The following is a 54721-nucleotide window of genomic DNA, read 5'->3' on the forward strand; positions in this document are numbered from 1 at the left end:
GACGTTCCCCGGCGGACGCGAGACGAAGCTGACGGTCGGCGCGCTCACCGACCAGGACTCCGCCGAGGGCTTCGGCATCGAGGGCGGGCTCTTCCTCGGGTTCGGCACGGTCGAGAAGTACGTACCGGGCGGCCAGGACTCCGCGCTGTTCGTCAACGCGGCGTCGGGCACGGACGCGGACACCCTCCGCGAGCGCCTGGAGAAGACCCTCGACCCGTATCCGCAGGTGCAGGTGCGCGACCAGGCCGACTACAAGGAGCTGATCCGGCAGCAGATCGCCGTGATGCTCTACCTCGTCTACGCCCTCCTCGGCCTGGCGATCGTCATCGCGGTCCTCGGCGTGGTCAACACCCTCGCCCTGTCGGTCGTGGAGCGCACCAGGGAGATCGGTCTGCTGCGCGCCATCGGCCTCGGGCGGCGCCAGCTGCGCCGCATGATCCGCCTGGAGTCGGTGGTGATCGCGGTCTTCGGGGCGCTGCTCGGCCTCGCGCTCGGCCTGGTCTGGGGCGTCGCCGTGCAGCAGGTGCTCGCGCTCCAAGGCATGAAGGAGCTGGCGTTCCCCTGGACGACGATCGTCGCGGTGGTGATCGGCTCGGTGGTCGTCGGGCTCGCGGCGGCGCTCCTGCCGGCGCTGCGCGCGTCGCGGATGAACGTGCTGGCGGCCATCGCGCACGAGTGATGCGCCGGCGTCCGCATGCTGAAAAATCCCTGCGCCGGGGCGTCGGCCGGTGGTGGGATGCCCGCATGAACGCTCTCCATGTATCGGACAACGACCTGCACGTGCGGACCGCGACGGCCGGGGACCTCGACGCGGTGCTCGCCTTCTGGAAGACGGCCGCCGAGGGCACGAGCATCAGCGACGACCGCTCCGGGGTGGAGCGGCTCATCGCCAGGGACCCCGAGGCGCTCATCCTCGCGGAGCGCGGCGGTGAGCTCGCGGGCACGGTCATCGCGGGCTTCGACGGCTGGCGCTGCCACCTGTACCGCCTCGCCGTGCACCCGGAGCACCGCCGCCGCGGGGTGGGCTCGGCGCTGCTCGCCGCCGCGGAGGAGCGGTTCGTGCGGCTCGGCGGGCGGCGCGGCGACGCGATGGTCCTGGACCGCAACGAGCTCGCCCACCACGCCTGGCGCGCGGCGGGCTACGCTCCCGAGCCGCAGTGGAGCCGCTGGGTGAAGCACCTCCCTGCCGGGTACCAGGAGTAGACCCCGCCTGAGGTCCGGGCGGCTTTGCCGGTCCTTTACCCTGTACGTACCACTCGTATCCGACTGAAAGGTGTGAGCGTCCGCCCATGGGCGAGCCTCCCAGTACCCGACATCGCGCACTCCTCCCGCTCCTGTCCGATCATGGGACGGAGGTGACCCGATGACCGAAGTGCTCCTGCTCCTCGTGGCGGTGCTGCTCAGCCTGGCGTGCGGTGTCTTCGTCGCGGCGGAGTTCTCCCTCACGACGGTCGAGCGCAGCGAGCTCGAGCGGGCCGTCGAACGCGGCGAACGCGGCGCGGCCGGTGCCCTCAAAGCCGTCAAGAACCTCACCTTCCAGCTCTCGGGCGCCCAGCTCGGCATCACCGTCACCAACCTGGTGGTCGGCATGCTCTCGGAGCCGTCCATCGCCAAGCTGATCTCGGGACCGCTGCGCGACCTCGGCGTCCCTTCTTCGGCGGCCTCCTCCATCGCCCTGGTCATCGGCACGGCCCTTTCGACGGTCTTCCTGATGGTCGTCGGCGAGCTGGTCCCGAAGAACTGGGCGATCTCCTCGCCGCTCGCGGTCGCCAAGCGGGTGGCCACGCCCCAGCGGCTGTTCAGCGCCACGTTCCGGCCGTTCATCGCGCATCTGAACAACACCGCCAACCGTTCCGTACGCCGCTTCGGCATGGAGCCCACCGAGGAGCTCGCCTCCGCGCGCGGCCCGAAGGAGCTGGTGGCCCTGGCCCGCCACTCCGCCAGGGAGGGCGCCCTGGAGGCGGACACCGCCGAGCTGTTCGTGCGCACGCTGAACCTCGCCGACCTCACCGCGGAGAACGTGATGACGCCCCGCGTCCAGGTCATGGCCCTCGACGTGCACGCCACCTGCGAGGACGTCGCCAACGCCACGCGCGCCACAGGGCTCTCCCGCTTCCCCGTGTACCGCGGGAACCTCGACACGGTCGTCGGCGTCGCCCACATCAAGGACGTGCTCGCCATACCGGCCGAGCGCAGGCAGCGCGTCCCCGTCTCCGAACTGCTGCGCGAGCCGCTGCTCGTACCGGAGACGCTGACCGTCGACCGGCTCCTCGACCGGCTCTCGGGCAAGCGCACCATGGCCGTGGTCATCGACGAGTACGGCGGGACCGCCGGGGTGGCCACCCTGGAGGACATCGTCGAGGAAGTCGTCGGCGAGGTGCGGGACGAGCACGACCCGCACGAGACGTCCGACATCGCCCTCGAAGGCACCGACGACGACGGCAGGACGCTGTACTCCGCCGACGGCGCCGCCCGCACCGACCAGCTCGCGCGGGTCGGCCTGCGGGTGCCCGACGGTCCGTACGAGACGCTCGCCGGCCTCGTCGCCACGCGGCTCGGCCGCATCCCCGCCGTCGGTGACGGTGTCGAGGTGGGCGGCTGGCGGCTGGACGTCGTCGACGCCACGGGGCGGCGCGCCGCCCGCGTGCTGCTGCACGCGCCGCCGCTGCCCGGTGACCACGATGCCCACGACGCCCGCACGGCCCGCGCCGACCACGAGGAGGACGCCCGATGACCGCCATCCAGCTGCTGATCGGTCTGGCGACGCTCGTCGTCAACGCCTTCTTCGTGGGCGCCGAGTTCGCGCTCATCTCCGTACGCCGCAGCCAGATCGAGCCGCACGCGGAGGACGGGAACAAGCGCGCCAAGAGCGTCATGTGGGGTCTGCAGCACGTGTCGGCGCTGCTCGCCGCGGCGCAGCTCGGCATCACGCTGTGCACCCTCGTCCTCGGCATCGTCGCGGAGCCGGCCATCGCGCATCTGCTTGAGCCCGCGTTCGACGCGGTGGGCGTGCCGCACGGCCTGGTCCACCCGATCTCGTTCGTCATCGCGCTGGCCCTCGCGACCTATCTGCACATGCTGCTCGGCGAGATGATCCCGAAGAACATCGCGCTCGCCGAGCCCGTGCGCTCGGCGCTGCTCCTCGGGCCGCCGCTGGTGGCGCTGGCGCGGGCGCTGCGCCCGGTGATCTTCGCGATCAACGCGTTCGCCAACGGCCTGCTGAAGCTGCTGCACGTCGAGGCCAAGGACGAGGTGTCGGCGAGCTTCTCCGACGACGACCTCGCTCGCATGGTCAAGGACTCCGGAGACGCGGGTCTCATCGACAACCGCGCGCAGGAGCGGCTGCACGACGCGCTCGAACTGGGCCGCCGCCCGGTCAGGGACGTGGTCCTGCCGCTGGAGGACGTGGTCTACGCGCGCGTGGGCGTCACCCCGGAGCAGTTGGAGCAGCTCTCGGCCGAGTCCGGGTTCTCCCGCTTCCCCGTGGTCGACGACGGCCGCCGCATCGTCGGCTATCTGCACGTCAAGGACGCCCTGGACCGGGCGCCGCGCGATCTGCCGTTCCGGGTGCCGGACATGCGCAAGATCGCCCAGGTGCGCGAGACGACGCCGCTGGACGACGTGCTGACCGCCATGCGCGGCAGCCGCACCCACGTGGCGGCGGTGCTCGGCTCGGACGGCAGGCTCGCCGGGATGGTCACGATGGAGGACGTGCTGCAGGAGCTCTTCGGCCAGCCCGTGTGACCCGCACGGGCGCGGTGACCTGCGGCGGAGGGCCTGTCTGCCCTCCGCCGCGCCGCTCAGAGGACCGGTTCGCCCGCGCCCGCCGACGACGTCGGCTGCTCGGTGATGCCGGGCCCCGCCGCGCCGGCCTCCGCGGCCCCGACCGCCGTCAGGACCGCGAGGAACGCGGCGAGGCCCGCCGTCGCGAAGGCGGCGCCCCACTCGACGTCCAGCAGGCTGGTCGCCCCGGCGACCAGGACGGCGGCCAGCGCCTGCGCGAACGTGCGGATCGCGCGTTCCGCGGTGGCCTTCCAGAAGGCTCCGGTCCACATGGCTGGCTCGCTCTCTCGTGACGACGGCTCGCCTATGGCATACCGCCGTGACGCCACACTGCCCAGGGGCCGGGTGGCCCGGGAAGCGGAGGGTGTGGTGCCTGTGGAGCCCACACCGGAACCGGCCCCGGGTGACACCTGCGACGGCGCGGCCCGGCGGGATACCATCGCTTCCGCCATGCAGATGAATGCCAACTACACCAGTCTTGTCGCGGTGGGCGACTCCTTCACCGAGGGCATGTCGGACCTGCTGCCCGACGGCAGCTACCGCGGCTGGGCCGACCTCCTGGCCGGCCGGATGGCGGCGCACAGCCCCGGTTTCCGGTACGCGAACCTCGCGGTGCGGGGCAAGCTCATCGGCCAGATCGTCGACGAGCAGGTCGACGTCGCGGCCGCGATGCAGGCCGACGTGGTCACCCTGGTGGGCGGGCTCAACGACACCCTGCGCCCCAAGTGCGACATGCGCCGCGTCCGCGATCTGCTCGAAGAGGCCGTGGAACGCCTCGCGCCCGCCTGCAAGCAGCTCGTCCTGATGCGCAGCCCGGGCCGCAACGGCCCGGTGATGGAGCGGTTCCGCCCGCGCATGGAGGAGCTCTTCGCGCACGTCGACGACCTGGCCGCCCGGCACGGCGCGGTGGTCGTGGACCTGTACGGCACCGCCGCCCTCGGCGACCAGCGCATGTGGGACGTGGACCGGCTGCACCTCACGGCCGAGGGGCACCGCAGGGTCGCCGAGGCCGTGTGGCAGGCGCTGGGCTACGCCCCCGAGGACGACTGGCAGGCCCCGCTGCCGGCCGCCGTGCCGCCGGGCTGGGCGGTGCGCCGCATCGCCGACGCCCGGTTCGCCAGGCAGCACCTCGGGCCGTGGATAGGGCGCCGCCTCACCGGCCGCTCGTCCGGCGACGGCCGCGCGCCCAAGCGCCCCGACCTGCTCCCCTACGACGGCCCGCTCCCCTAGGCCCTGTCGCCGACCCACGCTCTCGTAGCTTCCGACGAACGGGGGCGTGGCGCTGGCCTGCATGAATGCCCAGTAGAATCCGTACACGTGACTGCTGCGCCTGCAAAGCCCCGTATCCCGAACGTCCTCGCCGGACGTTATGCCTCCGCCGAGCTCGCCACCCTCTGGTCGCCCGAGCAGAAGGTGAAGCTGGAGCGTCAGCTCTGGCTCGCCGTGCTGCGCGCGCAGAAGGACCTCGGGATCGAGGTTCCGGACGCCGCCATCGCCGACTACGAGCGCGTGCTCGACCAGGTCGACCTGGCCTCGATCGCCGAGCGCGAGAAAGTCACGCGCCACGACGTGAAGGCCCGCATCGAGGAGTTCAACGCCCTCGCCGGGCACGAGCACGTCCACAAGGGCATGACCTCGCGCGACCTCACCGAGAACGTGGAGCAGCTGCAGATCCGGCTCTCCCTGGAGCTGGTCCGCTCCCGTACCGTCGCGGTCCTCGCCCGGCTCGGCAAGCTCGCCGGGGAGTACGCCGAGCTCGTGATGGCCGGCCGCTCCCACAACGTCGCCGCGCAGGCGACGACGCTGGGCAAGCGCTTCGCGACCGGCGCCGACGAGCTCCTCGTCGCCTACCGCCGCCTGGACGAGCTCGTCGACCGCTACCCGCTGCGCGGCATCAAGGGCCCCGTCGGCACCGCCCAGGACATGCTCGACCTGCTCGGCGGCGACGCCGGGAAGCTGGCCGACCTGGAGCAGCGCATCGCCTCGCACCTCGGGTTCGAGACGGCCTTCACCTCGGTGGGCCAGGTCTACCCGCGCTCCCTCGACTACGACGTGGTGACGGCGCTGGTGCAGGTCGCCGCCGCGCCGTCCTCGCTGGCCAAGACGATCCGTCTGATGGCGGGCCACGAGCTGGTGACCGAGGGCTTCAAGCCTGGCCAGGTCGGCTCGTCCGCGATGCCGCACAAGATGAACACCCGCTCCTGCGAGCGCGTCAACGGCCTCACCGTCATCCTGCGCGGCTATGCCTCGATGACCGGCGAGCTGGCGGGCGACCAGTGGAACGAGGGCGACGTCTCCTGCTCCGTCGTACGGCGGGTCGCCCTGCCCGACGCGTTCTTCGCGCTCGACGGTCTCCTGGAGACCTTCCTCACCGTGCTCGACGAGTTCGGCGCCTTCCCGGCGGTCGTGGCCCGCGAGCTGGACCGCTACCTCCCCTTCCTCGCCACCACCAAGGTCCTGATGGCCGCGGTGCGCGCGGGCGTCGGCCGCGAGGAGGCCCACGAGGCCATCAAGGAGCACGCGGTCGCCTCCGCTCTCGCCATGCGTGAGCAGGGCGCCGAGCGCAACGAACTGCTCGACAAGCTCGCCGCGGACGCCCGGATCCCGCTGGACCGCGCCCAGTTGGACGAGCTGATGGCCGACAAGCTGTCCTTCACCGGCGCCGCGAGCGACCAGGTCGCCGCGGTCGTCGCGCGGATCGAGGACCTGCTGAAGAAGCACCCCGAGGCCGCGGCGTACACGCCGGGCGCCATTCTGTAGCTCGAACCCGGCACAGCGGCCCGTCCACCCGGATCGGTGGACGGGCCGAGCCGTGTCCCGGCACGGGTGGAGTCAGGCGGCGCGGGCGGCGGTTCCCGCGTCGGCGTACCCGGCCTCGGCGCGCACACGGTCGCAGCTGCGGCTGATCAGACGCGAGACGTGCATCTGGGAGATGCCGAGCTTCTCCGCTATCCGGCTCTGCGTCATGTCCTCGAAGAAGCGCAGGTACAGGATGGTCCGCTCCCGCTCCGGGAGCTTCCGCAGCCCGTTCTTGGCCGCCTCCCGGTCGGTGATGATGTCGTACGCGGCGTCCGGCGCCCCGAGCGTGTCGGCGAGGCTGAAGCCGTCGGGGTCGGCGGAGGAGATCTCGGCGTCCAGCGACAGGGCGCTGTAGCCCTCCATCGCCTGCATGCCGTCCCGTACCTCGTCCTCGGTCAGCCCCGCGTGCGCGGCGATGTCGGCGATGGAGGGCTCGGGGCCGCTGCCCGGCTGGTCGATGAGTTCGCGGCGGGCGGCGCGGACCTTGTTGCGCAGATCCTGGACGCGGCGCGGCACCCGCACGTCCCACATGCGGTCGCGGAAGTGCCTGCGCAGTTCGCCGGTGATGGTGGGCACGGCGTAGCTCTCGAAGGCGCCGCGGCCGGGCTCGTACCGGTTGACGGCCTTGACCAGTCCCATCGCGGCGACCTGCCGCAGGTCTTCCAGGTTCTCGCCCTTGTTGCGGTAGCGGGCGGCCAGCCGGTGGGCCATGGGCAGCCATGCCTCGACGATCTGCTCGCACAGGATCTCCCGCTCGGGGCCGTCCTCGAGCGCCGCGAGCCGGGCGAATTCCGCGGTGGTGTCCGGTGCGTCGTTGTGGGGGTGTCGGCCCGTCGCACGGCGACGGGCGGAGTATGCAGTGAGGTCCGTAGGCATCAGAATCGCTCCTCAACGGTGCCGCCAATAAGTGACCGCGAGAAACGGGGCGCCCCAGTGACAGGCATCCACCGGGAGTGAACACACCGCTCCCGCGAACGCGCCTCCGGTCCGAAGCACGACGTTCGCCTGCCCTGCGTATGGGGGGTCAAACAGCGGTGTGAGCAAGGAGATCGGGGGTGAATACCTCCGAATGGGTGGGGCATACGGGACGCGGGGTGCGCAGCGCCGGAACGGCCATCGGGCGCCCGTGTCGCCGACCGGCCGCATTGGGGTGCGGCCGGTCGGTCTCCTGACGGGCCCTAGGCGCCGGCGAGGACCTCACTGTCCAGGCGGCTCAGCATGTCGGCGGGATCCGCGTACACGGCCGCGGCACCGGCCTCCTCCAAGTCGCTCCGGGGAATGCCTCCCGAGAGCAGCGCGATGCTGCGGACTCCCGCCCGCGTCGCCGCTCGCATGTCCCAGACCGTGTCGCCCACGAACAGCGCGTCCTCCGGGGCGCATTCGGCGATCTCCAGGGCATGGTGGACGGGGTCGGGAGCCGGCTTGCCCGAGGACACGTCGTCCGCGCTCGCGATGCCGACGATGACGTCGTCGGCGTCGATGGCCCGGCGGAGCGCTTCGAGCTCCGAGCCGCCCGCCGAGGTCGCGAGGACGATGCGCCGGCCACGGTCGTGCAGCGCGTGCAGCAGCTCGCTCGCACCCTCCAGCGCGGGCAACCGGTTGAAGTACGTGCCGTACAGCGTGCTGTGCGCGGCGCTGATCTCCTCGTCCTTGCCGGTGTCGCGGTCCTCGCCGAGCAGGTGGGCGATGAGGTCGGTCGAGCCGAGGCCGACGGCCCGGTGGATGTCGTGCATCGCGACCTGGTGCCCCGCTTGGCGGAACGCCTCCCACCAGGTGGTCACGTGCAGGTGGTTGGTGTCGGTCAGCGTTCCGTCGACGTCGAACAGCGCCGCACGTCTCATCACTGCGTACCTTTCTCTCGCTTGGTCACTCCGCTGATGACGAAGCCGCTGCGGGGCTTGGTCGGCACGCGGTTCAGGGGGATGCGCAGGTCCTGCTCGGGGACGTCGTGGTCGAGCCGCGCGAGGCGCGGGAGCAGGGTGCTGAGGACCGCGAGGGTGACGTCCTCGCCCGGGCAGCGGTGGCCCTGGGAGGCCTCCCCGCCGCCTTGCGGGACGAGTTCGTCGCGTCCGGGTTCGCGGCCGGTGAAGCGCTCGGGGTCGAACGTGTAGGGCGCGTCCCACAGTTCGGGGTCGTGGTTCTGGCCGTAGAGGTCGAGGAGGACCATGGTGCCCTCGGCGATGGGCTCGCCGTGCCATTCGATGTCGTCGGGGGCGAGTCCTGCGACGAACGGCGCGAACGGGTAGAAGCGCCGCACCTCGTGGGCGAACGCCCGGGCGTAATCCTCGTCCTGCACGGCCAGTCGCTTCCGGAGCGCCGGGTGCCGGTGCAGGGCGTGCGCCCCGAACACCGTGAACCAGGTGACGGCGACCGTCGGCCGGAGGATGTTGAGGAGCTCGACGGCGGCCGTACGCGGCGCGAGCAGCTCACCGTCGGCGTCACGGTGGAACGCCACGGCCGCCACCACGGAGGGCGGCTCCCCCGCCGCCGGCTCCCCCGTCCCCTGCGTCGCCTCTGCGCCCGCCGACCGGACTTCCTCGATCAGCCGGGCAAGGCGTGCCTCCTGACGCCGTCGGGCGAGGCGGGCCTTCCAGTGCCGCGGGCCCGCCGTGGCGAAGCCGTCGACCATCGCCACCAGGTCCTGCGCGGTCCGCCGCGATTCGTCGTCGGGGTGCTCGGGAAGAGGGACGCCCGCCCATGCGCACACGGCACGGGTGATCAGGACGCTCACTTCGTCGAACAGCGTCACCTGGGGGTGGTCGGCCCACTCCTTGCAGGACCGCTCCCATTCGTCGGCGACATGCCGCGCCAGTCCGGCGACACCGGCGGTGTCCTTGAGGACCGTCATGAAGAGGGCCTTGCGCTGCCGGTGCTCCGCCCCGTCGAGGGTGTGCACCGCGCCCTTGCCGAAGAGCGTGGCCAGGATGGGTTCGGGCAGGGCCGTCCGACGGCGTACATGGTCCTCGTCGTAGAAGAATCCGACGGCCGCCGGGCCGCGCAGCGCGATGGCCGGCTTGCCCAGCAAGCGGGTACGGACGGCGCCCGGGCCCCGGCGGCGGGTCAGGTCGGGGAGCCACGCGTAGCCCTGACCGAGCAGCGGCAGCGTGTTGTCCAGCATGGAGTCCTCCTGAATGGAAAGGCGCAGGCCCCGGCGGTCGGCGGACGACTCGGTCGGCTCGGTCTCCGTGGCCTGTCGATCACTGCTCACGGGTTCCCCGGTGTCGCCTTCGCGAATCAGGGCGAAAGGGGGTCAGATGCGCGAAGGCGACATGGATAGGACCGGCGAAGCGGGCACTTCACCCCGTTTCGGCCGTGATGCGGAGGGGCACCCGGCGTACGGCCAAGATCGTGAAAGGAGGCCTCCCCCATGCGGGATCAGCAGACCACCCCGGGCGCCGACGCGCCCCGGGAATCGCAGGGAGCGAGTGAACCGACCCCCGAGTTCCCCGCGCACAAGCAGGACCCGCCGGGCCTGGAAGCCGAGATGACACCGGCGCCCCGCTACCGGGCACCGCGGTACAAGGCGGCGGGAAAGCTGGCCGGGAAGGCCGCGCTCATCACCGGCGGCGACTCCGGCATCGGCCGGGCCGTCGCTCTCCTGTACGCCCGCGAGGGCGCCGACGTCGCCATCGTGTACCTGCCCGAGGAGCAGCGCGACGCGGAGGAGACCCGGCGGGTCGTGGAGGCCGAGGGGCGCGCCTGCCTGCTCCTGCCGGGAGACCTGCGCGAGGCGGAGTTCTGCCGCGACGTGGTCGCCCGCACGGTGGCCGAGTTCGGCAGGCTCAACATCCTCGTGAACAACGCGGCGTATCTGAACAGCAAGCTGGAGCTGGAGCAGCTGACGGCCGACGACTGGGACCGGACGTTCAAGACCAACGTCTACGCGTGCTTCCACCTGGTCATGGCCGCCCTTCCGCACCTCGGCCAGGGCGACGCCATCATCGCGACGGCGACCGAGGAGGCCCTCAAGGGCAGCAACACCATGATCGATTACGCGGCTTCGAAGGCCGCGCTGATCACCTTCATCAAGTCGATCGCCTCGCACCTGGCCCGCCGGGGCGTCCGCGCCAACGTCGTGGCGCCCGGCCCCACCTGGACCGTCCTGAACAACTCCGACCCGCACATGCCGAAGGAGGGGCTCGTCCACCTGGGCGACGAGACCCCGCTCGGCCGTCCCGCCCAGCCGGAGGAGCTCGCGCCCGCCTACGTGTACTTCGCGTCCGAGGCCGACTCCAGCTTCACTGTGGGCGAGGTGCTCGCCGTCACCGGCGGGGAGACCGACACCCGCTGAGGCCCCCTCCCCCGGCGCCGTCGACGCTGAGCGGAGGGGGCGGTGGCAGGCGCTACAGGCCCACGTCGCGGCTGCGGAAGTCCTCCAGGGATTCGCGGCGGACCAGCAGTCGCGCGTGGCCGTCGGTCACCGCGACCACCGGCGGGCGGCCCACCATGTTGTAGCCGGAGGCCATCGACAGGTGGTACGCCCCGGCGACGGGCACGGCGAGCAGGTCGCCCGGGCGCACGTCGCCGGGCAGCGGGACGTCCGAGGCGAGGATGTCACCCGCCTCGCAGTGCCGTCCGACGACCGTCGCCGGGGCGGGCTCCGCCGAAGAGCGCCGCCCGACCAGACGGGGCACATAGCGCACTCCGTAGAGGGCGGGCCTCGGGTTGTCGCTCATCCCGCCGTCCACGGCGACGAAGGTCTTCCCGCCGGTGCGCTTCACGGCGAGGACCCGGTAGAGCGCGACGCCGGCGGGGCCCGCGATGGCGCGCCCCGGTTCCACGATCAGGCGCGGCACCGGCAGGCCCGCCGCCGCGCAGCTCGCGGTCAGCTCGGCCCGCACCCTGCGGGCCAGCGCGGTGATGTCGAGCGCCTCCTCGCCGGGGCGGTAGGCGATGCCGTGCCCGCCCCCGAGGTCCAGCTCGGGGAGGGTGACGCCGTGCTGGTCCTCGATCCGCGCCAGCAGCCCGACCATGCGGCGCACGGCGGCGAGGAAGGGCTTCTCCGTGGTGATCTGCGAGCCCAGGTGGCAGTGCAGGCCCACCAGCTCCAGCGTCGGCTGGCCGAGGATGCGGGCCACCGCGTGCTGGGCGGAGCCGTCCGCGAGGGACAGGCCGAACTTCTGGTCGTCGGTGCCCGTACGGATCTTGGCGTGGCCGCCGGCCGCGATGCCAGGCACCACCCGGACCAGCACCTTCTGCCGACTGCCCGGCGGGACGGCCGCGGCGAGGCGCGCGATCTCCGACGCGCTGTCGATGACGATCCTGCCCACGCCGAGCCGGAGGGCGGCCCGCAGGTCGTGCGGGCTTTTCGCGTTGCCGTGCAGGACGATGCGGTCCGCGGGGAAGCCCGTGGTGACGGCGAGCTCCAGCTCACCGGCCGAGCAGACGTCGAGGCCCAAGCCCTCCTCGTCCATCCAGTGCGCCATGGCGCGGCACAGGAACGCCTTCGCGGCGTAGAGGACTTCGGCGTCAGGGAAGGCCTGCCGGTACGTACGGCAGCGGCTGCGTACGTCGTCCTCGTCGATGAGGTACGTGGGGGTGCCGAAGCGCTCGGCGACGTCGGCGAGCGGCACACCGCCGACGGCGAGGTCGCCGTGGGCGAGCCGTGTGGTGGAGGTGGGCCAGACGGACAGTTCTGCCGCATTCGCATCCGGTGTCGAGGCCGGTACTGGTGCCGAGGCCGGTGCTGCCGGGAGCGGGGATTCGCGGAGTGTGGTCATGACAGCTTCTCTCGTCGTCTTCAGTCGTTCCGGGATGTCAGAGCGCCCACAAGGGCGGCGGCCGCGCCGGTGTCCCGCGGTGCGTCACCGCCCCTCCGCGGGGCCGGGCCCCGGCGGACGGCGATCGGCTGCGGCGAACCGACGGGGTGCGCGGCGAGGCGGGGATCGACGGTGACTTCGCTGACGCCGAGCGGCTCGGCGAGGGACCGCAGCGCCGGTTCGGAGAGCCTGATCCAGGCCTGCCGGTGACCGAGTGCGGCGCTCAGGCGGTGCGGAGTCGTGAAGGCGACGGCGGTGCGCCCGCCGACGGGTGTGCGGAACAGGCGGGCCACGCAGCCCGCGGGTCCCGGCCGGACGGGGACGAACAGCGGCCCGGCCGGGCCCGGTTCACAGGGCTCGGGGTCCTCGCCGCACGGAAGCTCGGCCATGGGTACCTCCAGTGGAGACAGAGACAGCAGGGAAGCTGAGGGAGCGCCGCGGGCCCGTTCGGAGCTCCGCGGCACACGACGACGTTATGCCCGGTCCGGGGTGCCAACCGACCGCTCATGACGCGACGTTGACGTAACCGCGTCCACCCCTGACGCGATGCTGGCGCCCGGCCCGTGCCGTTGATCAGGGCGGCATCAAAGTCGATCAGGCCGGCATCAAAGCGGCGGGATGCTCTTGCGGTCCGTGCGCGCGGACCAGTTGGATGACCCACGGAGCGGGAACCGGGCACCGGGACAGCCGGCCGGCCCCCGGTCACGGCCCGGCCCGGCCCGGCCGCCCGGCTCCCCGTTTCACTCGAAGGTTTCACTCCGGAGGAGCCCCGATGATCCAGCTTCCGCCGCACCACCTGCCCGCCGAGCCCCGCTGGTTCGCTCCCGGGGCTCCCGGGCCCGCCGCCCTGCCCGAGCACGTCACGGCCACCGGTGTCGGCAGCTGGTGGGCCGACCGCGCCCTGGACCCGCGGGCCGTGGCGGTCTCGTGCGCCGGCCATGTGCTGCTGAGCGGTGATCCCGGCAGTGTCGCGCCCGGCCTGCTGGCTCCCTTCGCGCACAGCCATGTCGAGGCTCCGGCCCGATTCCTGCCGGTCCTCGGCAGCGCCTTCGACCGCGTCGTACCGGACGAACGCATGGTGTACATCCACCGCGAGCCGGTGGAGCCGCCCCGTCCGCCGCGGGGTGTGACCGTCCGCCGTCTGACGCCCACGGACGCGCCCGCGCTCGCCGCCCTCTCGGCCGACTCGTCCTGGATATACGACAGTTGGGGCGGGCCCGAGGGCCTCGCGGCCTCCGGGCACGGCTGGGCCGCGGTCGACCGCGACGGCCGCGTCGCCGCCGTGGCCTGTGGCTACTTCACCGGACAGGCGTACGAGGACGTCGCCGTGCTCACCACGCCCGAGCGCCGCCGCGAGCGCCTCGCCCTCGCCTGTGTCACGGCCCTGTGCGCGGACATCACCGCGCGCGGGCGCACGGCGAGCTGGTCCTGCGGGCGCGAGAACCGCCCGAGCCGCCTGCTGGCCTGGACGGCGGGCTTCCGGCTCGAGCGCGAGTACGTGCAGTACGTCACCGGAAAGCACGTGGCACCGCCCCGGCACGCAACGGACGTGCCCGCTTGACGTACCCGGCTGACGTGCGCGCCTGACGCGCCAAGCATTAGCCGCCCGCTCGTTCGAGATCAAGAGCGATCAGAAGAGGGCAAGGTCACAGCCTTCGGTGGCACCGCGTGCCATGGGTTGCGCCCTAGCATCGGGGCATGACGGTCCTGCCTGACGACGGGCTTTCCCTGGCCGCCGAGTTCCCTGATGCGACCCATGAGCAGTGGCACCGCCTTGTGGAAGGCGTGCTGCGCAAGTCGGGTAAGGACGTATCGGGGACGGCCGCAGAGGAAGCGCTGTCCACCACCCTCGAGGACGGGCTCACCACCCGCCCCCTGTACACCGCGCGCGACGCCGCGCCCGACGCCGGTTTCCCCGGCTTCGCCCCTTTCGTCAGGGGTTCCGTTCCCGAGGGCAACACCCCGGGCGGCTGGGACGTCCGGCAGCGGTACGCGAGCGCCGATCCCGCGCGCACCAATGAAGCGGTCCTCACCGATCTGGAGAACGGCGTCACCTCGCTCTGGTTGACGCTGGGCTCCGCCGGTCTTCCGGTCACCGGTCTGGAGCGTGCGCTCGACGGCGTCTACCTCGACCTGGTGCCCGTCGCGCTCGACGCGGGCAGCGAGTCCGCGACCGCCGCGCGGGAGTTGCTGCGCCTGTACGAGGCCGCGGGCGTCGCCGACGACGCGGTGCGCGGCACGCTCGGCGCCGACCCGCTCGGGCACGAGGCCCGCACCGGGGAGAAGAGCACCTCGTTCGCGGCGGTCGCCGAACTGGCCCGGCTGTGCGGGGAGCGCTACCCCGGTCTGCGCGCGCTGACCGTGGACGCGCTGCCGTACCACGAGGCGGGTGCCTCCGCCGCGCAGGAGCTCGGTGCCTCGCTCGCCACCGGTGTCGAGTATCTGCGCGCCCTGCACGACAAGGGTCTCGGCGTCGAGAAGGCCTTCGCGCAGCTGGAGTTCAGGTTCGCGGCCACCGCCGACCAGTTCCTCACCATCGCCAAGCTGCGCGCCGCGCGCCGCCTCTGGGCGCGTGTCGCCGAGGTGTCCGGGGTGCCGGCCGCCGGGGCGCAGCGCCAGCACGCGGTGACCTCGCCGGTGATGATGACCCGCCGCGACCCGTGGGTGAACATGCTGCGGACCACCGTGGCGTGCCTCGGCGCGGGTGTGGGAGGCGCCGACGCCGTCACGGTCCTGCCGTTCGACCACGAGCTCGGGCTGCCGGACGCGTTCGCGCGCCGCATCGCCCGCAACACGTCGACGATCCTCCTCGAGGAGTCGCACCTCGCGCGTGTCATCGACCCGGCGGGCGGCTCCTGGTACGTGGAGCGGCTCACCGACGAACTCGCCCACGCGGCCTGGGACTTCTTCAAGGAGATCGAGCGCGCGGACGGCCAGGTCGCGGCGCTCCGCTCCGGCCTGGTCGGCGACCGGATCGCCGCGACCTGGGCCGAGCGCAGGAAGAAGCTGGCCCGGCGCCGCGAACCGATCACGGGTGTCAGCGAATTCCCGCTGCTCACGGATCGCCCGGTCGAGCGCGAGCCCGCGCCCGCCGCCCCGTCCGGCGGTCTGCCCCGGGTGCGCCGCGACGAGGCGTACGAGGAGCTGCGCGGCCGTTCGGACGCGCACCTGGAAACGACCGGCGTCCGCCCGAAGGTGTTCATCGCCGCGCTGGGGCCGGCCGCCGCGCACACGGCGCGCGCGACGTTCGCCGCCAACCTCTTCATGGCGGGCGGCGTCGAGCCGGTGCACGACCCGGTGTCGGTGGACGCGGAGACGGCCGCCGAGGCGTTCGCGGCGAGCGGCGCCACGGTCGCGTGCCTCTGCTCCAGCGACGCGCTCTACGCCGAGCAGGCGGAAGCGGTCGCGCGGGCCCTGAAGTCGGCGGGCGCGCTGCGGGTGTTCCTCGCGGGGCGCGGGGAGTTCGCCGACATCGACGAGTACGTCTTCGCGGGCTGCGACGCGGTCGCGGTGCTCACCTCCACCCTCGACCGCATGGGAGTGGCGTAATGCGGATCCCCGAATTCGACGACATCGAACTGGGCGCGGGCGGCGGCCCGTCCGGCTCGGCGGAGCAGTGGCGCGCCGCCGTGAAGGAGTCCGTCGGCAAGTCCGAGTCCGACCTCCTGTGGGAGACGCCCGAGGGCATCGCGGTCAAGCCGCTGTACACGGGCGCCGACGTCGAAGGCCTCGACTTCCTGGAGACGTACCCGGGCGTCGCACCGTATCTGCGCGGCCCCTACCCGACGATGTACGTGAACCAGCCGTGGACGATCCGGCAGTACGCGGGGTTCTCCACCGCCGAGGAGTCCAACGCCTTCTACCGCCGCAACCTCGCGGCAGGACAGAAGGGGCTCTCGGTCGCCTTCGACCTGCCCACGCACCGCGGGTACGACAGCGACCACCCGCGCGTCACCGGTGACGTCGGCATGGCGGGCGTGGCCATCGACTCCATCTACGACATGCGTCAGCTCTTCGACGGCATTCCGCTGGACAAGATGACGGTGTCGATGACGATGAACGGTGCCGTGCTGCCCGTTCTCGCGCTGTACATCGTGGCGGCCGAGGAGCAGGGCGTACCGCCGGAGAAGCTGGCGGGGACCATTCAGAACGACATCCTCAAGGAGTTCATGGTCCGCAACACCTACATCTATCCGCCGAAGCCCTCGATGCGGATCATCTCCGACATCTTCGCGTACACGTCGCAGAAGATGCCACGCTACAACTCCATCTCGATCTCCGGCTATCACATCCAGGAGGCGGGCGCGACGGCCGACCTGGAGCTGGCGTACACGCTCGCCGACGGTGTGGAGTACCTGCGGGCCGGGCAGGAGGCGGGCCTGGACGTGGACGCGTTCGCGCCTCGGCTCTCCTTCTTCTGGGCGATCGGCATGAACTTCTTCATGGAGGTCGCCAAGCTCCGCGCGGCGCGCCTGCTCTGGGCGAAGCTCGTGAAGCAGTTCGACCCGAAGAACGCCAAGTCACTTTCCCTGCGCACCCATTCGCAGACGTCGGGCTGGTCGCTGACCGCGCAGGACGTGTTCAACAACGTCACGCGCACGTGTGTCGAGGCGATGGCGGCGACGCAGGGCCACACGCAGTCCCTGCACACGAACGCCCTGGACGAGGCGCTCGCCCTGCCGACCGACTTCTCCGCGCGGATCGCCCGCAACACCCAGCTCCTGATCCAGCAGGAGTCGGGGACGACACGGACGATCGACCCGTGGGGCGGCAGCGCGTACGTGGAGAAGCTGACGTACGACCTGGCGCGCCGCGCCTGGCAGCACATCGAGGAGGTCGAGGCGGCGGGCGGCATGGCGCAGGCCATCGACGCCGGCATCCCGAAGCTGCGCGTGGAGGAAGCCGCCGCGCGCACCCAGGCCCGCATCGACTCGGGGCGCCAGCCGGTCATCGGCGTCAACAAGTACCGCGTGGACACCGACGAGCAGATCGACGTCCTGAAGGTCGACAACTCCTCGGTGCGCGCCCAGCAGATCGAGAAGCTGCGGCGCCTGCGCGAGGAGCGTGACGACGCCGCCTGCCAGGACGCGCTGCGCGCCCTGACGGCGGCGGCCGAGCGTGGTCCCGGCCAGGGACTGGAGGGCAACCTGCTCGCGCTTGCCGTCGACGCCGCCCGGGCGAAGGCCACGGTCGGTGAGATCTCCGACGCACTGGAGAGCGTGTACGGGCGGCACGCGGGCCAGATCCGTACGATCTCCGGTGTGTACCGCACCGAAGCAGGCCAGTCGCCGAGCGTGGAGCGCACGCGCGCGCTGGTGGACGCGTTCGACGAGTCCGAGGGGCGCAGGCCGCGCATCCTCGTCGCGAAGATGGGTCAGGACGGCCACGACCGCGGTCAGAAGGTGATCGCGAGCGCCTTCGCCGACCTGGGCTTCGACGTCGACGTCGGCCCGCTGTTCCAGACGCCGGCGGAGGTCGCGCGCCAGGCCGTCGAGGCGGACGTGCACATCGTCGGCGTCTCCTCGTTGGCCGCAGGGCACCTCACCCTCGTACCGGCACTGCGCGAAGAGCTGGCCGCGGAGGGCCGCGACGACATCATGATCGTCGTCGGCGGCGTCATCCCGCCGCAGGACGTCGAGGCCCTGCACGAGGCGGGCGCCACGGCGGTGTTCCCGCCCGGCACGGTGATCCCGGACGCGGCGCACGACCTGGTGAAGCGTCTGGCGGCCGATCTCGGCCACGAACTGTGAGCCGGTGAGGGCCACTCCATGCCTGTGACGATCGACATCGATGCGTATGTGAAGGGCGTCCTCGACGGGAAGCGCGCGTACGTGGCGCGTGCCATCACCCTCGTCGAGTCGACGCGGCCCCAGCACCGTGCCCTGGCGCAGGAGTTGCTGACGGAGCTGCTTCCGCACAGCGGTCGGGCGCGGCGGGTCGGCATCAGCGGGGTGCCGGGCGTGGGCAAGTCCACGTTCATCGACGCGCTCGGCGTGATGCTCACGTCGCTCGGCCACCGGGTCGCGGTGCTCGCCGTCGACCCGTCGTCCACCCGAACGGGCGGCTCCATCCTGGGCGACAAGACCAGGATGGAGCGGCTCTCGCTGGATCCCGCCGCTTTCGTACGACCCTCTCCTTCCGCCGGAACGCTCGGCGGTGTCGCCAAGGCGACGCGGGAGTCGATCGTGGTGATGGAGGCGGCGGGGTACGACGTGGTGCTCGTGGAGACCGTGGGCGTCGGCCAGTCGGAGACGGCGGTCGCGAACATGGTCGACACGTTCCTGCTGCTGACCCTCGCCCGCACGGGCGACCAGCTGCAGGGCATCAAGAAGGGCGTCCTTGAGCTCGCGGACGTCATCGCCGTGAACAAGGCGGACGGGCCGCACGAGCGCGACGCGCGCTCGGCCGCGCGTGAACTCGCGGGCGCCCTGCGTCTCATGCACCCCGCCGACTCGGCGTGGACCCCGCCGGTCCTGACGTGCAGTGCCCGTGAGTCGAGCGGTCTGGACACGCTCTGGGAGCGCATCGAGCAGCACCGCACCCTCCTCGACTCGACCGGCCGCCTCGCCGCCAAGCGCCGCGACCAGCAGGTCGACTGGACGTGGTCGATGGTGCGGGACGAACTCCTCGGCAGGCTGCGCGGGGACGCGGAGGTGCAGCGGGTGGCCCCGGAGCTGGAACAGCGCGTCCGTGAGGGTACGTTGACGGCCACGTCGGCGGCCGAGCGGATCCTCGACGCGTTCCGGACCGACCGCCCCTGACCCGCCCCGCCCGAACGGAGCCACCCGCACCATGCACGCCACGCCCGACGCGCCCGACGACTCCCCCGTGCTGCTCCGCCGCGAGGGCCGCGCCGGGCACCTCGTCCTGAACCGGCCCCGGGCCATCAACGCCCTGAACCACGCCATGGTGCGGATCATGGCGGACGCCCTTGACGCGTGGGAGCGGGACGATTCGGTGGCGACGGTGGTCCTCACCGGCGCCGGGGAGCGCGGGCTGTGCGCGGGCGGCGACATCCGCTCCATCCACGACGACGTCCGCACGGGCCGTGCGGAGGCGTCGGCCGCGTTCTGGCACGACGAGTATCTGCTCAACGCCCGGATCGCCCGCTTCCCGAAGCCGTACGTGGCCGTCATGGACGGCATCGTGATGGGCGGCGGCGTCGGTGTGTCGGCACACGGGAGTGTGCGGGTGGTCACCGAGCGGTCGCGGGTCGCGATGCCGGAGACCGGCATCGGCTTCGTGCCCGACGTGGGTGGTACGTACCTCCTCACGCGCACGCCCGGCGAGCTCGGCACCCATCTCGCCCTCACCGGCACGGCGGTGGGCGCGGGCGACGCGCTGCTGTGCGGGCTCGCCGACCACTTCGTACCGTCGGAGCGGCTGCCGGAGTTCACCGCGGCGCTCGCCGGATCGGAGGCAGCCGAAGTCGTACGGCAGTACGCGGCCGAGTCTCCCGCCGGTGAACTGGCCGGGCACCGCGAGTGGATCGACCACTGCTACGCGGCGGACTCCGTGGAGGAGATCGTCGACCGGCTGCACGCCTGCGGCGACCGGCACGCGAAGGAGGCGGCCGAGACGATCCTGGCGAAGTCGCCGACCTCCTTGAAGGTCACCCTGGCCGCGCTGCGCCGGGCCCGTGAGCTGCCGTCCCTGGAGGCCATCCTCGATCAGGAGTACCGCGTCTCCTGTGCCGCGCTGGGCTCGCCCGACCTGCCCGAGGGCATCAGGGCCCAGGTCGTCGACAAGGACCGCAGGCCGCGCTGGTCGCCCGCGGAGCTGGGGCAGGTGACGGAGGCGGACGTCGCCCGGTACTTCGAGCCGACGGGCAGGGACTCGCTGGGCCTCCTCTGACGAGATCTCGGCGCCTTCGCCGTCACGGCGGGTCCGTCTCCGTGACCACGGCGAGGAGCTGGAAGGGCAGCTCCTTGTCCCACTGCGCGATGCCGAGGGCTATCCAGCGGCCGTCCACCTGCCACAGGTGCAGATCCGGCACGCAGGAGCTCAAGTGGGCCCACGGCTCCGGTATCTCCTCGGCCGCGTCGCCGTCCGCGTCGCCGAAGTCCACTGCCACGGTGCGCTCGAAGAGGCTCGCCAGGCTGAACTTCTGCGGCGGTCCCCAGCGGTCGGCGAGGAGCACGGTCAGCGCGTCGCGCTCCGCCTCGTACTGCTCCTCGGTGGCCTCGCGGCGGGTGCCGTCGTCCTCCCAGAAGGTGTCGCTCGTCAGTAACTCGGCGATATGGAACCCGGGTCCCCCGGAACCGCTCGGCGACCTGCCGTGCTCAGCGGGGAAGTCCCGGGAGCGCAGCAGGTCGAGCGTGGCGAGATGCTGTGCGGTACTCATGGCATCCAGACTCATGCCACCCAGTAAAGCGGGCGCCACTGACAATCAGTCACGCGTCGCGGCGCCGGACCGCCCACCAGCCGGCGAGGAGCGCGGCGGCCGCCCAGGCGGCGCACACCGCGAGCCCGGCCCACGGACCGAGGCCGCCCGCCGGGTTCTCGTGCAGCACCTGCTGGCCCGCCTTGTCGGGCAGGTAGCCCGCGGCGCCGCTCGCCACGTCGCCGACCACGAAGGAGACGATCAGGGTGAAGGGGATGAGGATGCTCAGGACGGCGACTCCGCTGCGCAGCACGGCCGTCAGACCGGCCGCGAGGAGTGCCATCAGCGCCAGGTAGACACCACCACCGACGCAGGCCCGCACCGCTCCCGGGTGGCCGAGCCCGATCGCGTGGTCCCCCATGAAGGCCTGGCCGGTCAGGAAGGCGCTGAAGGCGGTGGCGAGTCCGGCGAGCAGGGCGAGGCCGCCGACGACCGCCATCTTGGCGCCGTAGAAGAGTCCGCGGCGCGGCACGGCGGCGAGCGAGATCCGCAGGGCGCCGCTCGTGTACTCGGCGGAGACGGCGGTGGCGCCGAAGCTGATGGCCGCGATCTGACCGAAGTTGAGGGCGTAGAAGGCGTCGAACAGCGGCTCGGCGTCCGCGTTGTCCGCCTCGGCCTGGCCGACCGACGCGAAGGCCAGGGCGGTGATGGCGACGGTCACCGCGAACACGGCGATCAGCGAGCCCCAGTTGGACCGCAGGGTCCTGATCTTGATCCACTCGGCGTGGGCCACGGGCAGCGCGGCGGTGTTCGACATGGTCAGGCCTCCTGGCGGGACGTGGCGGTGTTGCTGGTCGCCTTGAACTGGGTCTCGTCGGCCGTCAGAGCGAGGTACGCCTGCTCCAAGGAGGCCTGTTCGTCGGCGAGTTCGAGGACCGGGACCCCGGCGCTCGCGGCGATGGCGCCGATCTCCTCGGCCCTGGCCCCGTCGACGGTCCACCGGCCGTCCATGGCCTCTCCGAGGGTGTAGCCCTTCGCCGACAGGATGCCGCGGAGCCGGTCCGGGTCGGTCGTGCGCACGCGGACCCGCGCGTGGCTGTGCGCCTCGATGAACTCGGACATGGGGTGGTCCGCGAGGAGCCTGCCCCGGCCGAGGACCACGAGGTGGTCGGCGAAGGTCGCAGTCTCGTTCATGAGGTGGCTGGAGACGAGGACGGTGCGGCCCTCCCTGGCCAGGCGCCGCATCAACTCACGGATCCAGATGATGCCTTCGGGGTCGAGGCCGTTGGAGGGCTCGTCCAGCAGGACTACCTGGGGATCGCCCAGGAGAGCCGCCGCGATGCCGAGCCGCTGCCGCATGCCCAGCGAGAACGTCTTGATCCTCTTGTCCGCGACGGACCCGAGCCCCGCCTCGTCGAGCACCTCGTCGACGCGGCGCGCCGGGAGGCGGTTGCTCACCGCGAGGGCGAGGAGGTGATTGCGGGCGGTGCGCGACCCGTGGGGCGCCTGGGCGTCGAGGAGCGCCCCGACGTGGCGCAGCGGGTCGGTAAGCTCGGTGTAGGGGCGGCCGCCCACCGTGGCCGTGCCCGAGGTGGGGCGGTCCAGGCCGAGGACGAGGCGCATGGTGGTGGACTTGCCGGCGCCGTTGGGGCCGAGGAATCCGGTGACACGGCCGGGGCGGACGCTGAACGTGAGGGCGTCCACGGCGCGGGTCGTGCCGTACTCCTTGGTGAGGTCTTGGACGTCGATGCTGGTCATGGACTCAGCCTCGCGGCCGCGGCCCGTCGGGGTCTTCCCCCGCCCGGGGAGATCGTCTCCCCCGCACGGGGGAGCCGGGCGGCCCGCGTCACCTGGCACGATGGCGGAATGCCCGGCTTGCTGAGACCTCTGACGCGTGCGGTCACCTATACGCGGTGGCTGCACCTCCTCATCGGTTCGGGGGTCGCCTGGGTCTGCGGCGCGATCTACCCGGGGCTCTCCAGTCCCTCACGCACCACCTGGCTGCTCGTGGTGCTCGATCCCGTTCCCCTGCTGCTGATCGCGGCCATGGTGCCCGCCATGCGGCGTGCGGAGGGCTTGCAGGCCCGGATGATGCTGTTCCCCGGCCCGCACGCGACGGGGGGCGACGGGGAGGATCCGGGCATCTCGGTGGCTCCGTCGGCCTCGTGGCGCGACCGTGGCAGAACCGCGCTCTGGCTCGTGCTCCGGCTGGAGGCCGGCTGCGCCATGGTCCTGATGACGGGGCAGCTCATCGGCATGGTCTTCGCGTCACTCGGCGCGAACGACGAGCCGTCGGACACCGACGGGCTGCTCCTGCCGGTCGTGCGCGGGTGGGCGGCGCTGCCGCTGGGCGTTCTCCTGGTCCTGGCCGAGTTCGCGATGATCGTCGCGTTGGGCCGCCTGATGGCCCGGGCCGCGCGCCGTCTCCTCGGCCCCTCCCCCGCCGAGCGCCTCGCCGTCCTGGAGGAGCGGACCGAGCAGCTCCTCGAACGCAACCGCATCGCGCGGGAACTGCACGACTCCATCGGTCACGCGCTGACCGTCGCCGTCGTCCAGGCGGGCGCCGCCAGGGCCGCGGGCGACCCGGAGTTCACCGACCGCGCCCTAGAGGCCGTGGAGGAGACGGGCCGGGCCGCGCTGGAGGACCTGGAGCGGGTGTTGCGCGTGCTGCGCGAAGACGGGCGGCCCGCGAGCGCCCGGCCGACGCTCGCCGACGCCGAGCGCCTGCTGGACTCCGCCCGCGCCTCGGGGGCGAAGGTCGACGTCGAGGTGACGGGCCCGGTGGAGCGGGTGCCGGGGCCGGTCTCCCGCGAGGGATACCGCATGCTCCAGGAGGCGTTGACGAACGTCCTGCGTCATTCGGGTCCGGTGCCGGTGCGGCTGCGGATAGCCGTCGACGACGCCCGCCTGGTGATGAACGTACGCAACGCGCTCCCGCCGGAGTCGACGGCTGTCACCGGACGCGGCGGCAGCGGGCTCCGCGGCATCAGGGAGCGGGCCACGCTGCTCGGCGGGCGTGCCACGACGGGACCGCACGACGATGAATGGCAGGTGCAAGTCGAGCTGCCGCTGAAATGATCTACGCTGGCCGGATGCCGGTCACAGTGCTCCTCGTCGACGACGAACCTCTCGTGCGCGCGGGTCTGCGGGCCGTCCTGGAGGCGCAGCCCGACATCCGGGTGGTCGGCGAGGCGGCGGACGGCGCCGCGGTCATCCCGCTCGTCCGTGAACTGCGCCCCGACGTGGTCGCCATGGACGTCCGCATGCCGCTGCTCGACGGCATCGAGGCGACGCGCGCGGTGCTGCGCACGGTGCAGGACCCGCCGAAGATCCTGGTGGTGACGACCTTCGAGAACGACGAGTACGTGTACGAGGCGCTGCGCGCGGGCGCCGACGGGTTCCTGCTGAAGCGGGCCAGGCCGGCGGAGATCGTGCACGCGGTGCGGCTGGTCGCGGAGGGCGAGTCGCTGCTGTTCCCGCAGGCCGTCCGGCAGCTGGCCGGCGAGTACGGCGGGGAGCGCGGCAATCCGCAGGCGCGGGCCACCCTGGAGAGGGCGGCGCTGACCGAGCGCGAGGCGGAGGTGCTGCGGCTGATGGCACGCGGCCTGTCGAACGCGGAGATAGCGGCCCGCCTTGTCGTCGGCACGGAGACGGTCAAGTCGCACGTCAGTGCCGTGCTCGCGAAGCTGGGCGCGCGGGACCGGACGCAGGCGGTCATCGCCGCGTACGAATCCGGTTTCGTCTCTCCGGGGTGACGGGATGACGGAGCCGCGCGGTCCGCGGGCGGGCCCGGCACTCGCCGTCGAACCGTCGTGCGAGTACGATCCGGCCATCATGCGCACGAGCTGGGAGGACGGACGTTGGGGCGGCTGACCGGCGGGGACCCCTCTCTGTTGCGGCGGATCAACTCCGCGGTGGTGCTGCACGCGCTGCGCGCCGCGGACTTGGCGACGCTCACGGAGATCACCCGCGTGACCGGGCTCTCCCGGCCCACCGTCGAGGGGGTCGTCGAGGGGCTCATAGAGGCCGGGCTCGTGGTGGAGTCCGCGGCCGAGGAGGTCGGTGCCCGGCGGCAGGGACGGCCCGCGCGGAAGTTCCGGTTCCGTGCGGAGGCGGGTCATCTGCTCGGTCTGGAGATCGGCCCGCACCGGGTGGCCGCCGTCCTCTCCGATCTGGACGGCAAGGTTCTCGGCACGGCGTCGAAGGCTGTCTCCGAGGAGGCCTCCGCGGACGACCGGCTGGAGCGGCTGCGGACCGCGGTCGCCGATCTGCTGCGCCGGGCGGGGATCGCCCGCAGTTCGCTGCGCGCCGTCGGGGTGGGCAGCCCCGGGATCCTGGACGCGGACGGCACGGTGCGGCTGAGCACGGCGCTGCCCGAGTGGACGGGGCTCCAGCTGGGCGAGCGGCTGCGCCGGTCGTTCAAGTGCCCGGTCCTGGTGGAGAACGACGCCAACGCCGCGGCCGTGGCCGAGCACTGGAAGGGCGCGGCGACCGACACAGACGACGTGGTGTTCGTCCTGGCGGGGCTGAGTCCAGGTGCGGGGTCGTTGATCGGCGGGCGGCTCCACCGGGGGTACGGCGGTGCGGCGGGTGAGATCGGCGCGCTGCACCTGTTGGGCCGGGAGGTCACTCCGGAGACGCTGCTCTCCACCACGGGTGAGCCGCTGCATCCCCTGGACGAGCCGGCGGTCGCCGAAGTCTTCGCCCACGCGCGTGAGGGGGACGAGCGGGCCCAGGCGGCCGTGGAGCGCTTCATCCAGCGGCTCGTGCACGACGTGGCGGCGCTGGTCCTCGCCCTCGATCCCGAGCTGGTCGTGGTGGGCGGCTGGGCGGCGGGCCTGGACGGCGTCCTGGAGCCGCTGCACCGGGAGCTGGCGCGCTACTGCCTGCGGCCGCCGCGGGTCGCGCTGTCCCTGCTCGGTGAGGCGGCGGTGTCGACCGGCGCGCTGCGGCTGGCGCTCGACCACGTCGAGGAGCAGCTTTTCGCCGTCGAGGGGACCGTCACCGCGCGGCGGTGAGGAACCCCTCCACGGCGGCGGCAGGCGGCGGCCGGGCGTCAGGAAGCGTCGTGCTCCGACTCGTGGTGTATCTCCACGCCGCCGGTGTCTCCGAAGGTGAGCCTGCAGGTGTCGGCGCGGTACGTGGCCACGGACACCGCCGCCGTACGCCCTTCGGCGAAGAAGCGGGTCGTCACGACGAGCACCGGCGCTCCGGGAAGGCGGTCGAGCGCCTTGGCGTCGTCGGCGCGGGCGGAGCCGAGCTCGACGGCCCGGTCCTGGCCTTCGAGGGCGAGCCTGGCCAGGTCGCGCAGGACCACACGCGCGCGTGCCGCGCCGGACGGGGCGTCCATGCCGGTCAGTTCGGCGACCGATGACATGGGCACGTACAGCAGCTCGGCGGCCACCGGCTGGCCGTTCGAGACGCGGGTGCGGCGCACCACGTGCACCTGCTCGTCCGCGGCAAGCCCCAGCATGCGGGCCACCTCCGCGGGCGGGGCCGCCGGGGCGCAGTCGGCGGGCTGCCAGGCGTCGCCGACCGCGCCCGGCCAGGCGCCCTGCGCGGATCCGACGGCCACACCCATCCGCGGCGGGGCGACAGTCGTGCCCACTCCACGGCGGCGCTGCAGCCTGCCTTCCAGTTCCAGCTGTTCCAGTGCCTGCCGGAGCGTGGCGCGGGCGACACCGAACCGGGCCGCCAGATCGCGCTCGTTCGGCAGGATCTCCCCCACGGCGAATTCGGAGTCGAGCGCCTCACTGAGCACCGTCTTCAGGTGCCAGTACTTCGGCTCCGGCGCCGTTTCGAGCTGCGTGGTCCCCACCCTGTCCTCCGCAATCGCCGTCGACCGGCGGCGTTTTAGCGCCCTTGTTTATTAAAGGTTCCTGCACTATCTCTGCGACCATAGGCCTGCACCCACCCTTGGTCAAGACCAATCCTGGATCCGTTACAGCCTGCACCGGGGTGATGCCACAGAGCATTCATGCGGAGTTCGCACGGGGCCAAGCAGGCGTAATCGGCCACGCGCGCGTGAACGGTCGGCGAAGGACGCACGACAGAGCCCCCGCCCTTCACGGACGGGGGCTCTGTACTGCGCGAATGCGCCTCTGGGGGCGATCCGGGGCCCGGATGCTACGGAACGAGCGCCGTGAGCTTGTCCGGATTACGGACGATGTAGACGTCCTGGATGCGACCGTCGACGACGTCCAACTGGAAGACGCTGTCGGGCTTGCCGTCGATGAGGACGAACAGGGACTCGGCGCCATTGACCTCGATGAAGCGGAATTCCAGTTCGGCCGCGTCCCCGAGCACCTTGGCCGCGGTGTGGTGCAGGAACCTGCCCACCTTGTCGGCGGTCTCCAGGACGCGCAGCGGAGCCTTCGTCTTGCCGCCGCTGTCGCCGACCAGCCGGACGTCCGGCGCGAGGAGGGACATCAGCCCGTCCAGGTCGCCCTCGGTCGCCGCGGCGAGGAACCGTTCGGTCAGGTCGCGACGCTCGGCGGGGTCCACCTTGTAGCGGGGGCGGCCCGCGTCGACGTGCTTGCGGGCCCGGCCGGCGAGCTGGCGCACGGAGGCCTCGCTGCGGTCGAGCGTGGCCGCGATCTCGGCGTACGGGAAACCGAAGGCCTCGCGGAGCACGAACACGGCGCGCTCCAGCGGCGACAGGGACTCCAGGACCACGAGGACGGCAAGGGAGACGGACTCGGCGAGCACGGCCCGCTCCGCGGTGTCGGGGACCGTCGGCCCGAACTCGGTGACGCAAGGCTCGGGGAGCCAGGGCCCCACGTACGCCTCACGCCGCGACTGCAGGTGGCGCAGGCGGTCGATGGCGAGCCGGGTGGTGACGCGCACCAAGAAGGCGCGTGGTTCGCGCACTTGGTCGTGGTCGGACGCGGACCAGCGCAGCCACGCCTCCTGGACGACGTCCTCCGCGTCGACCACCCGGCCGAGCATGCGGTAGGCGACGCCCATCAGGACTGGTCGGTGCTCTTCGAAGACGTCGGTCATGCTGTCGGTAGCCACCCTCCCATCCCAGCTCACGGGAGCGCGCCTGTCCAGGCACCGCTTTCTCGAACCGGAGCCTCCCGCCTCTGAAACGAACCGGAGGCTCCTGCCTCTTGTAACGGGCCCCTACTGAGCGGTAATTGTTGCTGACAACGTGTCTAACGTACTCAGGGGCCGTCGCCCGGCGGCAGGGACAGGAGCAGTCATGGCCACAGAGGTCTCCTTCGGCGTCGAGTCGCCCGACGGCCCGCACACGGCGACGATCTCCTACGAACGCGCGGGCGCGGGTGAGCCGTTGCTGCTGCTCCACGGCATCGGTCACCACCGGCAGGCCTGGGACCCGGTGTTCGAGATCCTGGCCGCCGAGTACGACGTGATCGCGGTGGACCTGCCGGGGTTCGGCCGGTCGCCCGTCCTGCCGGACGGGCTGGCGTACGGGCTCTCCACGATGGTCCCCGCGCTCGGTGCGATGTGCGAAGCGCTGGGGGTGGAGCGTCCGCACGTGGCGGGCAACTCCCTGGGCGGGCTGCTCGCCCTCGAAATGGCCCGCGAGAAGCTGGTCCGCTCCGTCACCGCCCTCTCCCCCGGCGGTTTCTGGTCGCCCGCCGAGCGCCGGTACGCGTTCGCCACGCTCCTCGCCATGCGGCGGGGTGCACGCCTGCTGCCGGTGCCCGCCATAGAGCGTCTTTCGCGCAGCGCGGCCGGGCGCACGGCGCTCACGAGCACCATCTACGCCCGCCCTTGGCGCCGTTCACCGGAGGCCGTCGTCGCCGAGACGCTCGCGCTGCGCGAGGCCGCGGGGTTCGCGGCGACGCTGAGGGCCGGGCGCGACGTCCTCCTCCAGAACGATGTGACGGGCCTGCCGATCACCATCGCCTGGGGCACGCGGGACCGGCTGCTCCTGCGCCGGCAAGGGGCCCGTGCCAAGCACGCCATTCCCGCCGCGCGGCTGGTCCGGCTCCCCGGCTGCGGACACGTCCCGATGAACGACGACCCGGCCCTCGTCGCCCGCGTCATCCTCGACACCTGCCGGCGCTGACCGGCGCCCGCCGACCACTCCGGAGCCGAGGGCCACCCCGGCGCCGACGAGCACGCTGCCGACGGCCTGGGGCGCCCCGTACGCGCCGGTGCCGACCAACGGGGCGGTACAGGCCGCCGCGACGGGGATGAGACCGGAGAAGAGCGTGGCCCGCTCGGCGCCGATGCGCTGGACTCCGGAGTACCAGAGCACGAAACCGACGACGGTCACGACGACCGCCTGCCACAACAGGGCCGCGCCTTCGGTGCGGTCCGGCCACCGCACGAAGCCGCCGCCGTCGACGACGAGCCCCAGCACAGCCGATTCGACGGCGGCGACGGCACACACCGTCGCCGCAAGGAGCCGGGCCCCGAGGGGCCGCAGCACGGGGACGGCGAGCACCGCGAAACCGACCTCCCCCAGGAGCGCGCCCACCGAGAACAGGAGGCCCGTCGCGTCCGTGCGGCCCCAGCCCTGCACGGTGAACGCCCCGGCGGCGACGAGCAGCGCGCCGTGCAGGACCACCCGCTGGGGCGTTCGCCGTTCCAGGAGCGGCATCAGGAGGGCGACGACCACGGGAGCGCATCCTACGAAGACACCCGGTACGGCAGGTTCCGCCGACCGTTCCGCAGCGAGGATCGCCAGGTTGAAGCCGACCATCCCCACGGCCGCGAGCAGCGCGAGGCGCCCCCACAGGGGACGCGGCAGCCGGCGCAGCGCGGCGGTGCCGTCCTTGCCGAGCCAGGGCAGCAGAAGCAGAAAGGCCAGGCCGTAGCGCAGGAACTGGCCGCCCGCGTACGGGTAGTCGCCCAGCAGGCTGTTGGCGGTGAAGGAGCCGCCGACGAGGAGGCAGGCGAGGGCCGCGAGGAGCGCCCCGCGTGAGGAGTTCGCGTTCATGCCCCGACGCTAGGAAGCGGGGCGGTCCCCTTTAAGGTCCACTTCTGCGGCCGCTTAGGGGACCACTTTCGCGGCTGCCCCCGTGGACCGCCTTCCCGCGTGGACCGCCTTCCCCCGTGGGCCACCTTCGTAGACAGCTCTTCCGGAGAGGTGCATCGCGCTGACGCCAAAGACCCCCGAGACAGCACACAGTGCCGACGACGACCGCGCAGGGTGGAGCGCCGCCTGGGAGCTGCTGCTGCCCGCCGCGTCCGCCCCCGCGCGCAGCCGTGGCCGCAGCCTGGCGGCGGCCCTGCGGGAGGCCGTCAGGTCGGGGCGGCTCACGTCGGGGACCCGGCTGCCCTCCAGCCGCGAGCTCGCCGCCGACCTCGGCGTCTCCCGTGGCCTGGTCACGGAGACGTACGAGCAGCTGACGGCGGAGGGCTATCTGCGCAGCGGGCGCGGGGCGGGGACGTGGGTGGGCGACGCGGCGCGGGCCGCCGTGCCCGCGGTCCGTAACCTCGCGCCCCGGGACGGCCACGCGCGCGTGGACTTCCTGCCCGGTGTCCCGGATTTGTCCCTCTTCCCCCGCTCCGCGTGGTCCGCCGCCCACCGCCAGGTGCTCGCCGAACTGCCGCACCACATGCTGGGCTACCCGGATCCACGCGGCCTGCCGAGGCTGCGCAGGGTCCTCGCGGACCTCCTGGTCCGGCGCCGTGGTGCGGTCGCGGATCCGGAGCGCGTCATCGTCTGCTCCGGAGTGGCCCAGGCCATGACGCTGCTGGCGCTGGCGCTCCGCGCGCGGGGGCACACGGCGATCGGCGTCGAGGACCCCGGCAGCCCCGAGCACGCCACGCTGCTCGCCGCGGCGGGCATCACGCCGGTGGGCATACCGGTGGACGACGAGGGCGCGGACCCCGCGGCGCTGCGGGAGCGGGGCGTACGCGCGGTCGTCACCACACCCGCCCACCAGTTCCCCTCGGGCATCGGCTACTCGGCCGGGCGCCGCGCCGAACTCCTGGAGTGGGCACGGTCCGTCGACGGGCTGATCGTCGAGGACGACTACGACGGGGACTTCCGTTACGACCGCGCCCCAGTGGGCGCCCTCCAGGGGCTCGACCCCGAGCACGTCGCGTACACCGGGTCGGTCAGCAAATCGCTCGCTCCGGGGCTGCGGCTCGGCTGGCTGCTGGTGCCGGACGGGCTCGCCGCCGAGGTCGTCGAGCGCAAGCGGGTGATGGACCTGGGCAACCCGGCCCTCGACCAGGAGCTGCTCGCCCGGTTCGTCGAACGGGGCGACTACGACCGGCAGTTGCGTCGCTGCCAGCGCGCCTACCGGGAGCGCAGGGACACCTTGGTGGCCGCCTTGGCCGAGCACTTCCCCGGCGTGCGGGTCACCGGCATCTCCGCCGGTCTGCACGTCATCGCCCGGCTGCGGGGCCGCTGGGGGCCGCAGGGCGCCTTCCTGGCGCGGGCGGCGGCGGCCGGTGTCGCGGTCCGGCCCCTGAGCGACTACACCATGCCGACCGCCCCCGCCGACGGAGTCCTCGAAGGCACCACCGGCAACAAAGCCCCAGAAGGCACCGCCGTCGACGGGGTTGACCTGGTCCTCGGCTATGCGCACCTCTCACCTGCCCGGATCGCCGACGGCGTGCGCCTGCTGGCGGAGGCGGTCCAGAAGGCCGGGAAAGCTCAGGAGTTGGACCACGCGCGCGTGCAGAGCACCAAGCGGTAGCCGTCCGGGTCCTCGACGGTGACGCCCCACTCGTTCCAGTAGGGGTTGGGGGACAGGACCCGCTTGCCGCCCTGCTCCTCGAGGCTCGCCACCAGCTCGTCGGGCACCTCCCCGTCGACGTACACGACGAGCAGGTCCTCCTCGGTGGGGCTCGGCCGGACGGGCGCGGCCGCCTCGTGGACGAGTTCGAGGTGCCAGGACGCGTCGGGCCACCCCACCATGAGCAGGTCGTGCTCGCCGGGGGCGCCGCCGCCCTCCGCCCGGTACACCACGCTCAGCCCCAGGCCGTCCACCCAGAAGCGCTCCGCGGCCGCCAGGTCGCGGGACGGACGTGCGACGCGGATGTGGCTCTGACCGTTGACCGGCACGGGACTCCCCCTTCGCTGCGGCACGCCCGGTGACGTGCTCCGATGCCGAGCGTAGGCAGTCGTGGATCTTGCGGCCATCGGTCGTACGTCCCCGGCCGTCCGTCCCCGCCGCGTACGACCGCAGCCCTAGGCCGACGTCCGCCTCGCCCCGGTTCGGGCCGACTCCGCGCGGCGGTTCCCCTCCGCCCGTGGGGAGTTGTTCACTTGTGCTTCGCGTGGACGCTGTGGCGCGGTACCGGCCGGGCTCCCGCACACTGGTCGCACCCGTCAACTGGAGGCGCATTCATGTCGCAACGTCAGCCGAGCCCGTCCCCCCGCCGCCGCAGCGTGCTGCGCGGTTCGCTCGCCGTACCGGCGGCGCTAGCCGTGCCCGCACTGGCCGGGGCGGCTCCCTCGCTCGCGCTCTCGGGACGCCCGAAGGGCGCGTGGGGCGTGCAGGCCGGAGACGTGAGCGCGCACTCGGGGCTCGTGTGGGTCCGCTCCGACCGTCCGGCGCGGATGATCGTGGAGACGTCGGCCACCGAGTCGTTCCGCAACCCCCGCCGGTGGCACGGACCGCTGCTCGGCCCGGACACGGACTTCACGGGGACGACGCCGCTGCGCGGCCTGCCCGCGGGCGAGCAGATCCACTACCGGGTGCTGCTCACTGACCCCGACGACCCGCGGCGCGCGGGCAAGCCCGTCCAGGGCACGTTCCGCACGGCGCCCAGGAGCCGCAAGAAGGACGTGCGCTTCCTGTGGTCGGGCGACATCGCGGGCCAGGGCTGGGGCATCAACCCCGACCGGGGCGGCTTCCGCGTCTTCGAGGAGATGCGCAGGCGGAACCCGGACTTCTTCCTGTGCAGCGGCGACAACATCTACGCAGACAACCCCATCCCGCCGAGCGTCACGCTGCCCGACGGCACCGTGTGGCGGAACATCACGACGGAGGAGAAGTCCAAGGTCGCCGAGTCCCTGGCGGAGTTCCGCGGCGCGTTCCGCTACAACCTGCTCGACGAGAACGTCAGACGGTTCAACGCCCAGGTGCCGTCCATCATCCAGTGGGACGACCACGAGGTGCGCAACAACTGGTACCCGGGGCAGATCCTGGACGACTCCCGGTACACGGAGAAGAACGTGGACGTCCTCGCGGGCCGCTCCCTGCGGGCCTTCAGCGAGTACTTCCCCCTGTCCACCCTGCCGCCGGGCGACGAGGACGGCCGGGTGTACCGGGTGCAGCGGCACGGCCCGCTCCTGGACGTGTTCGTGCTCGACATGCGCACCTACCGCAACGCCAACTCCCCCAACAGACAGCCCGACGACGCCACCGGAATCCTCGGCGCCCGCCAGCTGGCCTGGCTCAAGCGTGAGCTGTCCCGCTCCCGGGCCGTGTGGAAGGTCATCGCCTCCGACATGCCGCTGGGCATCGTCGTGCCCGACGGCAGGACGAACTTCGAGGCCGTGGCGCAGGGCGACCCCGGCGCGCCGCTGGGCCGCGAGCTGCAGATCGCCGATCTGCTGCGGCACATCAAGCACCGCGGGATCACGGGTACGCTGTGGCTGACCGCCGACGTGCACTACACCTCCGCGCAGCACTACGACCCGTCGCGTGCGGCGTTCAAGGACTTCGCGCCGTTCTGGGAGTTCGTGTCCGGGCCGCTCGCCGCGGGCGGTTTCCCCGCGACGAAGCTCGACGCGACGTTCGGTCCCGAGCAGAAGTTCCTCAAGGCTCCGAGCCGGGCCAACACCTCGCCGGCCGAGACCCCGCAGTACTTCGGCGAGGTCGACATCGACGGCGGCAGCGGTGAGTTGACGGTGCGGCTGCGGCAGGAGGGCGGCGGCGTGCTGTTCAGCCAGGTTCTGCAGCCGGGTCGGGTGGGGCAGTAGCCCGCGTGCCGGACTGATCCCGGCCGAATCGCCGCCAAAAGGGGCAGATGGCCTCTTTACCCATCAGTCACAGAGCGTTCGTGATCACGAAACACCGGTCCAGCACAGTGAACGTATGAGAGCTGACATGTCTGACGTGACACGGACCAAGCACGGCCGCCCCGTCCATCACTGGCGGCGCGACGTGGTCGAGCTGGCGGCCCTGTTCACCGCCGTCGCGGTGGCCGACGCCGTGGCGAACATGGTGGGGCACGGCCCCGACGGGCCCGCCCTGCTGTTCGTGTCGGCCGTGGTGCTGCTCGCCACGGCCGGCTTTCACATCTGGTGGGCGCGACGGCACAACCACGCGCCGCCGCCGGCGCACGATACCGTCGCCCGGCCGCCCGCGGACGCGGAGCAGGCCGGGCACACCACGACCGCCATCTCGGGCCCACCCGCGGAGCCGGCCCAGCCGGGCGACACCACCCTGTGGCGCATGCGTACGACCGTGCGGGACGAGCCGGGCTCGCTGGCCTCGCTGTGCGTGGCCCTCGCCGGCCGCCGCATCGACATCCTCAGCCTGCAGGCCCACCCCCTGGCCGAGGGCACCGTCGACGAGTTCCTGCTGCGTGCCCCCGCCGAGCTGTCCGGCGCCGACATCACGCGGTCGATCGCCGGGGCGGGCGGCGCGGGCACCTGGATCGAGCGCGCCGACGCCCACGACCTGGTGGACGCGCCCACCCGGATCCTCGGTCTCGCCACCCGCACCGCGCTCGACGCGGCCGAACTGCCCCTGGCGCTGCGGCACCTCCTGGGCCGCTGCACCATCCGCTCGCTGCCCGCCGCGTCGCGGCCGAAGCCCCGGCAGGACGAGGTCACGCCGTCGGACGGGACCCCGGTCGACGGCGTGCTCGAAGGGACCGTACTGCGTCTGAAGGGCCCCGACGGCGAGGTCATCACCGTCGAGCGGCCCTATCTGCCGTTCACGCCCACGGAGTTCGCCCGCGCCCGGGCCCTCGTGGAGCTCGACACGCGGCTCGGCCCGCGCATCCCCCGGAGCCAGGACGTCCTGACCCTCCCGGAGGGCAACTCCATCACCGTCCAGCGGGCCGACACCACGGACATCGAGGCCGCCAAGGCCATGCACGAGCGCTGCTCACGGCGCACCCTCGACATGCGCTACCACGGCCCGGTGCACGACGCCGACCGCTATCTGAACCACCTCCTCAGCCCCCGCTTCGGCCGCACGCTCGCGGTGCGGACCGCGTCCGGGCGGATCGTCGGCATCGGCCACCTCCTCTGGGACGGCGACGAGACCGAGGTGGCGCTGCTCGTCGAGGACGACTGGCAGCGCCGGGGCATCGGCAGCGAGCTGCTCGGCCGCCTGGTGACGATGGCGGTCGAGGCGGGCTGCGAGAGCGTGTACGCGGTGACGCGGGCGTCCAACACCGGCATGGTGGCGGCGATGCGGGGGCTCGGCCTGCCGCTCGACTACCAGATCGAGGAGGGCACCCTCGTGATCACGGCCCGTCTCGACGCCACGCCGGTCGGCTCGCGGCTGCCGTACGACCACGCGCAGCGCCCCTGAGGCTCTCGGAGCCCGTGTCGGTGGCCACCGGCCCGGGGATGGTGACCGGGACGGGGCCGAGCGCCCGGTCCAGGTCGCGCCACAGGTCCTCGACGTCCTCCAGGCCGCACGACATCCGCAGCAGCCGGTCGCTCACGCCGGCCGAGCGCCGGTCCGCGGCGTCCACCACGCGGTGGCTGATGGACGCGGGGTGCTGGATGAGCGAGTCGACGCTGCCGAGGCTGACCGCCGGGGTGATCAGCCGTACTCCGGCGATCACCCCGTGCGGGTCGCCACGCACCTCGAAGGCGACCATGGCGCCGCCGAGACGCGGATAGTGGACGCGGTCCACACGCGGGTCGGCGGCGAGGCGGCGCGCCAGTTCCGCCGCGTTCGCCGAAGCGGCCCGCACCCGGACCGGGAGCGTGGCCAGGCCGCGCAACAGCAGGTAACCGGCGAGGGGATGCAGCACCCCGCCCGTCGCGAACCGCACCTGGCGCAGCCCGCGCGCGAGCTCCTCGTCGCACGCGACCACTCCCCCGAGGACGTCGCCGTGCCCGCCCAGGTACTTCGTGGCGCTGTGCAGCACGAGTCGGGCGCCGCTCTCGGCGGGCCGCTGGAGCACCGGCGTGGCGAAGGTGTTGTCGGCGAGCAGCGGCACCGTGCCGCACGCGCGGGCGACCTCGGCCAGGTCGAGTTCGGCGAGGGTGGGGTTGGCGGGCGACTCGACCATCACCAGGCCGGTGTCGGGCCGGATGGCGTCGGCGATGCCCTCCGGGTCCACCCAGGTCACCTCCGTGCCGACCAGACCCGCGGTGAGCAGGTGGTCGCTGCACCCGTACAGGGGCCGGACGGCCACGACGTGGCGCAGCCGCGCGGATCCCCGGACGAGAAGCACCGCGGTCAGGGCCGCCATGCCGCTCGCGAACGCGACCGCGCTCTCGGTGCCTTCGAGCCGGGCGAGGGCGGTCTCGAAGCGGGCGACGGTGGGGTTGCCGAGCCGGGCATAGACCGGCGGCCCGTCGTCGACGACACCTTCGGCGGCGAAGGCGTCGATGCGGGCGGCCTCCGCCCGGCTGTCGCGGGAGGGATAGGTCGTGGAGAGGTCGATCGGCGGGGCGTGCAGACCCATGTCGGCCAGGTCGTCCCGCCCCGCGTGCACGGCCTCGGTGGCCAGGGCACGTGGTGGTGACGTCGGGTCGGCGGAGCGCTTGTTCAGTGCTGTCCCAGTGTTCGCTTCCATGCGGCACAGGCTGAACAGCGGCCGGGGCTTCCGGCCCATGTCCCGTGCTACGTTCGGCCGATGGCCGATTCCGTCGCACTGGACCCGGTGGACCTCCACATCCTGCGTCTGCTGCAGAACGACGCCCGGACCACCTACCGTGACCTCGCCGCGCAGGTCGGCGTCGCGCCGTCCACCTGCCTCGACCGGGTGACGCGGCTGCGGCGGTCGGGGGTGATTCTCGGACATCAGCTGCGGCTCGACCCGGCGAAGCTCGGCCGCGGGGTCGAGGCGCTGCTCTCCGTGCAGGTGCGGCCGCACCGCCGGGATCTCGTGGGCCCCTTCGTGGAGCGCGTGCGGGCGCTGCCCGAGTCCCTGTCGCTGTTCCACCTCACGGGACCCGAGGACTTCCTGGTGCACGTGGCGGTGGCCGGTCCTGCGGATCTGCAGCGGCTCGTCCTCGACGAGTTCACCGCGCGGCGCGAAGTCGCGCGTGTGGAGACCCGGTTGATCTTCCAGCAGTGGTCGTGCGGTCCGCTCCTGCCGCCCGACGTCCCGCAGGATCCACCGGGCGAATCATGGTGACGCGCACCCGTCCCGCGTACGAGGATGTCCGCATGTCAGCCACGAAGAACCCGCATCCGAACACCGGCCCCCTGCCCCGCGCCGTCGCCGACGCGTACGTCGACGAGCTCATCGCCCTCGACCCCATCACGGGCACCTACCTCGGCGTGAAGGAGAGCAACAGCAAGCTCCCCGACACCTCCCCCGAGGGCCAGGAGGCGCTGGCGCGGCTGGCACGCACGACCCTGGCACGGCTGGCCGAGGCCGAGGCGCGGCCCGGCGCGGACAGCGACGTCGAACGCCGCTGCGGCCGGCTGCTGCGGGAGCGGCTGACCGCGCAGCTCGCCGTGCACGAGGCCGAGGAAGGGCTGCGCGCCGTCGGCAACCTGCACACGATGCCGCACCAGGTGCGGGAGATCTTCACCGTGTCCCCCATGGACACGGAGGAGGACTGGGCGGCGATCGCCGAGCGGCTGCGTGCCGTACCGGCGGCTCTGGAGGGTTATCGCGCGTCGCTCGAACTCGGCCTGGAACGCAAGCTGTACGGGGCGCCGCGCCCCACCGACACCTTCATCGGGCAGCTCACCGAGTGGGCGGGGAAGGCCGGTGGCGGCGCGAGCGGGCGCGGCTGGTTCGAGGACTTCGCGTCCGCGGGCCCCGACAAGCTGCGCGCCGACCTGGACGCCGCGGCGCTGGGCGCCACCGAGTCCGTGGTGGCGCTGCGCGACTGGATGCGGGACGTCTACGCACCCGCGATCCAGGGCTCCCCCGACATCGTGGGCCGCGAGCGCTACGCCCGCCTGTCCCGCGAGTGCAACGGCACCGATCTGGACCTCGACGAGGCATACGCGTACGGCTGGTCGGAGTTCCACCGGCTGCTCGCCGAGATGAGGACGGAGGCCGAGAAGATCCTGCCCGGCGCGGCCACTCCGTGGGTGGCGCTCGCCCACCTGGACGAGCACGGGGCGCACATCGAGGGCGTGGAGGAGGTGCGGGTCTGGCTGCAGGAGCTCATGGACGAGGCCATCGACGCCCTGGACGGCACGCACTTCGAACTGGCCGAGCGGGTGCGGAAGGTGGAGTCCCACATCGCCCCGCCCGGCGGCGCCGCCGCGCCCTACTACACGGGCCCGTCCGAGGACTTCTCACGCCCCGGCCGCACCTGGCTGCCCACGATGGGCGAGACCCGCTTCCCGGTCTACGACCTCGTGTCCACCTGGTACCACGAGGGCGTGCCCGGCCACCACCTCCAGCTCGCCCAGTGGGCGCACGTCGCGGAGAACCTCTCCCGCTACCAGGCGACCGTCGGCATCGTCAGCGCCAACGCCGAGGGCTGGGCGCTGTACGCGGAGCGGCTCATGGACGAGCTGGGCTTCCTCACCGACCCGGAGCGCAGGCTCGGCTATCTGGACGCCCAGATGATGCGGGCGCTGCGGGTCATCGTCGACATCGGCATGCACCTGGAGCTGGAGATTCCGGCGGATTCGCCGTTCCGTCCCGGTGAGCGCTGGACACCCGACCTCGCCCAGGAGTTCTACGACGCGCACTGCAGCCGCCCCACGGATTACGTGACGAGCGAGATGACCCGCTACCTCACCATCCCGGGCCAGGCCATCGGCTACAAGCTGGGGGAGCGCGCCTGGCTGCTCGGCCGGGAGAACGCGCGGCGTCGGCACGGCGACGCGTTCGACGCCAAGGCATGGCACATGGCCGCGCTGTCGCAGGGCTCGCTGGGCCTCGACGACCTGGTGGCCGAATTGTCCGAGCTGTGAGCACCGGGTTCCTCTTCCCGTCCGATCCGCTGCGCGCCGCGCGGCCCGACCCCGAGTTCGCACCGGAGGTCACGGCCGCGCGCGCGACCGGCGCCGAGGTCGCCCTCGTCGACCACGACGCGCTGCTGGCCGGTGACGCAGCCGGCGCCGTCGGACGGGTGCCGCGCGGTTCGGGGCCGTACTGGTACCGGGGGTGGATGGTGCCGGTCGCGCGCTACGGAGAGCTGGAGCGGGCTCTCGCGGCGCGCGGCTGCGTCCTGCTCACAGGGTCCGGCGCGTACGGCCGCGCCCACGAACTGCCCGGCTGGTACGCCACGTTCGAGCGGGCCTCGCTCACGCCGCGCAGCGTCTGGTGCGCGGCGGCTCCGGGTGAGCCGCCCTCGGCCGAGCGGCTCACGGAACTCGTGGCGCCGCTCGGCCCCGGCCCGGGGGTCGTCAAGGACTACGTGAAGTCCCGCAAGCACGAGTGGGACGAGGCGTGCTTCGTACCCGAACTGGCGGACACCGCGCGGCTGTCCGCGGTGGTCGGCCGGTTCTTCGCGCTCCAAGAGGAGAGCCTCGCGGGCGGGTTGGTGGTACGCGCCTATGAGCCGTTCGTCGCGGGAGGCGAGGCCCGCGTGTGGTGGCTGGACGGAGAAGCGCTGCTCGTGACCGCACATCCGGACACCCCGGACCGGGCCCCGGCTCCCGAACTCGGCGCCGTGCGCGGGGCGGTGGCGGCGCTCGGCTGCCGGTTCGTGACGACGGACCTCGCGCTGCACACGGACGGGCGGTGGCGGGTCGTGGAGGTGGGCGACGGGCAGGTCAGCGGGTTGCCGCGGGGAGCCGGGGACGCCGCCACGGCGACCACCACGCTGTACGCCGGCCTGGCAGGCGTCCCAGTGGGACGGGCCGACGACGTCAGTGGCGACAGCCGCCCTCCGAGTCGATGACCTGCCCGGTGATCCACTCGGCCTCGTCCGTGGCGAGCCACGCGATGAGCCGGGCCGGGTCGTCCGGCATCCCCCACCGCCCCGCCGGGAAGCATGCGGCGACCGCGTCGTACGCCTCACCCGTGAGGTAACCCGTGTCCACAGGGCCGGGGTTGACGGAGTTCACGGTGATGGCGAGGTCGGCGAGCGCGGTGGAGAGCGTGCGGGTCGCGGACGCCAGCGCGCCCTTCTGCAGGCTGTACGCGATCTCGTCCGGCATGCCGCCCGCGATGTCCTGCCCCGACGTCATCATCACGACACGTCCGCCGGGGGTACGGTCCGGCAACCGCGCACGCAGCCGGGCGTACGCCTGGACGAGGAGGATCACGGAGCGGGTGTCGACCGCCCAGTGCGCGTCGAGCATCGCCGCGTCGATCGCGTCGAGCGTGCCGTCGCTGCCGCTCAGCGCGTGGTTGGCGACGAGGATGTCGATCCGGCCGCCGAGCGCGTCGGCGGCCGTGTCGACCAGGCGCGCCGGGGCGTCGGTCTCCGTCAGGTCGCCCGGTCCCGCGTGGACCGGTGCGTCCGGGTCGCCGAGTGCTTCGCGCACCCCGGCGACGACGGCCTCCGGGCGGTCGGCGCCCCAGGGCATCGCCGCGTCGTGCGGGACGTGGTGGTGCAGATAGACCCCGGCACCGTATGCGGCGAGCCGCCGGGCGACGGCGTATCCGATGCCGCCGCGTCGGCTGGCCCCGGTGACGAGCGCGGTGCGTCCGCGCAACGGCAGCGGGTCACGGCGGAGTTCTGCGGGTGAGGGCTGCGGCAGGTGAGGCATGACAGACCATGCTGGACTCCCGGGCCCGCACGCGCACCCAAATTTTCGCGCCTCCTGCGCGCGTTGGGCGCTTGGACGGTCGGACGTGGCTGCTCAGCAACCGCAGTCGTCGGCGTCGACCGGCGCGGTGAGCGCGTCGGGCACGTGCCGCTCGCGGCCTTCCCACGTCTCGTACTCGAAGCCCTCGCGCACCCAGTACTCGAAGCCGCCCAGCATCTCCTTGACGTGGAAGCCGAGTTGGGCGAGGGCGAGGGCCGCGCGGGTCGCGCCGTTGCAGCCGGGTCCCCAGCAGTAGGTGATGACCGGCACCGACTTGTCGAGGAGCACCTCCGCCTGCTCGGGGATGAGAGCGGTCGGGAGGTGGATGGCTCCGGGGACGTGCCCCTGGTCCCAGGAGGCGGTGGAGCGAGTGTCGATCACCACGAAGCCCGGGTCGCCGCCGACGGCGAGGGTGGAGGCCACGTCGGAGACGTCGGCGTGGAAGGCGAGGCTGGCGCCGAAGTACGCGGCGGCTGCCGCCGGTGAGGCGGGAGGCACGCTCAGGACCCGGTTCGCACCCGGGTTCCCGGCTTCCGTGGCGTTCGTGTCGCTCATGATGTCCGTCTTGTTCATGGCAAAAAATCTACGGGCGGCGACCGGAAGGCTGAAGCGCTGAACCCCGGCGTTCCGCGGGTGACGCCGTCGAATCCCCGGCACATGGCGCGTATCGCACGGCTTTCCCGTATCGGCCGCGCAGGCGAGGCCAACAGGGTTGTCGCGAAAGGGCGTTGTCAGGGGCGCACCCCTTCCGCCGAGAATGGTCCGGACCAGGGAACGGTTTGATCATGCAGTGGGCCGCAAGGCCACCCACAACACCAGGGCGCCGCCGAGCAGCCCGAACGGCGGCGCCACACAGGAAGCCCCGCCCGCCTCTTGCGCCACGCACAACTCCTCTGCCAGATTCACCCCTGCCACACATGGCATGCACGCGACAGAAAAACCCGCCTTCCGAGCGTGCCCTCGGGCTGCATACGTATGCGGCCTTGTCCTCATCCAGGACGCTTCACCCCCACACGATGGAGACGAACATGCGTATATCCAGACTCGTCCCCGCACTCGCGGCCACCGCCCTCGCCGTTCTGGGGCTCGCCCCCACGGCAGCGGCCCAGACCGCGGCCCGCGCGGACGCCCCCGCCGTGACGGCCCGCAGCAACGGACCCCAGCCGATCATCGGCGGCGGATACGCCAGCAACGCGCCCTGGGCCGCCAGGCTCTTCTCCAACGGCCGGCAGACCTGCAGCGCCACGATCATCGCCCCGACCTGGATCCTCACCGCGAAGCACTGCGTCAGCGGCGGCGGCCTCTCCTTCCGCATCGGCAGCCTCGACCAGACGTCCGGCGGCACCACGGCCAACGGCATCAGCATCAGGAACCACCCGTCCTCGGACCTGTCCCTGGTCCAGCTGGACCGCTCCGTCGCGGGCACCTACGCACGCCTCGGCAGCCCGGGCTCCGTGTCGGTGGGCCAGACCGTACAGGTGTACGGCTGGGGAGCGACCTCCCAGTGCGGCTCGGAGATCAACTGCCAGTCCCGGCTCCTGAAGGTCGCCAACGTCGTGGTGACCGGCGGCTGCCGTGACGCCTACCAGGGCCAGGCCATCTGTGCCCGGCGCGGCGACGGCATCACCGCGGGCGGCGACTCGGGCGGCCCGATGATGGCCAACGGCGTACAGGTCGGCGTGGCCTCCACCAGTGACCGCCAGACCACGACCGCGTACACGAACGTGACGGCGTACCGCTCCTGGATCCAGAGCATCGCGGGCGTCTGACACTCGCACTAACACCTGCACTCGGGTCCTCGGGTACCCCTCGGATACGCCTCGGGTACGGACAATCCCCGGCCGCCTCTTGAACGGCCGGGGATTTCCCTGTTACCTCTCGGGGATGACCGGATATTCCACGGACGCCACCGACTGGCGCATACTCGACGTCCTCCAGCGGGAGGGCCGCGCCAGCTACGCCGAGTTGGCGCGCGCCGTCTCGATGTCCGCGAGCGCCGTCACCGAACGCGTGCGGCGCCTGGAGGAGGCGGGGGTGATCCAGGGGTACGCGGCGGTGGTGGACCCGGACCGCCTCGGCCTGCCGATCCTCGCATTCGTGCGGCTCCGCTACCCGAACGGAAACTACAAGCCTTTCCACGACCTGGTCGAGGTGACCCCGGAGATCCTGGAGGCGCACCACGTCACGGGCGACGACTGCTTCGTCATCAAGGTCGCCGCCCGCTCGATGCAGCACCTGGAAGAGGTGTCGGGCAGGATCGGCTCACTCGGCTCGGTGACGACGAGCGTCGTTTACTCCTCCCCTCTGCCCCGTAGACCACTGGGCCGCTGAGACCACTGGGCGGCTGACGACTACTGGGCGGCTGCCCCTCCCCGGAGGAGAGAGTGGTAACGTCGCTCTCTTCTCCGGCCCGGCCGGACGGAGTCCAGTCAGGCACCCCATGACCGACCCGCACCAGCGCCTCCAGAACGCCCTCGACGCCCTGGACGTCGCCTTCGCCCCGCTCGCCGACCTGCCGTTCCCCGTGAGCGGCTGCACCTACTGCTACGCCGAGTCCGATCTCGAAGCCGTCGCCGGGCCGGTGGACCTGGTGCCGGAGGATCTGATCCCGTACGTCGCCCACGAGGCGACGAACCACTGGGACGACTTCCCCGGCCTGTACCGCAGACTGACACCCCGCATCGTGCGTGCGCTCACCGAGGGCCGACTCCTCCACAACATGGTGGCCTCCCGCTTCCTCGCCGCGGGCTGGCGGGCCTGGCCGGCGCCCGAGCGAGCGGCGCTGGAGGAGGTCTGGCACGCCTGGTGGCGCTCGGCCCTGCACAGCCACCCCGGCACCACGAACATCCGCGACGTACTGGAAGTGCTCGCGGTCACCACAGGCACCCTGACCCCCTGGCTGACCGAGTGGGCGGCGACCCGCACAGAGGCGTCCGACCGTCACCTCGCGGACGCACTCGGCACCTGGCTCATCGAGGACGACATCGCCGACCTGCAACTCGGCTTCTACGACGAGGTGTACGCCGCACCTGAACTGCTCCGCTGGCTCTGCTCCCTGGAAAGGGGGCGCGTCAACGCCGCCCAGCTCAAGGAGATAGAGCGCATCGTGTGCGGCTGAGGGGACGCCTCACATCGAGCCCCGTTCGCCGGGCGCGGCGGCGGTGCGGCCGACCTCAACGCCTCCGGTTCATCACGACCTTCCGCCGAACTGCCAGTTGTGGACTTCGATGTCGGCGTACCGGTCCGGGGTCAGGACGTTCCGTGCCGCGTCCGGGTCCGGCGCCCTGACCAACGCCGCCGTACCCAGCCAGTCGGCTCCGCTGTCGGACAGCAGCGGCCCGTAGGCGATCAGTTCGTCCTGGTCGGGCGGCACGGCGACATCGGCTGCCTGGCCCGCCCCGAGGCCGAGCACCAGATACCGGTTGCCGCCGGCCCGCCCACCGGGGAACTCCCACATGGTGCGCCCCAGCAGGTTGCGCCACCGTCGCAGCAGCACGTCCCGGTAGACGCCCGCCTGGTAGTTCGGCTCGTCGAAGGCGAACGCACGGGCAGCGGCGGGATCGGGCAGGTCGACGATGTGCAGACTGCCGGTGGGCGTCTCACCGTCGTCGGCGAAGGTCGGCCCCCGGGCGATCATCTCCTTCGCGTACTCGTCCATATAGGACCAGTGCTCTTCCAACAGCTCGTCACGCAGTGGCAGGGAGCCGGACCGGTCACGGTGGTAGCAGAGAAACTCCATGCCAAAGGATCTCTTCACGGGGCTGCCAGGTCCAGGGGTTTCCTGCCAAGGTCGTTCTCCTCCACGCTCAGATCCCGCCCCGCTGGTGGCGAGGATGGAAAGGGCTGACGAAGCGGCGGTTCTCGATCTCTACCGGACGCTTCCCATCAGCCTGCGGCCCGGCTCGTCCGCCGCCAACCGCTTCGACCTCACCGGCACCGAGGGCGGCGCGGTCATGGCCGGTGCCGACGGAGGCTTCACCGGCAAGGGCGCCCACCTGGCGGTGGTCGATGACCCGATCAAGGGTGCGGCCGAGGCCTCCTCACCCTGGACGGTACGGTCATTGCACCCGGTACGGTCGACCGTCATTGCAAACTGAGTTTGTGGCCGTGGGTTGCGTCTTCAGAACACACGAAGACGTTCAAGGAACCGCCTCGGCCCACGGTCACATGCGTAGGGATGTTCGCGCCCGCTACAGCAATGCGATCACGGTCTTCCAGAGGGATCCAGCTGCGCGCACCTCCATCCCACTCGTGACTGGCGATGGTCAACAAGAGTCGCATGGGGGCGCCGCAAGAACAGACTTCTTCGAATGGTCCGGTCACTCCCCATGAGGCATAGCCCCCGACCTTCCATCCTGGCGCAATGGAGAGGTCATGATGGTAGGTGACGAACTCCTCCTCGCCGGATTCCTCAGCTTCTTCTTCGAGTTCTTCTTCCCATTGTTCAATTCGATATTGCAGGTTCTCGCCGAAGAGTTCTTGATATTCGTGCTCCAGCACCTGCTCGGGGTCCACCGTGCAGGGCTCGGGCACGTACCCCTCGCTGCCGACGACTTCGGGGGTCGGAGACGTTTCGAGGACCTCACCGCACTCGGCCGAGTTCCGCCACCGCAGGTGGACGCCCGGGGTTCGTGGGGTGCCGTGCGCGTCGAATGGGCACCACAGCACCTGGAGGAGGTCACGGCCGTCGGGGGGCATGAGGCCCGGGACGTCCTTGGCGAACAGCTGGGCCAGCGGGAGGAGGGGGATCGGGTCGGTCTCACCGAGGCCCGGGACGCGATGCTCCTGCTCCAGCACCGACAGTGCGGCCAGGTCCTCCGTAGAGGGCCCCGTCTCGGGATGACGCCGCCATGCCTCCCGCAGGGTGTGACGCTCCTGATGTACGTCTTCGACGCGTCGCCCTCTGTCTCGCGCATGAGGCTCCTGACAGGTCGGCCAGGGCTCGTGTGCAGGCCACAGGAGGGGACCACCGACTGAACTGTCGGTCGGTTTCGGCGTTCCGGGGCGCGGGTGGAGCCGCGTGCACATTCGTCGGTGGCTGGACAGTTCGGGGAACTGTGCCTCGACGTCCACCGGTCGCGGCGGGGTGGTGCGCGTCATGATGGTCCTTGGCGTCGCAACGGTTGCCTCATGGCTCCGGGACGGGGATGGTACCTGTTCGCACTCCGCCGGATTGAGCCCACCCATGCACGAACCGACACGGGTCACCATGACCGCAACCTGCCGCGCCCCCGGACGCCCTGTAGCGGGGCGGCCGGCTCCATCGGGCCCCGCCCCGGAGGTCCGAATAGCGAGTAGTCGCCTTGGGGTGCAGAGTCGCCTCGAGAAAGCCAACCATGGTCATCTGCCGCCCGGGCAGTTGCGGAAAAGCAGGGATGGACAGCGATTGGTACGGCATCGAAGGACTGAGCCCTCAGACCCCGCCCCGCTGCCGCACCACCGACCCGGCCCGCCCCTTCACGACCTCCAGCTGCGCGTGCACGCGCCGTCGGAGGTCCGCGACGTGGCTGACGATGCCGACGCTGCGGTCGCGTTCGCGCAGGGAGTCCAGGACGTCCAGGACCTCGTCGAGGGTCTGGTCGTCGAGGCTGCCGAAGCCCTCGTCGATGAAGAGGGTGTCGAGTCGGACGCCGCCCGCCTCGTCCGTGACCACGTCGGCGAGGCCCAGGGCGAGTGCCAGGGAGGCGAAGAACGTCTCCCCGCCCGACAGGGTCGCCGTGTCACGTTCACGGCCCGTCCAGGCGTCGACGACGTGCAGGCCGAGGCCCGAACGGCCGCGGCCCGCGCGGTCGTCGGAGTGCACGAGGGTGTAGCGCCCGGACGACATGCGCCGGAGTCGTACGGTCGCGGCCGCGGCCACCTGTTCCAGGCGGGCGGCGAGCACGTACGACTCCAGGCGCATGCGGCGTTCGTTGTCCGCCGAGGTGCCCGCGGTGAGTCCTGCGAGCCGGGCCACCCGGTCGTACGCGGCCCGCAGGGGGCCCAGCTTGCGCATCGTGGCGAGCGCGTGGGCGGAGAGCCGGTCCAGTTCGGCGCAGCGGCGTGCGGCGGCGTCCCGCGCGGAGGCGGCGTCCCGCAGGCGTCGGTTCGCCGCGTCGGCCGCGGCCTGTGCGGTCGGGAGGTCGGCGGGCGGTCGCTGGGCGGCGGCGGCCGTGTCCGGCTCGGCGAGGACGGAGCGCACCGCGGCTTCTTCGTTGCGCCAGGCGTCGATGCGGTGCTGGAGCTCGCGGTACCGGGCGTCGTCGAGCAGGGCGGCCGCCGCGGCCGTCGGCGTGTCGAAGCCGGCGCGGAAGGCCGCGTCGGCGAGTCGCGCGTCGGCGTCCTTCAGGCGCTCGGCGGTGTCGTCGGCGGCGCGTGCGGCGTCGGCGGCCTCGGTGAGCAGCGCGGCCTGCCGCTCCAGCTGGGCGGCGCGTGCGGCGACGCTGTCCGCAGCGCCCCGCGCGCGGGTCAACTCCGCTTCCAGGGGCAGCTGTTCGCGCTCCAGGGCGTCGCGCAGCGTCGCACGGGAAGCGGCGCGCCGGGCGGCCTCCTGCTGCTCGGCGAGCCTGCGGTCGTACTCGCGCTCCGCCTGTGCCAAGGCCTCCCGGGCGGCGTGCAGACCGGAGGCGCGTTCTCGGGCCTCTGCGTAGGCCTGCCGCAACTCTGCGACAGCTGTGGCGAGTTCGTCGACCGTGGAGTGGATGTCGGGGGACGCTTCCTTGGAGGCGGTCTCCCCCACAGCGCTCGCCTCGTTCGGTTCCGTCACCGGGCCGCCCCTGGCCGCGGCCGTCGCCGCCGCCAACGATTCCCGTACGTCCCCGAGGGCGCGCTCGGCGGCGGCGCGGGCCTCGTCCGCGCGGCGGTGCTCGGCGAGGGCGGCCTCCTCGGTGTGGCGGTCCACGTGTCCGGCGATCTTCCGCGCGGGGGCGGGGTGCTTCGTGGCGCCGCATACCGCGCAGGGTTCGCCGTCGGTCAGGTGCGCGGCCAGTTCGGCGGCGATGCCATTGAGGCGTTGCTCCTTGAGGGCGAGCCAGTGCTCGTGCGCGGCGGTGGCGGACTCGCGGGCGGCGAGGGCGCGTTCCTGTGCCGCCGCCGCGTCCTGGGCGAGCCGGTCGCGGCGGCGGGCCGCGTCGAGGCGGGCCTGGGCCGGTTCGAGGCGGCCCGCGAGGCGCTCGGCGCGGGTGGCGGCTTCCTGGGCGGACTCGATGCGCTCCTGGAGCGCGGTCCGGGTCGCCTCCCAGCCGTCGAGCCAGCCGGACGCGTCCTGGAGCAGTTCGTCGTCGGCCCGCTCCTGGCGGTCCAGCGTCGCGCGTTCCGCGGTGATCTCGGCGGTCCGCCGCTCGGCGCGCCGGGCCGATGTGAGGCCGCCCAGCTCCTCGGCGGCCGTCCGGGCGGCGGCGGCGAGGCCCGCCGCGCCGTGGGAGGCGAACGTCTCGGGCAGCAGGCCACGCGCGCGTGCCTCCGCTTCCGTGGCGCGCCGGTGTTCGGCGTCGGCGGTGTCGCGCAGGCCGAGCGCGGGCGCGACCGTCTCGGCCTTGCGGGCCCGTTGCAGACGCTCTTCGAGGTCGCGCTGTTCGTCCACGCGCGCGTGGAGCTGCTCGGCGCGTGACTGCGCTTCGGCGAACCGGCTCTGCAGCCGGTCGAGTTCGCGTACGTCACCGAGCCTGCGCTCCGCCGCCGCCTGGGCGGATTCGGCGGCCGTGAGCGCGCAGTCGGCGACGGTGAGGCGTTCCCGAGCGGTCGTGCGGGCGACGGCCGCCCAGGTGAGGACGGCGTCCGCCAGGCCCGGGTCGCCGGGCGCGAGGTCGGGCAGGGGCACTTCGGCGTCGCGGCCGTCGTCGTCCGCGGCCTGCTGCATGCGGTGCGCGTCGGCGAGGAGCGCGGCGTCACCGTCCTTGACCTCGGCTTCGGTGGTGCGCCGCTGCTCGGCGAGCCGCTGTTCCACGGCGGCGAACCTGCGGGTGTCGAAGAGCCGCCCGAGCAGCTTGCCCCGCGCCTCCGCGTCCGCGCGCAGGAAGCGGGCGAAGTCGCCCTGGGGCAGGAGCACGACCTGGCAGAACTGCTCCTTGCTCATGCCGAGGAGCTGGGTGATCTCCTCGCCGATCTCCTGGTGGGACCGGCTCAGGTCCTTCCAGGCGCCTGGGGTCGCTTCGGCGTCGTACTCGCGCAGCCAACTCTGTGCCTTCTCGGTGGTGGTGCCCGTGCCGCGCTTCTTGGGGCGCGCCCACGGAGGCTGGCGGGTGATCTCCAGGCGCCGTCCGGCGACGGTCAGTTCGAGGCACACTTCCGTGCGCGTGCCCTGCTGCGCGTGGTCGCTGCGCAGCGTCATGCCCTGTCCGCTGCCCTGCCGGGCGCCCGGCACCGAGCCGTAGAGGGCATAGCACACGGCGTCGAGGACGGAGGTCTTGCCTGCGCCGGTCGGGCCGTGCAGCAGGAAGAGTCCGGCGGCGCTGAGGTCGTCGAAGTCGATGTCCTGGGTGGTGCCGAAGGGCCCGAAGGCGGTGATGCGGAGCCGGTGGAGCCTCATCGGGCGACCTCGCGCAGCGTGTCGTCGGTGCGGACCGCGTCGAACGCCGAACGCAGCACTTCCTGTTCCTCCTCGTCGGGCCCCGCGCCGCGCACATGGGTCACGAAGTCCTCGGCGACCTGCTGGTCGCTGCGGCCCTGGAGGCGCTGGGCGTACGAGACGTCCGGGTCGTCGGGGGCCCGGTCCGGGGCGAAGACGAGGCTGAGGGTGTGCGGGAACCGCTCGCAGAGGCGGGCCATCGGGTCGTCGGGGCGGACCGCGTCGGTGAGGGTGGCCTCGACCCACGCCTCTTCGTGGCGGGCGAGACCGGGGTCGTCGAGCAGGTCGGCGAGGGTGCCCCGGATGCGGGCGAGCGGGCGCGGCACGGGGCAGTCGACGCGCTCGGCGTCGATCTCCCCTTCCGGGCCGAGGTCGACGAGCCACATGCTCTTGCGGTGGTCGGCCTCGGAGAAGGAGTACGGCAGGGGGGAGCCCGAGTAGCGCACGCGCGTGGAGAGGGTCTGGCTGCCGTGCAGGTGGCCGAGGGCTGCGTAGTCCACGCCTTCGAAGACTCCGGCGGGCACGGCGGCGACCCCGCCGACCGTGATGTCCCGTTCGCTCTCGCTGACCTGGCCGCCGCTGACGAAGGCATGGGCGAGGACGACGGAGCGGGTGCCCGGCGCGCGGGCGGCGAGGTCGGCGCGGACCCGGTCCATGGCGGCACCGAGGACCGCCTCGTGCCCTGCCTTGGCCACTCCGAAGGTGTCCTTGACGAGGGCGGGTTCGAGATAGGGCAGGCCGTAGAACGCCACGTCCCCGTGGCGGTCGGTGAGGATGACGGGCTCCGCGCAGGCGGCCGGGTCGGTGCGCAGGTGGATGCCGGCGCGGTCGATGAGGCCCGCGCCGACGCCGAGGCGGCGCGCCGAGTCGTGGTTCCCGGAGATCATGACCGTCGGCACGCCGAGGTCCGCGAGCCGGTGCAGGGCGTCGTCGAAGAGCTCGACGGCGGCGAGCGGCGGCACCGCCCTGTCGTACACGTCCCCGGCCACCACGACGGCGTCCACGTCACGCTCGCGCACGGTCGCCAGCAGGTGACCGATGAACGCGGCCTGGGCATCGAGCATGTTCACGCGGTGGAACGATCGCCCCAGATGCCAGTCGGACGTGTGCAGAAGCCTCATGATTCCCGAGACTATCGGGCGGGTCGGACATCACGGGTGGCCACTCCCGTAACTCCTCCCCACCCGGCCCCTCAGGCGTCCCCGTATGCCTCTCCCCCGAGCTCCAGAACGGCGCTGCCCGCGGTGGCGTCGGCCAGCCAGCCGCGGAAGGCGTCCACGTCGGCGTCGGGCAGGCCGATCTCGATCGTGACGGCGTCGCCGTAGCGGACGTCGCGCACCTCGCGGCCCGCCGCCCGCAGATCGTTCTGGACCTTGCCCGCGCGCTGGTGGTCGACGGTGACGGTGGCGAGGCGGAAGCGGCGGCGGGTGACGGTGCCGAGGGTGTCCAGGGCCTCGCCGACGGCTCCTCCGTAGGCGCGGATGAGTCCGCCCGCGCCGAGCTTGACCCCTCCGTAGTAGCGGGTCACGACCGCGGCGACGTACCGCATGTCGCGGCGCATCAGCATCTGCAGCATCGGGACGCCCGCGGTGCCGCCGGGCTCGCCGTCGTCGCTCGCCTTCTGCACGGCGGCGTCGGCCCCGATGACGTACGCGAAGCAGTTGTGGCTGGCGGTCGGGTGTTCCTTGCGGACGCGCGCGACGAAGTCCTGGGCCTCCCGCTCGGTGGCCGCGGGTGCCAGGGCGCACAGGAAGCGCGAGCGGTTGATCTCGGTCTCGTGCACGCCCTCGCGGGCCACTGTGCGGTATTCGTCCTGCATCACGCCAGCGTAGGCGCTCCTCGGGGGCCGATCGCGCCCGGGAGGGGCACCGGGTGGCGTAGGCCACAGCACGCGTTCCCGCGCGAGCCGCCCCGGTACCGTGATCTCTCGTGACGTCACCTTCGACAACCGTGCCCCAAGTCCCGGACCCGGCGGGCCCCTTGGCAGCCCTGCTCGCCGGCGTGCCCGTCACCGTCGTCGAGACCCACGACGACCCGGCGGAGGCCGTCCTTTTCCCCGAGGAGGAGGCGGTCGTCGCGAACGCGGTGGCCAAGCGGCGCAACGAGTTCACCACCGTGCGGCACTGCGCCCGCACCGCGCTGGCCCGGATCGGTGTGCCGCCCGCGCCGATCCTGCCGGGACACCGGGGCGCACCCGGCTGGCCGCCCGGTGTCGTCGGCAGCATGACGCACTGCGCCGGGTACCGCGCGGCGGTCGTGGCCCGCGCGGGCGAGGTGGTCTCGCTCGGCATCGACGCGGAGCCCGGTGAGCCGCTGCGCGATCCGGACGTCCTGAACCTGGTGGCCGACGAGACGGAGCGTGCCGCGCTGGCCGCGCTCGGCTCCCGCTACCCGGCCACACCCTGGGACCGGCTGCTCTTCAGCGCGAAGGAGTCCGTCTACAAGACGTGGTTCCCGCTCACCGGGCAGTGGCTCGGTTTCGAGGAGGCCCGGGTGGAGCTGGAGCCGGACGGCACGTTCACCGCGCGGCTGCTGGTCGAGGGGCCCGTGGTGGCGGGCGTCGAACTGAAGGTGTTCGCAGGTCAGTGGGTGGTGCGGGACGGGATCGCCGCCACGGCCATCGTGCTGCGCTGAGGCTCTGGCGCTCGACGTCCGCCCGGCCCGGTGCTCGACGTCCGCTCGGCCGGTGTCCGGCACGCGCGCGTGGCGTATGTCCATCGGGGCGCCCGCGCGCGGTACGGCGGGGTGAGTCAGCGGTCTCGGTGAGTCAGCGCCCACCCGCCGTCTCGTCTCCGCCCCCATCCCCGTTCCCATCCCCCTCGGCAAGGGTCTCCCAGAACATCTCCTCGTACTGCCCCAGCAGGCGGCCGTAGCGCAGGTGCGCCGTCGTGATCCGGCCCCGGTCGAGGCCGGCCTGCACCGCGGCGAGCGCCTGCCGGTCGAGGTCCGGCGCGGGCTCCGCGAAGAAGTCGAAGAACCCGCAGGCCTCGTCGTCGAAGCCGTAGTGGTCGCGCAACGCGCGGGCGACGGTGGCGCAACAGGCGCCCCAGACCGCGAAGTTGGCGGTGAGCGCGAGGACGACGTCGGCCGGTTCGCCGTTCAGGGCGAGCCACGCCACGTACGCCGGGTAGGTCTGGCAGCCCGCCTGCGGTTCGTACGTCGCCGCCTCCGCCCGGCTCACCCCGCAGGCGTCGAGCAACGGGGTGAGCCGTTCCCGCGCGAGGCTCTCGCCGTCGGCGAGGGTGTCGAAGAAGGCGGCGGATTCGAGGTCCTTGGCCTCGGCGGCCCGCCTGGTGAGGTGCTGGAAGGAGCGCCGGTCGGCGGGGATGACGTGCCGCTGCTCCAGGGCGAGGACGGCGATCGTCCGCGCCCGCGCCCGGCCGTCGGCGATGCGCGGCACGAGGGGGTTGGCGGCCGGCTCTGGGGCGAGGCGGGCGGCCGTGGTCCGCAGGAGCTCTTGTGCCGTCGGAGTCATCACGCGCACCTTCCGCTGGGCGGGAACTTCTCGGCCCGGCTGCTAGTTTCTACTCTGCTGTAGAAATTGGCGGGGGCCCGGACTTGCGCGCAGCGTACCGGGACCGCGTCGGACACCCCTGATTCATCGATACGTTTATGGAGTTCCCCATGGCTCTGTGGGACCGCGTCAAGGAATCCGCATCGACGATGCAGACCCAGTTGATGGCGAAGAAGAACGACCTCAAGAGCGGCGCCTTCCGCGACGCGAGCATGGCGATGTGCGCCCTGGTGGCGGCAGCCGACGGCACCGTGGACCCGTCCGAGCGCCACCGCGTGGCCCAGCTCATCGGCACGAACGAGGTGCTGCAGAACTTCCCCGCGGACGACCTGCGCCGCCGCTTCGACGAGTACGTGGACAAGCTCACCGCCGACTTCGCGTTCGGCAAGGTGAGCGTGCTCCAGGAGGTCGCCAAGGCGAAGAAGAAGCCCGCGGAGGCCCGCGCGGTGATCCAGATAGGCATCGTGATCGGCGGCGCCGACGGTGACTTCGACAAGGACGAGCAGGGTGTGGTGCGCGAGGCGTGCTTCGCGCTCGACCTGCCGCCGCACGAGTTCGACCTCTAGTTCCGGCCTCTGGTCACGTCGCCCGGACCGGCCCCCTGCGGCCGGTCCGCTCACCGGGCACGGGGTCGAGGACTCGGAGCCGAGGACTCTGAACCGCGGAGGGGGGACCGACGGAGAGCCGGGGGCTCAGAGCGGCGTGGCCGCCCGCAGGATGAGGACCATCGTCACGGCCGAGTTCGCCGAGGACATCGCGGACACGGCGGTGCCGACCGCCGCGGACCACAGCGCGAGCCCCACCGCCGTGAACACGGAAGGCCGGGTGCGGGCGGACGGCGCAGGGGCGAGGAGCGCGGCGACGCGACGCGGCACCGGTCCCGGCGACGCGAGGCCCGCTAGGCCCGCGAGGCCCGCGAGTGTCGGTGCGGGCACGCCGCGGGAGGCCATGGCCGCCTTGCCGATCGCGCGGGCGACGGCCCGCCGGTCGCGCACCGCGCCGGCCGCCGCCTCGTCGGCCCACCGCTCGGCGGCGTAGGCCACGGAGGTGCGCAGCGGCTGCAGGAAGGGGTTCGCGCGGGCCGCCAACTGCGTGACGATCAGGTGCCGGTGGTGCCGTGCGGAGAGGTGGGCCCGCTCGTGGGCGAACAGCGCGCGGCGCTCAGCGGACGCGAGCCGGGACAGCATGCCGGTGGTGACCACCACACGGCCCCCGGCGCGGGTCGGCAGGGCGTAGGCGTACGAAGCCTCGTCGGTGAGTACGGCGACGGAGTTGCCGCGCAGCCCTTCGAGGGCCCGGCGCGCCCGGCGTCGTACCCGCGCGTGCCGCCACAGTGTGCGCGCACACGCCGCGCACACGGCGAGCAGCGCCGGGATCGCGACCTTCCCCGCGACCTCGTCATAGGGAACGGCCGCCCGCACCTCGGGGTCGGACCAGCCGTCCGGCAGCGGGTTGCCCGGCAGTTGGGCGGTTCCGACGACCATCAGGAGCGCCAGACAGAGCGTGCTGCACACGGCCATCACGCCGGCGACGGCGGTGAGCAGGCGGGTCGCGGTGCGCGGGTGGAGGTGCTGCTCGGCGAGGCGGGCGATCGGCCACGCGGTCAGCGGCAGCACGAGGGGCAGGAAGACGAACACGCCCATCAGTGGAGAACCCCCATCGGGCGTCAGTCGTCGGCCTCGGCGCCCGCCTGCCCGAGCAGACCGCGCAGGAGCTCCTCGTCGTCGGGCGTGAGCGTCGTGACGAAGCTGGCGAGCACGGCCTCGCGGTCGCTCTCGCCGTCGAGCACCTTGCGCATGCGGAAGGCGGCGAGCCCGGCCTCGTCCGAAGCGGGCAGCCACGCGAACGACCGGCCAGCGCGCTCGCGGGTGACCGCGTCCTTCGCGAGGAGGCGGGTCAGGATCGTCATGACGGTGGTGTACGCGAGGTCGCCGCCGATCCGCTCCTGCACCCAGGCGGCGCTGACGGGCCCGCGCGCGGCGTGCAGTGCGGCGAGGACCTGCGACTCCAGTTCGCCCTGGGCGCGGCGGCGCGGTCGCGGCCGCCGCTCGGCGCGCTCGGGGTGCTCGCCGTACCCGTCGGCATGCGTCATCCCGCGATCCCTCCAGCCTCTGTGTGCTCCACCAGTCTCTGTGTGCTCCACGGCGGACGGGGAGCGCCCTATCGTAACGGGGCACCGCCGCACGACCCACTTCTACACTCCTGTAGATTTCGGGGAGATATCCAGATCTCTGACCGTAGGAGGAC

At 72.5% G+C, this 54721-nt stretch carries 51 protein-coding genes and 1 pseudogene (1 of these 52 running past the window's edge); 28 read left to right on the forward strand and 24 right to left on the reverse strand.

Annotated elements, in window-relative coordinates:
• From ACH4D5_RS25475 to ACH4D5_RS25490, 4 genes are all read left to right on the forward strand, one after another.
• Positions 1 to 679: the 3' portion of an ABC transporter permease gene (locus ACH4D5_RS25475; RefSeq protein WP_398306723.1), read on the forward strand. The gene continues 1886 nt to the left of window position 1, outside the view; only the last 679 of its 2565 coding nucleotides appear in the window; its start codon lies off the left edge, out of view; it ends in the stop codon at positions 677 to 679.
• Between the two features lie 65 nt (positions 680 to 744).
• On the forward strand, positions 745 to 1203 hold the full coding sequence (locus ACH4D5_RS25480) for a GNAT family N-acetyltransferase (RefSeq protein WP_398306725.1): 459 nt from the start codon (positions 745 to 747) through the stop codon (positions 1201 to 1203).
• Positions 1204 to 1363: 160 nt separating this feature from the next.
• Positions 1364 to 2734 carry a hemolysin family protein gene (locus tag ACH4D5_RS25485; protein WP_398306726.1) on the forward strand — a complete coding sequence of 457 codons (1371 nt, stop codon included), beginning with the start codon at positions 1364 to 1366 and terminating at the stop codon, positions 2732 to 2734.
• The gene (locus ACH4D5_RS25490) at positions 2731 to 3744 is read left to right on the forward strand and encodes a hemolysin family protein (RefSeq protein WP_398306728.1); all 1014 of its coding nucleotides are present in this window, start codon (positions 2731 to 2733) and stop codon (positions 3742 to 3744) included. The genes ACH4D5_RS25485 and ACH4D5_RS25490 overlap by 4 nt, the downstream gene beginning before the upstream one ends.
• A 56-nt stretch (positions 3745 to 3800) precedes the next feature.
• On the opposite strand, the gene ACH4D5_RS25495 is transcribed toward ACH4D5_RS25490, so the two are convergent.
• Complete coding sequence (locus tag ACH4D5_RS25495) at positions 3801 to 4055, reverse strand: holin (RefSeq protein WP_398306730.1); 255 nt, start codon at positions 4053 to 4055, stop codon at positions 3801 to 3803.
• Between the two features lie 178 nt (positions 4056 to 4233).
• On the opposite strand from ACH4D5_RS25495, the gene ACH4D5_RS25500 reads away from it, so the two are divergent.
• Together ACH4D5_RS25500 and purB are read left to right on the forward strand one after the other, a co-directional pair.
• The gene (locus tag ACH4D5_RS25500) at positions 4234 to 5013 is read left to right on the forward strand and encodes an SGNH/GDSL hydrolase family protein (protein WP_398306732.1); all 780 of its coding nucleotides are present in this window, start codon (positions 4234 to 4236) and stop codon (positions 5011 to 5013) included.
• A gap of 87 nt (positions 5014 to 5100) precedes the next feature.
• A complete protein-coding gene (gene purB, locus ACH4D5_RS25505; RefSeq protein WP_398306734.1) occupies positions 5101 to 6543 on the forward strand; it encodes an adenylosuccinate lyase in 1443 nt (480 codons plus the stop codon).
• A 72-nt stretch (positions 6544 to 6615) separates the two neighbouring features.
• On the opposite strand, the gene ACH4D5_RS25510 is transcribed toward purB, so the two are convergent.
• The 3 genes from ACH4D5_RS25510 to ACH4D5_RS25520 all read right to left on the reverse strand — a co-directional run bounded on the left by ACH4D5_RS25510 (position 6616) and on the right by ACH4D5_RS25520 (position 9700).
• Positions 6616 to 7458, reverse strand: a complete 843-nt coding sequence (locus ACH4D5_RS25510; RefSeq protein WP_398306736.1) for a SigB/SigF/SigG family RNA polymerase sigma factor — start codon at positions 7456 to 7458, stop codon at positions 6616 to 6618.
• Positions 7459 to 7760: 302 nt separating this feature from the next.
• On the reverse strand, positions 7761 to 8423 hold the full coding sequence (locus ACH4D5_RS25515) for an HAD family hydrolase (protein ID WP_398306738.1): 663 nt from the start codon (positions 8421 to 8423) through the stop codon (positions 7761 to 7763).
• Entirely contained in the window at positions 8423 to 9700 is a 1278-nt protein-coding gene (locus ACH4D5_RS25520) for a cytochrome P450 (RefSeq protein ID WP_398307090.1), read from the reverse strand. The genes ACH4D5_RS25515 and ACH4D5_RS25520 overlap by 1 nt, the downstream gene beginning before the upstream one ends.
• 249 nt (positions 9701 to 9949) lie before the next feature.
• Here ACH4D5_RS25520 and ACH4D5_RS25525 point away from each other — a divergent pair, with 249 nt between their 5' ends.
• On the forward strand, positions 9950 to 10873 hold the full coding sequence (locus tag ACH4D5_RS25525; RefSeq protein WP_398306740.1) for an SDR family oxidoreductase: 924 nt from the start codon (positions 9950 to 9952) through the stop codon (positions 10871 to 10873).
• Between the two features lie 52 nt (positions 10874 to 10925).
• On the opposite strand, the gene lysA is transcribed toward ACH4D5_RS25525, so the two are convergent.
• Both lysA and ACH4D5_RS25535 read right to left on the reverse strand, forming a co-directional pair.
• Complete coding sequence (gene lysA, locus ACH4D5_RS25530) at positions 10926 to 12302, reverse strand: diaminopimelate decarboxylase (RefSeq protein ID WP_398306742.1); 1377 nt, start codon at positions 12300 to 12302, stop codon at positions 10926 to 10928.
• A 20-nt stretch (positions 12303 to 12322) separates the two neighbouring features.
• Positions 12323 to 12730: an SAV_915 family protein gene (locus ACH4D5_RS25535; protein WP_398306744.1), complete on the reverse strand. Its 408-nt coding sequence runs from the start codon at positions 12728 to 12730 to the stop codon at positions 12323 to 12325.
• 383 nt (positions 12731 to 13113) lie between these two features.
• On the opposite strand from ACH4D5_RS25535, the gene ACH4D5_RS25540 reads away from it, so the two are divergent.
• The 5 genes from ACH4D5_RS25540 to ACH4D5_RS25560 all read left to right on the forward strand — a co-directional run bounded on the left by ACH4D5_RS25540 (position 13114) and on the right by ACH4D5_RS25560 (position 20195).
• Complete coding sequence (locus tag ACH4D5_RS25540; RefSeq protein ID WP_398306746.1) at positions 13114 to 13902, forward strand: GNAT family N-acetyltransferase; 789 nt, start codon at positions 13114 to 13116, stop codon at positions 13900 to 13902.
• Positions 13903 to 14039: 137 nt separating this feature from the next.
• Positions 14040 to 15890, forward strand: coding sequence for a methylmalonyl-CoA mutase small subunit (mutA, locus tag ACH4D5_RS25545; RefSeq protein ID WP_398306748.1), 1851 nt, complete (start codon positions 14040 to 14042; stop codon positions 15888 to 15890).
• Complete coding sequence (gene scpA / locus ACH4D5_RS25550; protein WP_398306750.1) at positions 15890 to 18091, forward strand: methylmalonyl-CoA mutase; 2202 nt, start codon at positions 15890 to 15892, stop codon at positions 18089 to 18091. The genes mutA and scpA overlap by 1 nt, the downstream gene beginning before the upstream one ends.
• An 18-nt stretch (positions 18092 to 18109) precedes the next feature.
• Positions 18110 to 19102 carry a methylmalonyl Co-A mutase-associated GTPase MeaB gene (gene meaB, locus ACH4D5_RS25555; protein WP_398306752.1) on the forward strand — a complete coding sequence of 331 codons (993 nt, stop codon included), beginning with the start codon at positions 18110 to 18112 and terminating at the stop codon, positions 19100 to 19102.
• A gap of 31 nt (positions 19103 to 19133) precedes the next feature.
• Complete coding sequence (locus tag ACH4D5_RS25560; protein ID WP_398306753.1) at positions 19134 to 20195, forward strand: enoyl-CoA hydratase/isomerase family protein; 1062 nt, start codon at positions 19134 to 19136, stop codon at positions 20193 to 20195.
• 22 nt (positions 20196 to 20217) lie between these two features.
• Here ACH4D5_RS25560 and ACH4D5_RS25565 read toward each other — a convergent pair whose 3' ends face one another.
• From ACH4D5_RS25565 to ACH4D5_RS25575, 3 genes are read right to left on the reverse strand one after another with little or no spacing between them, the layout of a single operon-like run.
• Positions 20218 to 20685 carry a hypothetical protein gene (locus tag ACH4D5_RS25565; protein ID WP_398306755.1) on the reverse strand — a complete coding sequence of 156 codons (468 nt, stop codon included), beginning with the start codon at positions 20683 to 20685 and terminating at the stop codon, positions 20218 to 20220.
• Positions 20686 to 20734: 49 nt separating this feature from the next.
• The gene (locus ACH4D5_RS25570; protein WP_398306757.1) at positions 20735 to 21481 is read right to left on the reverse strand and encodes an ABC transporter permease; all 747 of its coding nucleotides are present in this window, start codon (positions 21479 to 21481) and stop codon (positions 20735 to 20737) included.
• 2 nt (positions 21482 to 21483) lie between these two features.
• Complete coding sequence (locus ACH4D5_RS25575) at positions 21484 to 22422, reverse strand: ABC transporter ATP-binding protein (RefSeq protein ID WP_398306759.1); 939 nt, start codon at positions 22420 to 22422, stop codon at positions 21484 to 21486.
• Positions 22423 to 22530: 108 nt separating this feature from the next.
• Here ACH4D5_RS25575 and ACH4D5_RS25580 point away from each other — a divergent pair, with 108 nt between their 5' ends.
• The 3 genes from ACH4D5_RS25580 to ACH4D5_RS25590 all read left to right on the forward strand — a co-directional run bounded on the left by ACH4D5_RS25580 (position 22531) and on the right by ACH4D5_RS25590 (position 25682).
• Entirely contained in the window at positions 22531 to 23742 is a 1212-nt protein-coding gene (locus ACH4D5_RS25580; protein WP_398306761.1) for a sensor histidine kinase, read from the forward strand.
• A gap of 14 nt (positions 23743 to 23756) precedes the next feature.
• Positions 23757 to 24419, forward strand: coding sequence for a response regulator (locus ACH4D5_RS25585; protein WP_398306763.1), 663 nt, complete (start codon positions 23757 to 23759; stop codon positions 24417 to 24419).
• Positions 24420 to 24524: 105 nt separating this feature from the next.
• Positions 24525 to 25682, forward strand: a complete 1158-nt coding sequence (locus ACH4D5_RS25590; RefSeq protein WP_398306765.1) for an ROK family transcriptional regulator — start codon at positions 24525 to 24527, stop codon at positions 25680 to 25682.
• Positions 25683 to 25720: 38 nt separating this feature from the next.
• Here ACH4D5_RS25590 and ACH4D5_RS25595 read toward each other — a convergent pair whose 3' ends face one another.
• Both ACH4D5_RS25595 and sigJ read right to left on the reverse strand, forming a co-directional pair.
• A complete protein-coding gene (locus ACH4D5_RS25595; protein ID WP_398306767.1) occupies positions 25721 to 26482 on the reverse strand; it encodes a GntR family transcriptional regulator in 762 nt (253 codons plus the stop codon).
• Between the two features lie 308 nt (positions 26483 to 26790).
• The gene (gene sigJ / locus ACH4D5_RS25600; protein WP_398306769.1) at positions 26791 to 27681 is read right to left on the reverse strand and encodes an RNA polymerase sigma factor SigJ; all 891 of its coding nucleotides are present in this window, start codon (positions 27679 to 27681) and stop codon (positions 26791 to 26793) included.
• A gap of 187 nt (positions 27682 to 27868) precedes the next feature.
• On the opposite strand from sigJ, the gene ACH4D5_RS25605 reads away from it, so the two are divergent.
• Entirely contained in the window at positions 27869 to 28702 is an 834-nt protein-coding gene (locus ACH4D5_RS25605) for an alpha/beta fold hydrolase (RefSeq protein WP_398306771.1), read from the forward strand.
• Positions 28703 to 28789: 87 nt separating this feature from the next.
• Here ACH4D5_RS25605 and ACH4D5_RS25610 read toward each other — a convergent pair.
• Positions 28790 to 29578: pseudogene (locus tag ACH4D5_RS25610) on the reverse strand (EamA family transporter); the annotation flags it as partial.
• A gap of 160 nt (positions 29579 to 29738) precedes the next feature.
• Between ACH4D5_RS25610 and ACH4D5_RS25615 the strand changes: the two are divergent.
• On the forward strand, positions 29739 to 31292 hold the full coding sequence (locus ACH4D5_RS25615) for a PLP-dependent aminotransferase family protein (protein WP_398307092.1): 1554 nt from the start codon (positions 29739 to 29741) through the stop codon (positions 31290 to 31292).
• Here ACH4D5_RS25615 and ACH4D5_RS25620 read toward each other — a convergent pair.
• Positions 31250 to 31660, reverse strand: coding sequence for a VOC family protein (locus tag ACH4D5_RS25620; RefSeq protein WP_398306773.1), 411 nt, complete (start codon positions 31658 to 31660; stop codon positions 31250 to 31252). The genes ACH4D5_RS25615 and ACH4D5_RS25620 overlap by 43 nt on opposite strands.
• Positions 31661 to 31945: 285 nt before the next feature.
• Between ACH4D5_RS25620 and ACH4D5_RS25625 the strand changes: the two genes are divergently transcribed.
• Complete coding sequence (locus ACH4D5_RS25625; protein WP_398306775.1) at positions 31946 to 33526, forward strand: alkaline phosphatase D family protein; 1581 nt, start codon at positions 31946 to 31948, stop codon at positions 33524 to 33526.
• A gap of 127 nt (positions 33527 to 33653) precedes the next feature.
• The gene (locus ACH4D5_RS25630) at positions 33654 to 35093 is read left to right on the forward strand and encodes a GNAT family N-acetyltransferase (protein WP_398306777.1); all 1440 of its coding nucleotides are present in this window, start codon (positions 33654 to 33656) and stop codon (positions 35091 to 35093) included.
• Here ACH4D5_RS25630 and ACH4D5_RS25635 read toward each other — a convergent pair.
• Entirely contained in the window at positions 35026 to 36315 is a 1290-nt protein-coding gene (locus ACH4D5_RS25635) for a trans-sulfuration enzyme family protein (RefSeq protein ID WP_398306779.1), read from the reverse strand. The two genes, ACH4D5_RS25630 and ACH4D5_RS25635, sit on opposite strands and share 68 nt — an antisense overlap.
• Positions 36316 to 36375: 60 nt before the next feature.
• On the opposite strand from ACH4D5_RS25635, the gene ACH4D5_RS25640 reads away from it, so the two are divergent.
• The 3 genes from ACH4D5_RS25640 to ACH4D5_RS25650 are packed head-to-tail and all read left to right on the forward strand — an operon-like array spanning position 36376 to position 39562.
• Complete coding sequence (locus ACH4D5_RS25640; RefSeq protein WP_398306781.1) at positions 36376 to 36879, forward strand: Lrp/AsnC family transcriptional regulator; 504 nt, start codon at positions 36376 to 36378, stop codon at positions 36877 to 36879.
• A gap of 32 nt (positions 36880 to 36911) precedes the next feature.
• Positions 36912 to 38630 (forward strand): DUF885 domain-containing protein, encoded by a 1719-nt coding sequence (locus ACH4D5_RS25645; protein WP_398306783.1) that lies wholly within the window; start codon positions 36912 to 36914, stop codon positions 38628 to 38630.
• Positions 38627 to 39562, forward strand: a complete 936-nt coding sequence (locus ACH4D5_RS25650; protein ID WP_398306785.1) for an ATP-grasp domain-containing protein — start codon at positions 38627 to 38629, stop codon at positions 39560 to 39562. The genes ACH4D5_RS25645 and ACH4D5_RS25650 overlap by 4 nt, the downstream gene beginning before the upstream one ends.
• On the opposite strand, the gene ACH4D5_RS25655 is transcribed toward ACH4D5_RS25650, so the two are convergent.
• Together ACH4D5_RS25655 and ACH4D5_RS25660 are read right to left on the reverse strand one after the other, a co-directional pair.
• Positions 39531 to 40376 carry an SDR family oxidoreductase gene (locus ACH4D5_RS25655; protein ID WP_398306787.1) on the reverse strand — a complete coding sequence of 282 codons (846 nt, stop codon included), beginning with the start codon at positions 40374 to 40376 and terminating at the stop codon, positions 39531 to 39533. The two genes, ACH4D5_RS25650 and ACH4D5_RS25655, sit on opposite strands and share 32 nt — an antisense overlap.
• 93 nt (positions 40377 to 40469) lie before the next feature.
• A complete protein-coding gene (locus ACH4D5_RS25660; protein WP_398306789.1) occupies positions 40470 to 40988 on the reverse strand; it encodes a rhodanese-like domain-containing protein in 519 nt (172 codons plus the stop codon).
• Between the two features lie 455 nt (positions 40989 to 41443).
• Here ACH4D5_RS25660 and ACH4D5_RS25665 point away from each other — a divergent pair, with 455 nt between their 5' ends.
• From ACH4D5_RS25665 to ACH4D5_RS25675, 3 genes are all read left to right on the forward strand, one after another.
• Positions 41444 to 42184 carry a S1 family peptidase gene (locus tag ACH4D5_RS25665; protein ID WP_398306791.1) on the forward strand — a complete coding sequence of 247 codons (741 nt, stop codon included), beginning with the start codon at positions 41444 to 41446 and terminating at the stop codon, positions 42182 to 42184.
• Positions 42185 to 42299: 115 nt separating this feature from the next.
• The gene (locus tag ACH4D5_RS25670; protein ID WP_398306793.1) at positions 42300 to 42746 is read left to right on the forward strand and encodes an Lrp/AsnC family transcriptional regulator; all 447 of its coding nucleotides are present in this window, start codon (positions 42300 to 42302) and stop codon (positions 42744 to 42746) included.
• 109 nt (positions 42747 to 42855) lie between these two features.
• A complete protein-coding gene (locus tag ACH4D5_RS25675) occupies positions 42856 to 43533 on the forward strand; it encodes a hypothetical protein (RefSeq protein ID WP_398306795.1) in 678 nt (225 codons plus the stop codon).
• A gap of 72 nt (positions 43534 to 43605) precedes the next feature.
• Here the strand turns inward: ACH4D5_RS25675 and ACH4D5_RS25680 are convergent, their stop codons facing one another.
• Positions 43606 to 44154, reverse strand: a complete 549-nt coding sequence (locus tag ACH4D5_RS25680) for a YciI family protein (protein ID WP_398306797.1) — start codon at positions 44152 to 44154, stop codon at positions 43606 to 43608.
• 94 nt (positions 44155 to 44248) lie between these two features.
• Here ACH4D5_RS25680 and ACH4D5_RS25685 point away from each other — a divergent pair, with 94 nt between their 5' ends.
• Positions 44249 to 44512, forward strand: a complete 264-nt coding sequence (locus tag ACH4D5_RS25685; RefSeq protein ID WP_398306798.1) for a hypothetical protein — start codon at positions 44249 to 44251, stop codon at positions 44510 to 44512.
• On the opposite strand, the gene ACH4D5_RS25690 is transcribed toward ACH4D5_RS25685, so the two are convergent.
• The 4 genes from ACH4D5_RS25690 to ACH4D5_RS25705 form a co-directional block, all read right to left on the reverse strand.
• Positions 44499 to 45515, reverse strand: a complete 1017-nt coding sequence (locus ACH4D5_RS25690) for a hypothetical protein (RefSeq protein WP_398306800.1) — start codon at positions 45513 to 45515, stop codon at positions 44499 to 44501. The genes ACH4D5_RS25685 and ACH4D5_RS25690 overlap by 14 nt on opposite strands.
• 313 nt (positions 45516 to 45828) lie before the next feature.
• Entirely contained in the window at positions 45829 to 48921 is a 3093-nt protein-coding gene (locus ACH4D5_RS25695) for an AAA family ATPase (RefSeq protein WP_398306802.1), read from the reverse strand.
• Entirely contained in the window at positions 48918 to 50081 is a 1164-nt protein-coding gene (locus ACH4D5_RS25700) for an exonuclease SbcCD subunit D (protein ID WP_398306804.1), read from the reverse strand. Before ACH4D5_RS25700 ends, ACH4D5_RS25695 begins: the two co-directional genes overlap by 4 nt.
• A gap of 71 nt (positions 50082 to 50152) precedes the next feature.
• Positions 50153 to 50779, reverse strand: a complete 627-nt coding sequence (locus ACH4D5_RS25705) for a YigZ family protein (protein WP_362988575.1) — start codon at positions 50777 to 50779, stop codon at positions 50153 to 50155.
• Between the two features lie 131 nt (positions 50780 to 50910).
• Between ACH4D5_RS25705 and ACH4D5_RS25710 the strand changes: the two genes are divergently transcribed.
• A complete protein-coding gene (locus ACH4D5_RS25710) occupies positions 50911 to 51594 on the forward strand; it encodes a 4'-phosphopantetheinyl transferase (protein WP_398306806.1) in 684 nt (227 codons plus the stop codon).
• A 133-nt stretch (positions 51595 to 51727) separates the two neighbouring features.
• Here the strand turns inward: ACH4D5_RS25710 and ACH4D5_RS25715 are convergent, their stop codons facing one another.
• A complete protein-coding gene (locus tag ACH4D5_RS25715) occupies positions 51728 to 52435 on the reverse strand; it encodes a transcriptional regulator (RefSeq protein ID WP_398306808.1) in 708 nt (235 codons plus the stop codon).
• A gap of 149 nt (positions 52436 to 52584) precedes the next feature.
• On the opposite strand from ACH4D5_RS25715, the gene ACH4D5_RS25720 reads away from it, so the two are divergent.
• Positions 52585 to 53040: a tellurite resistance TerB family protein gene (locus tag ACH4D5_RS25720; RefSeq protein WP_398306810.1), complete on the forward strand. Its 456-nt coding sequence runs from the start codon at positions 52585 to 52587 to the stop codon at positions 53038 to 53040.
• A 126-nt stretch (positions 53041 to 53166) separates the two neighbouring features.
• Here the strand turns inward: ACH4D5_RS25720 and ACH4D5_RS25725 are convergent, their stop codons facing one another.
• Positions 53167 to 54117: a M56 family metallopeptidase gene (locus ACH4D5_RS25725; protein ID WP_398306812.1), complete on the reverse strand. Its 951-nt coding sequence runs from the start codon at positions 54115 to 54117 to the stop codon at positions 53167 to 53169.
• Positions 54118 to 54140: 23 nt separating this feature from the next.
• Entirely contained in the window at positions 54141 to 54566 is a 426-nt protein-coding gene (locus ACH4D5_RS25730; RefSeq protein ID WP_398306814.1) for a BlaI/MecI/CopY family transcriptional regulator, read from the reverse strand.
• Between the last annotated feature and the right edge of the window lie 155 nt (positions 54567 to 54721).

The organism is Streptomyces sp. NPDC018029 (genome assembly GCF_044327655.1).
Lineage (GTDB): Bacteria > Actinomycetota > Actinomycetes > Streptomycetales > Streptomycetaceae > Streptomyces.

Bases quoted from the DNA above. Each gene is read 5' to 3' on its own strand.
- ACH4D5_RS25480 (WP_398306725.1), top strand. From the start codon at position 745: ATGAACGCTCTCCATGTATCGGACAACGACCTGCACGTGCGGACCGCG.
- ACH4D5_RS25485 (WP_398306726.1), top strand. From the start codon at position 1,364: ATGACCGAAGTGCTCCTGCTCCTCGTGGCGGTGCTGCTCAGCCTGGCG.
- ACH4D5_RS25490 (WP_398306728.1), top strand. From the start codon at position 2,731: ATGACCGCCATCCAGCTGCTGATCGGTCTGGCGACGCTCGTCGTCAAC.
- ACH4D5_RS25495 (WP_398306730.1), bottom strand. From the start codon at position 4,055: ATGTGGACCGGAGCCTTCTGGAAGGCCACCGCGGAACGCGCGATCCGC.
- ACH4D5_RS25500 (WP_398306732.1), top strand. From the start codon at position 4,234: ATGCAGATGAATGCCAACTACACCAGTCTTGTCGCGGTGGGCGACTCC.
- ACH4D5_RS25510 (WP_398306736.1), bottom strand. From the start codon at position 7,458: ATGCCTACGGACCTCACTGCATACTCCGCCCGTCGCCGTGCGACGGGC.
- ACH4D5_RS25515 (WP_398306738.1), bottom strand. From the start codon at position 8,423: ATGAGACGTGCGGCGCTGTTCGACGTCGACGGAACGCTGACCGACACC.
- ACH4D5_RS25520 (WP_398307090.1), bottom strand. From the start codon at position 9,700: ATGCTGGACAACACGCTGCCGCTGCTCGGTCAGGGCTACGCGTGGCTC.
- ACH4D5_RS25525 (WP_398306740.1), top strand. From the start codon at position 9,950: ATGCGGGATCAGCAGACCACCCCGGGCGCCGACGCGCCCCGGGAATCG.
- lysA (WP_398306742.1), bottom strand. From the start codon at position 12,302: ATGACCACACTCCGCGAATCCCCGCTCCCGGCAGCACCGGCCTCGGCA.
- ACH4D5_RS25535 (WP_398306744.1), bottom strand. From the start codon at position 12,730: ATGGCCGAGCTTCCGTGCGGCGAGGACCCCGAGCCCTGTGAACCGGGC.
- ACH4D5_RS25540 (WP_398306746.1), top strand. From the start codon at position 13,114: ATGATCCAGCTTCCGCCGCACCACCTGCCCGCCGAGCCCCGCTGGTTC.
- mutA (WP_398306748.1), top strand. From the start codon at position 14,040: ATGACGGTCCTGCCTGACGACGGGCTTTCCCTGGCCGCCGAGTTCCCT.
- scpA (WP_398306750.1), top strand. From the start codon at position 15,890: ATGCGGATCCCCGAATTCGACGACATCGAACTGGGCGCGGGCGGCGGC.
- meaB (WP_398306752.1), top strand. From the start codon at position 18,110: ATGCCTGTGACGATCGACATCGATGCGTATGTGAAGGGCGTCCTCGAC.
- ACH4D5_RS25560 (WP_398306753.1), top strand. From the start codon at position 19,134: ATGCACGCCACGCCCGACGCGCCCGACGACTCCCCCGTGCTGCTCCGC.
- ACH4D5_RS25565 (WP_398306755.1), bottom strand. From the start codon at position 20,685: ATGAGTACCGCACAGCATCTCGCCACGCTCGACCTGCTGCGCTCCCGG.
- ACH4D5_RS25570 (WP_398306757.1), bottom strand. From the start codon at position 21,481: ATGTCGAACACCGCCGCGCTGCCCGTGGCCCACGCCGAGTGGATCAAG.
- ACH4D5_RS25575 (WP_398306759.1), bottom strand. From the start codon at position 22,422: ATGACCAGCATCGACGTCCAAGACCTCACCAAGGAGTACGGCACGACC.
- ACH4D5_RS25580 (WP_398306761.1), top strand. From the start codon at position 22,531: ATGCCCGGCTTGCTGAGACCTCTGACGCGTGCGGTCACCTATACGCGG.
- ACH4D5_RS25585 (WP_398306763.1), top strand. From the start codon at position 23,757: ATGCCGGTCACAGTGCTCCTCGTCGACGACGAACCTCTCGTGCGCGCG.
- ACH4D5_RS25605 (WP_398306771.1), top strand. From the start codon at position 27,869: ATGGCCACAGAGGTCTCCTTCGGCGTCGAGTCGCCCGACGGCCCGCAC.
- ACH4D5_RS25625 (WP_398306775.1), top strand. From the start codon at position 31,946: ATGTCGCAACGTCAGCCGAGCCCGTCCCCCCGCCGCCGCAGCGTGCTG.
- ACH4D5_RS25630 (WP_398306777.1), top strand. From the start codon at position 33,654: ATGTCTGACGTGACACGGACCAAGCACGGCCGCCCCGTCCATCACTGG.
- ACH4D5_RS25635 (WP_398306779.1), bottom strand. From the start codon at position 36,315: ATGGAAGCGAACACTGGGACAGCACTGAACAAGCGCTCCGCCGACCCG.
- ACH4D5_RS25640 (WP_398306781.1), top strand. From the start codon at position 36,376: ATGGCCGATTCCGTCGCACTGGACCCGGTGGACCTCCACATCCTGCGT.
- ACH4D5_RS25645 (WP_398306783.1), top strand. From the start codon at position 36,912: ATGTCAGCCACGAAGAACCCGCATCCGAACACCGGCCCCCTGCCCCGC.
- ACH4D5_RS25655 (WP_398306787.1), bottom strand. From the start codon at position 40,376: ATGCCTCACCTGCCGCAGCCCTCACCCGCAGAACTCCGCCGTGACCCG.
- ACH4D5_RS25660 (WP_398306789.1), bottom strand. From the start codon at position 40,988: ATGAACAAGACGGACATCATGAGCGACACGAACGCCACGGAAGCCGGG.
- ACH4D5_RS25665 (WP_398306791.1), top strand. From the start codon at position 41,444: ATGCGTATATCCAGACTCGTCCCCGCACTCGCGGCCACCGCCCTCGCC.
- ACH4D5_RS25670 (WP_398306793.1), top strand. From the start codon at position 42,300: ATGACCGGATATTCCACGGACGCCACCGACTGGCGCATACTCGACGTC.
- ACH4D5_RS25675 (WP_398306795.1), top strand. From the start codon at position 42,856: ATGACCGACCCGCACCAGCGCCTCCAGAACGCCCTCGACGCCCTGGAC.
- ACH4D5_RS25680 (WP_398306797.1), bottom strand. From the start codon at position 44,154: ATGGAGTTTCTCTGCTACCACCGTGACCGGTCCGGCTCCCTGCCACTG.
- ACH4D5_RS25685 (WP_398306798.1), top strand. From the start codon at position 44,249: ATGGAAAGGGCTGACGAAGCGGCGGTTCTCGATCTCTACCGGACGCTT.
- ACH4D5_RS25690 (WP_398306800.1), bottom strand. From the start codon at position 45,515: ATGACGCGCACCACCCCGCCGCGACCGGTGGACGTCGAGGCACAGTTC.
- ACH4D5_RS25695 (WP_398306802.1), bottom strand. From the start codon at position 48,921: ATGAGGCTCCACCGGCTCCGCATCACCGCCTTCGGGCCCTTCGGCACC.
- ACH4D5_RS25700 (WP_398306804.1), bottom strand. From the start codon at position 50,081: ATGAGGCTTCTGCACACGTCCGACTGGCATCTGGGGCGATCGTTCCAC.
- ACH4D5_RS25705 (WP_362988575.1), bottom strand. From the start codon at position 50,779: ATGCAGGACGAATACCGCACAGTGGCCCGCGAGGGCGTGCACGAGACC.
- ACH4D5_RS25715 (WP_398306808.1), bottom strand. From the start codon at position 52,435: ATGACTCCGACGGCACAAGAGCTCCTGCGGACCACGGCCGCCCGCCTC.
- ACH4D5_RS25720 (WP_398306810.1), top strand. From the start codon at position 52,585: ATGGCTCTGTGGGACCGCGTCAAGGAATCCGCATCGACGATGCAGACC.
- ACH4D5_RS25725 (WP_398306812.1), bottom strand. From the start codon at position 54,117: ATGGGCGTGTTCGTCTTCCTGCCCCTCGTGCTGCCGCTGACCGCGTGG.
- ACH4D5_RS25730 (WP_398306814.1), bottom strand. From the start codon at position 54,566: ATGACGCATGCCGACGGGTACGGCGAGCACCCCGAGCGCGCCGAGCGG.